Source organism: Buchananella sp. 14KM1171 (assembly GCF_041380365.1).
GTDB lineage: Bacteria > Actinomycetota > Actinomycetes > Actinomycetales > Actinomycetaceae > Buchananella > Buchananella felis.
In genome coordinates this window covers 57,672-115,342 of the sequence record NZ_CP159981.1, presented here as the reverse complement: position 1 = coordinate 115,342, position 57,671 = coordinate 57,672, and the positions used below count along the sequence as shown (strand labels likewise).

Here is a 57,671-nt window from a genome sequence, read left to right as displayed (position 1 = left end):
GCCAACACGAGCTGGCGAAATGCTTCGTCGTCCACCACCGAAAATCCCAGGCGGTACCACGCCTGTTCCAACACACCCCACAACAAACGTGAGGCCTGGCCTTTAACTACTGGCGCTGCCAGCCAGGTGCCCTGACGCTCAGGGGTACAAACACCATCCAGATCGAGTTCTGCTTGGCCGGCGTGCATGCGTTCGTGTGCCAGGCGGACCAGCACGGCCAGTTCAGCCTCGTTGTGAGCCGAGCCCAGGTGCGCCAAGACGACCTGACGGCCATGCTCCTTGGTCATGATCTGCACGGCCACAGCCCCCGAGGACGTCCTCACCTTTCGAACATACGGGCTCACCACAGCAACTCTACCCAGCCGCTAGTAACCCGCACTCCCACCAAGAAGCCCGGAAACACAACAAAAACACCCCACCCACACCCCAAAAACACCACCAGAGGTCCAAGTCAGGTCAACCTCCGGAGAGGTGCCCTAGCAGCGCAGCGATAACGGTATCGCCGATGGTGGAGGCAGCGAAAGCGGCGCCAGGTGGTTCCGGTGGGCCCCTAAGGCGCGGGGTCATCGTCCCACCGGGCGCCGAGCGGTAGCTCAGCGCCTGCCGGAAGAAGTGGACCAAACGGGGAGTGCCCGTGAGTGTTAATGTACGCGTCTTGTGCCCTCCGGTTGAAGGCGCTGTCGTCGAATCTGGCCCTGCCGGTTAAGGTGCTGCCGTCGAAGCTGGCCTCGTCGTTGAAGGTGCTGGCGTAGAAGCTGGCCCCGCCCTTGAAGGTGCTGCCGTCGAAGGTTACCTCGCCCTTGAAGGTGCTGCGGTTGAAGCTGGCCTGCCTGCGGAAGGTGCTGCCGTCGAAGCTGGCCTCGTCGTTGAAGGTGCTGTCGTAGAAGATGGCCCAGTCGTTGAAGGTGCTGCCGTGGAATCTGGCCCTGCCGGTGAAGGTGCTGCCGTCGAATCTGGCCCAGCCGGTGAAGATGCTGCCGCTGAAACTTACTTCACGCGCAAAATGGCATTCTTTGAATGTGATGTCACCGATGAAGATTCTGGATTTGAAGTTTAGTGGTTCGATGAAGCATGCGCCGTGTAGATCAAACTGGCACTCGCTCCATGAAGGCGTGGCCTCTGCTGTGGCGGCCTGAGTGTCGGCAGCGTCCTGTTTGTGTAAGTGAGACGCGAGAACCTCGAGGATAGTTGACTCAACTGGCCCGTCGTCGGATTCGTAGAATCTTTGTGCTTTTGAACCTCCGGTCTTTACATCGGCATTCTCAACCATATCCTTTTCTGCCTTGCGCTCAACAAACTTGCCCCGCGTGGTGCGCAGATAGCCGCAGAGTATGTTCACTACGCGCTGCTTGTAGTCGCCCAGGTAAGCGTCTGCAACGTCGGCCAGTGCATAAACGCCCGCGATTCGAACTTGGGGAAACTCCGAGCCGAGTTGCTCTACAGCTGCTACGAGCTGCGCTTCGGCCTCCCGTCTATCTGCCCGAGCCTCTTCGCGTTCCTGCGATGCACGCGTGCGGTACTTGATTACGAGGAATGCGACTCCACCTATTCCACCGATGACGGCGAGCGCAAGCTTCATTGCTTCGTAGGTGTCTGGACCCGCTCCTGCTGTCTTCCACACGCACTGGAGGTTTGCAACGAATCCGTTTGCAGCGTCGAAACACGCTTTCTTGATGGCCTGTGGACTGCCTGTAGGAGAGTTTGCCGTCGCGGAGTTGTATGCCCAAAGGCCAAACAATCCCGTGAGAGCGCTAAGGCCAACTGTTACCCAGAAGGCTATGACGAGAAACAGCGGCCATCTGTGAAACCAGGCTTTCAGATGCCTCAGCGTTGCCCGGAAGAGATACATGTAGAGCCGCACTAGGAAGTCGAGGGGAGCAAGGAGCGAAGCTACACGGCGCCTCGCTGGCTCAGTTTGCGCTTTGAGGGCAGCCAACTTTGCCCTGAAGATGCGTTCCTTTTCTTCACTGGTTTTGTCGGCCCACTCAGAACCGGAACCAGCGTGGTACCCGTCCCTAGTCATGAGACGGTTATACCAACGAAAGCGAGAAGACTCGAGAAACCATCAGGTGACGTTGCCTTTCTCCCCGAACGCCCGCTACTCGCGCCCTTCACGGCAGCACGTGGCCTGCTGCGCGGTAGAGCTCGTAGAAGTGCTCCCGGCTCAGCTCCAAATCGCTGGCCGCCGCGATTCGCGCCAGCCGCTCACCCTTGGTGGTGCCGGTGACCACCTGGGTGCCGCCGACCCGCAGGATCCACGCCGCCGGGATAGCCTCCGGCGCCACGCCGTACTCGCCAGCCAGGCGCTCGATGACCTCGTTGAGCTTGCCCCAGTTTTCCCGATCCCCCATGAAGGTGCGCCACCGCTTGGTGTCCATGTACGGCGAGTACGCCTGGAGCACCACGCCGTCCTCCCGCGCCGCCTCCAGCAGCCCCGCGTCCCGCGACGGCGACAACTCCGTGGACAGCATGTTCACCGTCAGGTGCGCCGCCACCAGCGCCGGGTGCGCCAGCGAGAACTGCACCTGGTTGGCCGCCACCCACTTAGACTCCAGCGACCTCATCTGCCGCGCATTGTGGTTAGACACACCAAAGGCCCGCACCTTCCCGGCCGCGTACAGGTCCTCAAACGCCCGCTCGATCTCATCGGCGTCCGCCAACACGTCGGGCCGGTGAATCAACAGCACATCCACGTAATCGGTGCGCAGCGCCACCAGGGATTCCTCCACGCTGCGCACAATGTGCTCGTACGACGAGTCGTAAAATCCCGGCCTAATCCCCGTCTTGGTCTGCAACTGCACGGCCTCGCGCTCCACACCCACGGCCCCAAACAGCTCCTCGCAAACGTGCCGTGCCCCGCCGTAAATATCCGCGTGGTCAAAGAACGTCAGCCCGCTCTCCAGCGCGCTATCCACAAACGCCCGGCGCCCGGCGTCGTCCAACTCGTTAATCCGCATGCAACCGACCGCGATGTTCGGTACCTCGATTGCTTCGCCCGGCCCATGCAGCACGACGTTGCGCATCTCTTCCTCCTCATCGCGCCGCCCCGTTGCTTAGCCACCGGGCAATATGGTCGCCGGCGGCTCGCGCTCCCCCAAGCCTATTTCCACCGGCGTTCTGATAAGCGCGCAACGCGCGCGATTTCCTACTCAGGCCGATTGGCGGGATTGGAAAAGACCGCGCCCGCAAACCAGTTCTGGCGGGCGTGCTTGGTGCGGTCGGCGTAGACGGGTCCCTCAAAGAGCGCGCCGTCAAACCGAGGCGGGCGGCGGAAACTCGCCCCCGCGTAGACCGCCTCGCCGGTGAAGCGGGCGCCCTGGAAGGTAGCCCCGGGCCCAAAGGTAGCCGTGGAAAAGCGCACACCGGTGTGGAAGGCATCATCCATGTAGCGGGGAACCGTCGCGTTCGGGTCCGCCCCGAACATCACGCCCGCAAAGCTCGCGTTCTCACCAAAGCTAGCGGAGAAGAAGTCCACCCCGCGCGCAAACTCCGCGCCGTCAAAGTCGGCCCCGGCCCCGAAGCGGCTGCCGTCAAAGGAAGTGAAGGAGGCAAACGCACAGCCCCGGAAGTTGGCCCGCGCCCCGAAACCGGCCCCGGAGCACTCCGCCGTGTCCGCAAAGCGCGCCCCGGCAAAGCTCGCGCCGCGGCCCAGCAAGGCGTTCGTGCAGGAAAACCCACCCTGTACGGTGAGCCCGGCGAAGTCAGCCCCCTCCGCCAGCATCGCGGCGGTGAAGTCGCAGCTGGCGCGGAAGGCCGCCCCGGCAAAACCGGTCCTGGCCGGGAACCGCGCCAGCACGAACTTGGTGTGACCGCCAAACTCCGCGCTGGTGAAGTCCGCGCCCCGCCAGAACCTTGCACGGGAGAAGTTCGCGTTCCCCTGCAACTCCGCGCCTGCAAAGGAAACGGGGGCAAAGAACTCGCAGCGCTCGAACTCCACGGGGGCGGTGAGCACTGCGCCGGTGAGATCGAAGCAGCATGCGCTCCAGGACGTCTTGGCAGGTGCGCGCAGGTGGGTGGAGATGAGCTCCAGGACCGCCCGCTGGGTCTCAGCAGCCGCCTCGTCGTGCGCCGCCGTGGCGGGTGCCCCTTCGCGGGCAGCCCCGGCCGCCACCTCCGACGCTCCCGACGCCTCGTCCGACCGCCTCGCCACCTCCGACGCCTTTACCCCGCTCCCCCGCAGGTAGCCGCACAGCGCGTCCACGACGCGCTGCTTGTAGACGCCCCGGTGTAAGTCGGCCAACTCCCCCAGCGCGCGCACCGCTTCGAGCCGCGCATCCTCCTCGGGCGCGCCCAAACCAAGCGCGGCCCGCTCGATCCGGGCCAGCACCTCGCGGTGGCGTGCGCGCCGCAGCACCGGCCCACCAAATGCACGTGCAACTGGCCCGCCGTGCAGCCACAGTCCCAGGCGCCGCCAGAGCCCGGCCTGCCCAAGCCACCACAGCGCGCCGACCACCAGCACCAGGCAAACCAGCGTCTGTAGCAGGAGCGGCCAGGCGGCAACGTCGTCCCACCAAGGCCAGCTCGCCGCCCGCCAGCCTCGCCAGGCCGGTCCCGGCGCCCACAACAAGGCGGCTGCAGCCAGGTGCGCGCCACCGATCCGGGTGGCGGCCTGCTGGCTGCGCGTGAGCACGGCGCGGCGCAGGCGCGGCATCCCGTATTGCAGGAACTGAAAGAACAGCAGCACCAGTGCCACCAGGGGCGTTACCACCACCCCCAACAGCACTTTCGCTACCTTGCGCACACGCGAATTCTAGGCCTGCCTTATTCCCGCCCGGCCACTCGCACCCTGCCGCAGGCCCGCCCCGCCTGCCCGCCCGGCCACCCCGCTCACGCGACGCGGCCCGCGCCCCAGCAAGAAGGGACGCGGGCCTCGCGGTTGCGGGCGGTCAGTGACTGGCCTCGTGCAGCAGCTCCAAGAAGGTGCGCTGCGAAACGGAGCCAGGACCACCCACCACGTAGATCTCCTCGTACTCCGAGGGGTTGATGTAACCGCGCAGCGGCTGCGGCACGCTGGTGGGATGGGTCAGCACCAGTGGGCCGTTCTTGTTCGCGGCGAATGCGCCACCGCTGAGCGCGTCGGGGAACACCAGCCCGCTAGCGATCACCACCGTGCGCGGCCGGTAGAAGTACTTGCTTGCCACCTCAACGGCCGTGTCGTAGCGGTCGGTGCCCACCACGCGCTCGGTGTGGATGCCCTGCGTGGCAGCCACGGCCGCCCCACCGATCGCATGCTTGGGCGCGTGCAGCGAGTTAAGGTACGCCCGCTCCTGGGCGGTGAGTGGCGTCCTGCCGCGCGTCAACATGATCGCGCCGTCCTTGGTGGCCGCCGCCGGTCCTGCGGCCAGCGCGTCGGCGAAGTTGGTGCCGTCCACGAACAGGATCGGCCCCATGCTCTGGTGCTGGTTGATGTGCGCGTCGTAGAGGAGGCCGGTGATCATCTTCGCGGTCTGGTACCGGTCGATGCCCTCGTGGCGAACCACGACGGAGAAACCCAACGCCTTGACCTGATTCTCCACGGCCTCGCTGATGGACGACGTTCCACCGACCACCTGAACTACGTCCGCGCCGTTCGCCTTCGCCTTGAGGAGGGCCTGGCGGCTCTCGGGACTGAGCGAGGCCCTGGGGGTCAGGATGAGCGGTGCCGACCCGTAGGCGGCCAAGGGGGTCGCTGACAGCGCGTCGTAGGGGTTCTCCCCGCTCACCAGCACCACACCGGGGCCCCAATCCCCCTTCTCGAACACCTTCGCTGCGGTGGCGTAGCGGTTCGGGCCCGCCAGACGTTCGAAGACGCTGGGCGGGATGGGCGGGGGCCCGTCCAGTGGGAGGGGAGTCACCTCGGCCGCCACGGCGGTCACGGGCACGGCACCGCCAGTGGGCCCACCCGTCTGGTCGGCCGGCCCGGCGAGCGCCGGGGAGGCAGCCACGGCGCCGGCCAGCACAGCAGCCGTGGCCAGTGCGATGCCGGCTCGTTTCATTCTGAGCTTCACGATCTTAAATCCCTTTCTGCGCCGGTTTGCACGGTGCGCGTCAGTTGGCGCCAATCTCGGCGCGGATGCGGTTGAAGGTGGGGCCGGAGACAGACTTGGGACCGCCGGTCACCAGCGCGAAATGAAAACGGCCCGGTTCCAGGTAGTCCAGCACGGGCGGCGGCACCTGGTTGGGCCTGGTCAACACCAGGGCGCCGTTTATGTAGGCCGCCATCGCGCCGCCGGAGAGGGCGTCGGGGAAGTCCTCGCCGCTGGCGATCACCAACTGGCGGGTGGTGGTGACATAGGCGCGTGCCACCTGAACGGCGGTGTCGTAGCGATCCGCGCCCACCAGGGTGCCCACGTGTACCCCGCGCAGCGCCGCCACGGCCGCGCCTCCCACCGCGTACATGGGCACGCCGTAGTTCTGCGCGTTGCCCAGGATGTCGGGGCGCACCCGCCTTCCGTCGGTCAGGAGGATCGCGCCGTTCTCTTGGGCGGCAGCCGGGCCGGTGGCCAGGGCGTCGGGGACGGAGGTGCCGTCCACAAAGAAGACCGCGTTGAATTGCTTGCCCTGGGACAGGTACTCCGCGCGCGTCTGGTGGGCCAGGACTGAGGCGGTCTCGTAGCGGTCACTGCCGTAGTGGCGGCTCACCTGCTGGAATCCGAGCGCCCGGACCTCCGCCTCCACGCGAGGGCTGAGAGAACCAGTTCCCCCGGCCAGTCGCACGTCCGTCACTCCGACGGTGCGAGCGTTGAGCAGCACCTCACGCGCGGCCGGGTGCAGGGAGCCGGGGGTCGTCAGCACCACGGGCGCCCCCAGTGCGGCCGCGAGCGGGGTGGCGGCCAGGGCGTCCCACGGGATCTCCCCGGAGGCCAGGACGATCGACTTGTAGTCCCAGGCACGGGAGAAGTAGATCGCCTTGGAGGTGGTGTAGCGCGAATTGCCGGCGATGCGCTCGATCCACGGGCTGGCGGCCGGCATCACCTCGCCCTTACCGTCTGGCGAAGCGTGGCCGGCGTCAACCGCCGGTGCGGCCCCGGCGGCGCTGGCCGGCGCCGGGGCGAGGAGCGCGAATGAGGTGGCGGCCAGCAGGCCGCACGCGGCCGCCAACGCAGCCCGGGCCCTGCCTCGTATTGTCTTCATGTCACTACCTTTCAACTGGACCATCGCTCCGGTCGAAGCAGCGGCAAAAGCGGTCGCACCGGGGCCGGCGACCGCGCTGCACTAACGCACGCGCGCGAACTCACGCAGGCTCTCCGCACTCTGGTGAGAAATGGAGTGGTAACCACCCACGACGATCAGGCCGTCGGCGTCCTCGACGGTCTGGAGGTAGCGGTCCTCCGCCTCCGGCGGGGAGTCGACGCCCAGCGCCACCACCGGCACGGATAGGCAGATCGTCAGCGCCCCTACGAGGGCGCCGAGCAGCGCTTTTCGGCTACTGCGTAAAGCGTTCCTCTTCACGATGTTTTCCTTTTCGGGAAAGTGCGGGGCAGGAAATGCGTTCTGCTGGCACCGGGCGCGCCCTGGTCGTCTGTTAGACACATTACAGGCGGCCAGGGCGAAAATGGGCTGGAAGCCGATTGAGCACCTCAATCGGTGCGCGCAATAGCGGACGGCGGTAAACGGCGGGCCGAAATCGCGTGAGCTAGGGCAGCAGCAGGGCCTCGCACAGCCGCCTTTCGGTGAAGCTGCTTACCGAGCCGGGGCCGCCCAGCACAAACAGGTCGGTAGCCCGCCCAGTGGAGCGCAGGTAGTTAAGCAGCGGCGCCGGTACGCCGTTGTGCTTCGTCAGGAGCATGGGGCTGCGCAGATTGGCGGCCAGCGCTCCCCCGGACAGGGCGTCCGGGTAGGTGTAGCCGTTGGCCACCAGCCACTTGGTGGTGGACGGGAAGAAGGTCCGGGCCACCTGGGCGGCGGTGTCGAACCGGTCGGCGCCCACTACCGGCCGGGCTCCCATGGATGTGGACGCCTTGGCCGCGTTCCCGCCGATGGCCCACATGGGTCGATCGTAGGAGGCTGCCTCCTCGGCCACGTACCAGACCATCGCCGGGCCGTTGGTGAGGAACAGCAGGCCGTTGCGCGTGGCTGCGGCCGGACCTGCCGCCAGCGAATCGGCGAAGCTGGTGCCGTCGGCGAAGAAGACGGCCTTCACCTCCTGGCCGTTCTCCTGGTATATCTGCGCGGTCTTGATCGCCACGGTGACGGAGGTATCGAAGCGGTCATCGCCGAAATAGCGCACCAGAGAGGGGTACCCCATTTCCTGGATCTGGTTGAACACCCTGGGGCTGAGCGCGTTCAGCCCGCCCACCAGGACGGCGTAGTTGGCGCCGTGCTCCTTGGCGGTCTGCAGGGCGGCGCGGGTTTCTGCGGAGAGCCCGGCGGCGGGTGAGAGCAGTAGCGGGGCTTTGAGCGCGTTCGCCAGCGGGGTGGCCGTCAGGGCGTCGAAGGGATTCTCTCCGCTCGCCACCACCACGAACCTGCCCCAAGCGCCGGCCCCCTCCTCCATCACCGCCTGGGAAGTGGCGTAGCGGTTGGGCCCCGCCAGGCGCTTGTAGGTGAACCCGGGCGCCTCACAGGCAGAGGGGAGGTGCGGTCCGCGCGGGTCAGGCTGGTCGGCACGCGAGCCCGCGAAGGCAGCCGGGGACGCGCTCAAGGAAATAACCAGTGCGCTGGTAACTGCGGACATAACCGCACCAAGGGCGCACGTGCGTCGCGTCGATGTGAACCGAGATTTCATTGCCATTTCCCTTCTTTCTACCGGCTTGTCCAGGATTTATCTGGCGGCCTCGCAAAGCTGGCGACGGGTTGGTTCGGAAATCGAGCTCAGGCCGCCAAGGAGATAGATGCCCTCTGCGTCTGTCGATTCATTCAGGTAGGTGCGCACGACGCCCGGAACGGTCTTGGCCTTGGTCAACAGGAGGGGAGAGTTCAGTCGTGCTGCCAGGGCGCCACCGGAGAGCGCGTCGGGGTAGGAATCGCCATTCGCGGCAACCCAACGGGTCCTGGAAGGGAAGAACGTGCGCGCCACCTTCACGGCGGTGTCGAAGCGGTCGGTTCCCACCACCGGTGTCGCGTTGAGGTGAGCCGCCGCCTTGGCCGCGTTGCCGCCAATGGCCCACATGGGAACGTCGAGGTCTAAGACGGAGTCGTTGATGTGGTAGACCATCGATGAGCCGTTCGTCAGCAGCAAGATGCCGTTGCGCGCGGCTGCAGCGGGCCCGGCAGCCAGGGAATCGGCGAAGTTCCTGCCGTCTGCGAAGAACACGCCCTTCAATAGTTGGCCAGCTTCTTCGTAGTACTGCCTGGTTTTGAACGCTACCATCGCGGAGGTGTCGAAGCGGTCCACGCCGTAGTAGCGCTCCAACAAGAGTCCCATGTCGGAGATTTGGTCAGAAACCCTGGCTGACAGTGAACTGAAACCACCAACGACGACCACGTCTGTGACCCCACGGGCCTTGGCGGCTTGCAGCGCGGCGCGGGTTTCTGGAGACAAGCCCTGGGAAGGCGATAGCAGGATCGGTGCCTTCAGCACATTAGCAAACGTGGTGGCAGAAAGGGCGTCGTACGGGTTGTCTCCGCTGACTACCACCACCGTGGTGGTTCCCCACGGGATCCCGGGGTGTTCCATCACGGCCTTCGATGTGGCATACCGGTTGGGGCCAGCCATGCGGTCACATACGAACGCGTTGGCATCGGTGTGCCCGGCCGCTGCCGGCAGGCATGCCTGTTGATCAACTACGGGCGAGCTGTGTGCGCTCACAGCGGTTGCCGGCGTGGAAACAGCCAGCGCCAGCGCGCCAACAAGGACGCTCAACGCGAGTCGCCTTTTGCTTCGGGGCGAACGAATCTTCATGGCAGCTCTCCTTCTCTCTAGCTCGAAACACTGAATTAGTTCCGGCACCTTCGCGCGGTTACCTGCGCAACCGGTCAACTCGGTGCCAAACCCTGTTCAACCTGCTCCACGCAGGACTCGAAAGCGGAAGTAGACAACCGTGGTAGTCGGGGAGACTTAAGCCGGCGTGCCCGCTTGGGCGACCGGTGGTGCGGGGCTTGCAGCGCGCAGTGACCTGCTACTTCCCCACCGTGTTGACCAGGAAGTCGATGACGTCCTGGGAGATGGAACCGTAGCCGCCGAGCACCGAGAGGTGTGCGAACTTTCGGGGCGGCAGGTACTGCTGCACGGTTAACGGCACGTCATCGCGGCGGCAAAGCACCAGGGAGGCGGACTTGTTGGCCGCCAGGGCCCCGCCGGCCAGGGCGTCGGGGAAGGTCTGCCCGCTGGCCACGTAAACCTCAGGCACATTCGGCAGGTATGTGCGGGCCACCTGCACGGCGGTCTCGTATCGGTCGGTGCCGGCAACCAGCCCGTCGGCGTTGTACTTGAAAGCGGCCACGGGGCCGCCACCGATGGCGTGGCGCTCACCGTGCAGCTTGCTGAGCGCGTACCAGGTGGACTGAGGCACCCTAGAACCGGCGGTGAGCAGGATGACACCACGGTTTGCGGCCGCAGCAGGGCCAACGGCCAGGGCGTCGGCGAAGTTGGTGCCGTCCACCAGGAAGACCTTCTGCAGGGGCGCTCCCGAGTTTCGGTAGACCTCTGCGGTGGCAAAGGCCAAGCCCTGCGCGGTGACGTAGCGGTCTGCGCCCCCAAAGTGCTGGGCGATGTCGAAACCGTAGGACCTGATCTGTGCACGCAGCTGGGCGGTCATCACGTTCGTGCCACCCACCAGGTAGACGCGGTTTGCGCCCTTCTCGCGGGCGGTACGGAAAACCTCGGCAGTGGGGGCGGGGATGTGCCCGTTGCCGACCAGCACGATCGGGATGTTGTGGGCGGCCGCGAAGGGCGTGGCCGCCAGGGCGTCGGCGTAGTTCTCTCCGCTGGCCACGACCAGGGCTTCCCGGTTCCACCAGCCCCCAAGGTAGAGATTGCGCGCGGTGTCGTAGCGGTCAACGCCGGCGAAGCGGGAAAAGCGGGTGGCCTCCGCCTGGGCTACGGCATGCCCGGTGAGGGCGGGAACCTCGGTGGGCTCCAGCTCGGTTGCGGCCGGCTCAACATCCTCGCCATCCAAGGCCGCCTGCTCGCCGCCCACAGGGGAGCCGGTCGCTTCGGGCGTGGGCGCGGCAGCGGCGGCAGAAGCCCACGGGGCGAGGCCCGCGAACGCCGCCACAGCCAGAACTGACAGTGCTGCTCTCCAGACGCGGCTCTTGCTTACAGTGAGGGTCATTGCGGTGTCCTTCCCGTCAAATGCTCGAGTAATGGCGATAGCTTGCAGCGAACGAGGGTGATCCAGCCTACAGACACGCGGGGCGTTTTCGCAGGGAATTAGGCGTGCGAAACAACGGTCGGGGGGTGTGGGGTGGCAGTGCCACCCCACACCCCCCGAGCCGAACTTGGGTTACTTGCGCTTGCGCTTCTCCCTGACCCGCACGGAGATCGTGATGGGCGTGCCCACAAACCCGAAGGTCTCGCGCAGGCGACGCTCGATGAAGCGCCGGTAGGACGGGTCAAGGAACCCGGTGGTGAACAGCGCGAAGCGCGGCGGAGCCACGTGAGCCTGCGTGCCGAACAGGATGCGAGGCTGCTTACCACCACGCACCGGGTGGGGGTGGGCGGCGGTGAGCTCACCCAGGAACGAGTTCAGGCGGCCAGTGGGCACGCGAGTACCCCAGCCTTCCAACGCGGCGTCCAGGGCGCGCACGATGCGGTTAGTGTGCCAACCGGTCTTGGCGGACAGGTTGATGCGCGGCGCCCACTCCAGCTGCACCAGGTCTCGCTCCTGCTCGCGCTTGAGCAGCGCCTGGCGCTCCTCGTCCACCAGGTCCCACTTGTTGTTGACCACCACGATGGCGCGCCCGGCGTCCACGGCCTGCTGGATTACTCGCACGTCCTGCTCGGTCATCGGCTCAGAGGCGTCGATGAGGACTAGGGCGGCCTCGGCGTTCTCCAGCGCGGTCTGGGTGCGCAGGGAGGCGTAGAAGTCCGCCCCGTAGGTCTGGTGGACGCGCCGACGGATGCCTGCGGTGTCCACGAACAGCCACTGCCGGCCATCCAGTTCGATGATCTCGTCAACCGGGTCGCGTGTGGTGCCGGCGGTGGGGTCCACGACCACGCGGTTCTCCCCCGCCAGGGAGTTAAGCAGCGAGGACTTGCCCACGTTGGGGCGTCCCACCAGCGCGATCCGGCGCGGTCCCCCCTTGGGGCGCGGCTTGGCCACGCCACTGACTTCTGGCAACGCCGCCACCACAGCGTCCAGCACGTCACCGGCACCCCGTCCATGCAGCGCGGACACCGGGAAGGGCTCGCCCAGACCCAGGTTCCACAGGGCGTAAGCGTCGGCCTCCTGGGCCGCAGAGTCAACCTTGTTTGCGGCCAGAACCACGGGCTTGCCGGCCTTGCGCAGCAGCTTAACCACGCGCTCGTCGGTGTCGGTGATGCCCACCGTGGCGTCCACGACGAACAGCACGGCGTCGGCCATCTCAATGGCGATCTCGGACTGGTCGGCCACCGCCTTATCCAGGCCGGCTACGTCCATCTCCCAGCCGCCGGTGTCCACCAGGGTGAAGCGGCGTCCCGCCCACTCGGCCGGGTAGGAGACGCGGTCGCGCGTCACGCCGGGCGTGTCCTGCACCACGGCCTCGCGGCGGCCCAGCACGCGGTTGACGAAGGTGGACTTGCCGACGTTCGGGCGCCCGACCACCGCCAGCACAGGCGGGGCGGCCTCCTCCTCGGCCTCCTCGTCCCAGCTCTCCTCGCCGGCCAGCAGGGCCAGGTCCTCGTCGTCCAGGTCGAACTCCTGCAGGCCGGCCAGCAGGGCCTGCGCGCGCTGGGCGTCGTCGGCGTCGTCGTCCAGCGCAGGCAGCGCCGCGTCCGCGCCAAGCACATCGAGGTCCAGCGCGGACAGCTCGATGGCGGAGGCGTCCAGCTCGTCGGCTGCAAAGTTCTCAGTCATGTTCCCAATTCTTCCAAAGTGATTGCTTAGCGGCCACCGCACCGGCGCCCCTTGGTGTACGACGTCCCGCCCGCCGCCCGGATCAGTGCGCGCTACTGAGTGCGGGCGAAGCGCGGGTAGACGGCCGCGGTGATGTCGATGACGGCCGCCAAGGTCTGGGCCGGGGTGAAGGTGGAGTTGTCCAGGGTGACCACGCCGTCGGCGGCCGTGGAGAAGTTGGAGACGGTGGAGTCGTCTGCGTCGCGGCGGACCACGGCGTCGCGCACCGCCTCTCGTTCGCTCTCCCCCGCCGCGCCCAGCACCTCCATGGCGCGCCGCTCCAGGCGGGCCTCCGGGGCGGCCACCAGCAAGATGCGTACGGGCGCGTCCGGGGCGATCTTCGTGGTGATGTCCCGGCCCTCGGCCACAATCCCCTCCCCGCTGGCCACGGCGGCGTCGATCAACTCACGCTGCAAGGTGGCCAGGTGGGCGCGCACGTCCAGGTTCGTGGCCACCTTGGACACGACGGTCGAGATCTGCTGGTCGCGGATCGCCTCCGTGATGTCCTGCCCGTCCACGCGAACGAAAGGCGCGTCGGGGTCCTGGCCCATCTCCAAGGGCGTGGCGCGCGCGGTGGCGGTCACGGCTGCAGCGTCGTCCAAGTCGACGCCGCACTGCTGGCACCACCAGGCAACGGTGCGGAACATCGCGCCCGTGTCCAGGTAGCGCGCCTTCAGGTGGCGGGCCAGGCCCTTGGCGGCGGTGGACTTGCCCACCCCGCTCGGGCCGTCGATCGCCACCAGCGGCGCATCGGTGCGCCCAATCCCGGCGCCTGCATCCTGCGTGCTCATCAGCGCGCCTCCTTAAACCTCGGTCTCCACGATCCGCCAACCGCGCCTGGTCAGCTCGGCGGCCAGATCGCTCAGGTGCGCCGGCAGCACGGAGAGCTCCACCATGCCCATCTTCTTGCCGCGCGCGTGCTCGATCGTCACGTCCTCGATAGAGATGCCGGCCTCGCCGGCGTCGGTGAAGAGTTGGCCCAGCTGGCCCGGCTCGTCGCTGATCAGCACCGTCAGGCGGCCAAAGCGCGTGCCCGCCCCGCCGTGCTTGCCCGGGATGCGGGCCACGCCCTCGTTGCCACCCCGCAGCAGCGCCCCCAGGGTGCCGTGCACGCCCGGCGCCTCCGGGCCCGCCTGCTCGGCCGCCGCCAGCGCCTCAATCACACCGGAAAGCTCCACCTGCAGCTGCGCCAGTACCGCGCGCACGGGAGCCGAGTTCTGCGTCAGGATCGCCGTCCACATGCGCTCGGAGGACGCCGCGATGCGCGTGACGTCCCGCAAACCCTGGCCCGCCAGGTCCAGCGCGCCGGCCGGGGCCTCCACCAGGCGGCCCGCCAGCAGCGAGGAGACCACCTGCGGCACGTGACTCACCAACGCCACTGCGGCGTCGTGCTCGCGCGCCGAGAGCTGGTGCAGCACTCCCCCGGCGTCCACCGCCAGCGAGCGCACCGCGTTAATCGCCTCATCGCTGGAACCGGCGTGCGGCACCACCACCCACGGGCGGCCCAGGAACAACGAGCCGTCCGCAGCCAGCGCCCCCGTGCGCTCCCGGCCGGCCATCGGGTGCGAACCAACGTAGCGGCGCGCCGCCTCCGGGCCCGCCAGCAGCAACACGTCAGTCTCCACGTCGGCCTTAATAGAGGCCACGTCCGTGACCACGGCGCGCGGGAACTCCGCCAGCGCCCCGGCCACCACCTCGGCAACCACGTCCGGGGGCGTGGCCACCACCACCAGGCTCGGCTCCGGGCGGCCGGCCCAATCGGTGCGGCCGGCGCCAACGTCGCGCGCCAACGCCGCCCCGGCGGGCGACGAATCGCGCAAATAGACCTCCACCTCCGGGCGCAGCGCCAAACCCAGCGAGGCGCCCAGCAGCCCCGTGCCGATGATCAGCACGGGGCCGGCGGTCAGCTTCGCGCTCACAGGTCCACGGCCTGCATCAGGGAAGACAACTCCGGGCCGGAGATCACGCGGTGGCGCCCCGGCTTCAGGTCACCCAGCAGGATCGGGCCCACGCGGGTGCGCACCAGGCGCGTGACCGGGTGGCCCACCTCCTCCATCAGGCGGCGCACGATCCGGTTGCGGCCCTCGTGCAGCACGATCTCCACGATCGAACCCCACGGGGTGGCGGCCTTGATGGTGACCTTGTCGCACACCACCGGGCCGTCCTCCAGCTCCACGCCGCTCTCCAGGCGCTTGACCAGGCCCGGCTTGCAGGTGCCCTCCACCGTGGCCAGGTAGGTCTTGCGGATCTCGTACGACGGGTGGGACAGCCGATGGGCCAGCTCGCCGTCGTTCGTCAGCAGGATCAGCCCCTCGGTGTCCGTGTCCAGGCGACCCACGTGGAACAGGCGCTCCTTGCGGTCCTGAAACCACTCGCCGATGTGGAAGCGGCCCTGGTCGTCGCTCATCGTGGAGACCACGCCCGTGGGCTTGTTGAAGGCGATGGTGATCTTGCCCATGTCAGTCTGCACCGGCGTGCCGTCCACGTGAATCTTCACGCCCGGGCCCACGCGCACGCCCAGCTCGGTGACAACCTGGCCGTTGACCTGCACACGCCCGGCGGCGATCAGGGACTCGCACTGCCGACGCGAACCCACCCCGGCGGCGGCCAGCACCTTCTGCAGGCGCTCACCGGAGGGGTCATGCACGTTGGCCACCGGCTCGGTGGCCTTACCGCGCACCGGTCCGCGCCTCTTGACTCCGCCGTGCCCGGTGCGGGCGGCGCGCGCGTGGAACTCGCTCATTTCCCTTAAGCCTTCCAGATCGATGCCGTGTGTGCCCGCGCGGGGCCGGAAACACGTTATCGAGCGGTTCCAGCACGGACAGGCTCGCCCCCATCTTCTCAGGAAAAGGCGGTGGAGTGCAGCAGCGCGCGCCGGACGAGCCCCCTGCGGGTGGCTCAGGCGCTTGCAGGCGGGTGGGTCAGGCGCTCGCGCCGCGGGCGATGAGCTCGCGGGCAAGCTGGCGGTAGGCGTGCGCGCCGGCGTGGTTCGGGGCGTAGGAGAGGATCGGCTCGGTGGCCACCGTGGCGTCGGGGAACTTGATGGTCCGTCCGATCTGGGTCTTGAACACGGTGTCCCCGAAGGCCTGCTCCAGGCGCTCCAGCACCTCGCGGGTGTGCAGCGTGCGCTTGTCCACCATAGTGGCCAGGATGCCGTCGATGGTCAGGCGCGGGTTGAGGCGATCGCGCACCTTCTCGATGTTCTCCACCAGCAGGGCCACGCCGCGCAGCGCAAAGAACTCCGCCTCCAGCGGGATCAGCACGCCGTGGGCGGCGGTGAGCGCGTTGACCGTGAGCAGGCCCAGGGAGGGCTGGCAGTCGATGATGATCACGTCGTACTCGTCCAGCACCGGGCGCAGCGCGCGCGCCAGGATGGACTCGCGGGCCACCTCGTTGACCAGCTGCATCTCTGCGGCGGACAGGTCGATGTTGGCCGGCACCAGGTCCAGGTTGCGCGTGGCGGTGGGAACGATGACGTCGTGGATGTCCATCTTCGGCTGGGTCATCAGCGTGTAGATGGTGTTGTCCAGGTCGTGCGCGGCCACGCCCAGGCCTGCGGAGGCGGCGCCCTGCGGGTCGAAGTCGATGATGAGAACCCGGCGGCCGTACTCAGCCAGTGCGGCGCCCAGGTTGATGGTGGTGGTGGTCTTACCGACCCCGCCCTTCTGGTTGCACATGGCGATGATGCGGGCCGGGCCGTGCCCCTCCAGCGCGGGCGGCTCCGGGAACCCAGGGCTCAGATCTGCTAGCTCGGGAAAGCTCAGGTTCTCACTCACGCGGCCACCTTAACGCGCCGGGCGCTCCTTGCCGTGCAGACCGCGCCGGGCGCCAACGTATTTGCCGCGATTCTTCGGGGCTGGCGCACTGCGGGCGCCACGCCCGTTCATGGACCGGCGCGGCGCTAGCCGAATGCCCGCCCAAACTGGGAAACGTAGTAGTCGCCGTCCAGGGGCGACTGGACGATGAACCACTGGAGGTAGGACAGGCTGCCGTCCGGGTTCAAATCCTGCGCCGGGCGCCTGATGCCGCAGAAGAAGTCCCCGGCCTCGCCAGTGACTTCCATGCCGAGCCGGCGCCCCTGCCCGTCGACGTCGCTGATGGGGACGCCGAACGGGCCGATCAGCACGCACTGCTCCACCACTCCCCCGGGCGGGAAGATCGAGGCACGGTAGTTGCTCACCCCGTCCGGGCAGACCCCCACGCAGCCGGTCTGCACGGCTGTCATGTTCTCCGCGCTGGTGTGGGGCGCGGCCGCTGAGTCGTTGCCGTCAGCCAGGGCGTTGTAGAACAGCTGCAGGTCCCAAAGCTTGGGTTGCTCCCACTCGCCGAAGTCACTGTAGAAACGCGTGGTGGCGTACTTATAGCCGTCCGGCACCCAGTGCAGCACGATCACCGCCTGGGCGTCGGTGCCCGATTCAGCTCCGACGTCTGGGGCGGCCAACACTTCCCAGAGGGTGAGCGCCAGTTCGGTGCCGCTGGCCTCCACGACCGTGAACTCGACCTGCAGCACGTGCGCCTGGAGCATGGAACGGTCCTCGCCCGCCCACGGTTCGACGTCGAAGATGAGTTCGCCGCGCGTGTTGTAGATGCCTGCGGACTGCTGGATCTTTCCGCGTGGGCCCTCACACCCGAACACGATGACGGTGGAGGCGCCCTGCAGGGGGCCGGCCTTGTCGATGCGCATTATGCGCACCTCCCTGGCGCCGGGAACCGGTTGCGCCTTGCTGTCCGTGAACTGCACCGGCCCGCTCTCCGGCCCCGGCATGAGGGCCCATTGCGCGCACTGCGGTGGGATTACCACGCTGAGATTGGGGGCGTCGGGGTCGAATTCGCCGCCCGACGTTCCTCCCGGCTCTTGCGTCGGCGCGGCCTGCGTAGTGGTGGGCGCCATCGGGGGCGTGGAGACCGGGGAGCTTGGGGCGGGCGCGCCGGTGGAGGCGGGTCCGCTCGGGGAGGCCGAGGGACCGGCCCCGATCGGGCCGGAGGGGGTGGGCCACAGCCCTAGCAACAGGGCCACCAGGGCCGCGACGAGCAGCGCCACGCCCGCCACGAAGGCGGCTACCGCGTAGGCGGTGTGAACACGTCTGCGTTCCGTCTGCGCAGACTCAGGAGGGTTCGAGGAGCGCATGGCTCAATTGTGCCCCACGTCACGTAATGGTGGGGCGACTTGGGTTCTGCCACCACGCCGGCGGGAAGGATGCCGGCAACCCCGGCGTCACAGGGCACGCTCCGCTAACTGAACGCCCGCCCGAACTGGGTGACGTAGTAGCCCTCCCCCTGCGCAGAGCGCACGATCAGCCACTGGGCGTAGGTCATGGCCCCGTCGGGCTCCAGTTCCTGACCGGGCCGCCGAATCCCGCAGAAGAAGTCTCCCGCCTCCCCGCTCACCTCCAGTGGCAGTTTGCGCGCCGCGCCGTCCACCTCCGGCAGGGGTACGCCCAGCTCTCCGATGAGCACGCACTCCTCCACCACCCCGCCGGGCGGGAAGATCGAGGCGCGGTAGTTGCTCACGCCGTTCGAGCAGGCGCCCAGGCAGCCGGTCTGGACCGCCTTCATGTTCTCGGGGCTGGTGTGCGCGGCGGCCGCCGCGTCGTTGCCAGCGGCCAGGGCGTCGTAGAACTCCTGCAGCTGCCAGGCCTGCGGGTGCTCCCACATGCCCGCCGTGCTCTGGTAGCGCGTGGTCTGGTACTCGTATCGCTCCCCGCCCCACCACAGCACGATCGTCGCCTCCACGGGCGTGCCAGCCAGCGCGCCCGGCAGGGGTGCGGCGCGCACGTCCTGCACGGTCAAGTGCAGTTCGTTGCCGATGGTTTCCACTTTGGAGAAGCGAACCACCGGCACTTCCGCCTGCAACATGGTGCGGCCCCAGCCGGCCCACAGCTCGATCCCCGTGGCCAGCTCGCCGGCGCCGTTGTAGATCGCCACCGACTGCTGGGTCTCGCCCGTCTCCGCGACGCAGCTAAGCACGACGGCCGTAGCCGCGGACTGCGTCGGAGAAACGTCGTGCACCGTCTCGATCCTCACCCGCCCTGCCCCAGTAGGGGAGGCCGCCGCGCCGTCGACGAAGTGCAGCGCGCCACTCTCCGGGCCAGGCAGCAGCGCCAGCTGGGCGCACTCCGGCGGGACCACCGCCCACGCGTCGGCCGGATCCGGCCAGAAGCGGTTGGACGACGTTCCACCCGGCCGCAGCGAGCCGGCCCCCGCCTGTTCGCCGGGCGTGGAGGTGCCCGGGCTGGCCGCCTCCGTCCCCGCAGCGGCGGGCGAGGCGGTGGAAGGGCTAGGCGCGGGCGCCGCCGGGTGCGGCCCGGGCTGGTCCGCGTCGCTGCCGGCACCGGTGGCGATGAGCACTACCGAGGCGGTCACCAGCGCGGCCCCCGCGATCAGCGAGGTCACGGCGTAGACCGGGTGGATGGGCCTCCTGCGGCGCGGCGGGCGGGACTGGTTTGCGGTCATGCACACATTGTGCCCCCGGCCACTAACAAGAGAAGGAGAACGACGGGCAACAGACCGAAATCAGCGCGCGCGGGGATGACTGGTGGCGTAGACCTCCCGCAGCGCCTGGGCCGTGACGCGCGTATAGATCTGCGTGGTGGTCACCGAGGCGTGCCCCAGCAGCTCCTGCACCACGCGCACGTCCGCCCCGGCATTCAGGATGTGGGTGGCAAACGAGTGACGCAGCACGTGCGGGGAGATGTGCTCCTGCACGTCCGCCGCAGCGGCGGCCTCCTGCAGCACCGCCCAGGCCGACTGGCGCGAGAGCCGCTGCCCGCGCGCGTTGACGAACAGCGCGGGCGTGCCCTCGCCGCGCGCCACCAACTCCGGGCGGGCCGCCGCGATGTAGCCGCGCAGCGCCGCCACCGCGTGACTACCCACCGGCACCACACGCTCCTTCCTGCCCTTTCCGCGCAGCAGCGCCGAGGCGGGTTCGCTCAGGCAGACGTCGTCCACGTCCATCCCCACCGCCTCGCTGATCCGCGCGCCGGTGGCGTAGAGGAACTCCAGCAGCGCCGCGTTGCGCGCACCGGCCGGGCCCGGCTTGCGGGCGGCCGCCGCCAGAATCGCCTCCACCGTGGGCAGGTCCAGCGCCTTGGGCAGCGCCTTGGGCACCGCCGGCCGGGCCACGTCCGCGCTCACGTCGCGGGCCACCACCCCCTCCTCCAACAGGAAGCGGTGCAGTCCACGCACAGAGGCCACCAGCCGGGCCGCAGAGGAAGCCGCCAGCGGCGTGCCACCGTCCTGCCCCAGCCGGCAGGCCTGCACGCAGGCCTCGATGTCCTGCTCGGTAAGGGCGGCAGCGTCGGCCACCTCCCTGCCAGCCAGAAAGGCGTTGTAACGCTGCAGGTCGCGGCGGTAGGAAGCAAGCGTGTTCTCAGCCAGGCCGCGCTCCACCCGCAGGTGGGCCAGGTAGAGCGGAATCTGGGCAGAAAGCGGGCCGGGCAACGCCTGACCGTGCGGCGGCGCCTGCGTCGTTGCGGCCACGCCCTGCCTCCCCTCGCCCATCATGCGGACATAACGCCGTAAGGTTAGCGCCGTTTTCGTTTACAGGGAGCCAATCGGTACCCGGCAAGGCGCGCAACACCCGCCGCGCCAACTAGGCTTGGACCTGCGAGTTGGAGTCAAACAAGGAGAGAACGTGCCCGCGCCCCTAAACCTGACCGAACTGGACCTCCGCGCAATTGACACCGCCAAGGTGCTGGCGGCCGACGCGGTAGAGAACGCAGGCCACGGCCACCCCGGCGCGGCGATCTCACTCGCCCCCATCGCCTACACGCTCTTTCAGCGCTTCTTGCGGTACGACGTTGCCGACGACCGGTGGGAGGGCCGCGACCGGTTCGTGCTGTCGGCGGGGCACTCCGCCCTCACCCAGTACGTCCAGCTCTACCTGGCCGGCCTGGGCCTGGAACTGGACGACCTGAAGGCGTTGCGCACCTGGGGCTCCCTCACCCCCGGCCACCCCGAGCTGGGGCACACCAAGTTCGTCGAGACCACCACCGGTCCGCTCGGTGCGGGCCTGGCCACTGCCGTCGGTATGTCCTTCTCCCAGCGCCGCGTGCGCGGCCTGCTGGACCCGCACACCGAGGCCGGCAAGTCCCCGTTCGACCACCGCGTCTACGTGATCGCCTCCGACGGCGACCTGCAAGAGGGCGTGACCGCGGAGGCATGCTCCCTGGCCGGCACCCAGGAGCTGGGCAACCTCATCGTGCTGTGGGACGACAACCGCATCTCGATCGAGGACAACACGGACATCGCCTTCACCGAGGACGTGCTGGGCCGCTACGACGCCTACGGCTGGCACACCCAGCGCGTGGACTTCACCGCCACCGGGCAGTACGTGGAGGACCTGGACGCCCTGGCCGCCGCCATCGAGACCGCCAAGGCAGACGCCCGCCCCTCCCTCATCGCGGTGCGCACCATCATCGGCTGGCCCTCCCCCACCAAGCAGAACACCGGTGGCATCCACGGCTCCAAGCTGGGCGGCGAGGAGCTGGCCGGGCTGAAGGAGGCCCTGGGCTTCGACCCGGCGCAGATGTTCGCCGTGGAAGAAGCAGTGGTGGAGCACACCCGCGCCGGCGCGGCCGCGCTCTCCGCCGCCGCCCGTAAGGAGTGGGACGAGCTCTACGCCGCCTGGGCGCAGGCCAACCCCGCCGGCGTCGAGCTCCTGGAGCGGCTGCAGGCCCGCCGCCTGCCCGAGGGCTGGCAGGAGTCCATCCCCGCCTTCGGCACCGGCAAGCCGATGGCCACGCGCGCCGCCTCCGGCGCCGTCCTCAGCGCCCTGGCCGGCGTGCTACCCGAGCTGTGGGGCGGCTCCGCCGACCTGGCCGGCTCCAACAACACCACCATGAAGGGTGAGCCCTCCTTCCTGCCCGCCCACCGCTCCACCGGCGAGTTCTCCGGCCACGAGTACGGGCGCACCCTGCACTTCGGCATCCGCGAGCACGCCATGGGCTCCATCCTCAACGGCATCGCCACCCAGGGACTCACCCGTCCCTACGGCGGCACCTTCCTGCAGTTCGCCGACTACATGCGCCCCGCCGTGCGCCTGGCCTGCCTCATGGACGTGCCCTCCATCTTCGTGTGGACCCACGACTCCATCGGCCTGGGCGAGGACGGCCCCACCCACCAGCCCGTGGAGCACCTGGCCGCGCTGCGCGCCATCCCAGGCCTGAGCGTCGTGCGTCCCGCCGACGCTGCCGAGACGGCCGTGGCCTGGCGCGAGGTGCTGGTGCGAGACAAGGCCGCCGGCCTGATCCTCTCCCGCCAGAACCTCGCCGACCCGGTACGCGACGAAGCCAGCGGCCTGGCCAGCGCCGAGGGCGTGGCCCGCGGCGGCTACGTGCTGCGCGAGGCCGGGGCCGTCGGCGGCGCAGGCCAGAGCACGGCCGGCGAGCAGGGGGCGGCCGGCAAGGTCGACGTCGTCCTCATCGCCACCGGCTCCGAGGTCGCGGTCGCGCTGGAGGCGCAGGAACTGCTGGCCGCCGAGGGCGTGGCCGCGCGCGTCGTGTCCATGCCGTGCGTGGAGTGGTTCGACGCGCAGGACGCCGACTACCGCGAGCAGGTCCTGCCCGCATCCGTACGTGCGCGGGTTACCGTGGAGGCCGGTATCGCCCAGAGCTGGTACCGCTTCCTCGGCGACGCCGGCGTGCCCGTCAGCCTGGAGCACTTCGGTGCCTCCGCCTCCGCCGAGCGCCTCTTCGAGGAGTACGGCTTCACCGCCCAGAACGTGGCCGCCGCCGCCCGCCAGTCCATCGCGCGCGCCGGCAGCGCCGCCTGAGCAACGCATCTACCCAAATCCCGCCCACCCAACACCGACAAACCGCGGCAAATAGGCAGCCGCTAGACGGAGGAATCATGAGCAACGAAGAGATGATCGAAGAGACGCAGTGCTGCGAGGGTTGCGGCTGCGGCGAGCCGGAGACCACCGAGGAGTTCCTGGAGGACGACGACCTGATCGTGGCGCTGGCCGGCCTGCCCTTCGAAGAGGACCAGGAGGAGGCCTGCGAGGGGGGCTGCGGCGGCGGGGACGAGGGCCCCACCCCGGCCCTCGAGGTCATGACCACCGGCGTCGCCTCCGACGCCGCCTACGCGCACGTCGAGCGCCTGGTGGAGGACAAGATCGCCTCCCGCATCGCCGCGAAGGACTCCACCATCTGGGGAGAGGCCGCGCAGCCGGAGGCCTCCATCCGCCTGGGCTGGACCCACCTGCACACCACCTCCCGCGACCTGGTGGAGCCCATCCGCGCCCTGCGCGAGGAGCTGCTGGCCGACGGCATCGACCGCGTGGTACTGGCCGGCATGGGCGGCTCCTCCCTGGCCCCCGAGGTGATCGCCGGTACCTACGGCGTTGACCTGGTGGTGCTGGACTCCACCGACCCCGACCAGGTGGCGCGCGGCCTGTCCGGCGACCTGGCCCGCACCGTCCTGGTGGTCTCCTCCAAGTCCGGTGGCACCGTGGAGACCGACTCCCAGCGCCGCGTCTTCGAGGCCGCCTTCACCGAGGCCGGCCTGGACGCCGCCAAGCACATCGTGGTGGTCACCGACCCGGGCTCGCCGCTGTTCCACGCCGCCACCGAGGCCGGCTACCGCAAGATCTTCGAGGCCGACCCGACCGTGGGTGGCCGCTTCTCCGCCCTGACCGCCTTCGGTCTGGTGCCGACCGGTCTGGCCGGCGTGGACGTGGAGCAGCTGCTGAACGACGCTGCCGCAGTGGCCGACGAGCTGGCCGAGGACTCCCCCGCCAACCCGGCCCTGATCCTGGGCGCCGCCATCGCGGGCACCGACCCGCTGCGCGACAAGCTGGTGCTGGCCGACGACGGCTCCGGCCTGTTCCACTTCGGCGACTGGGCCGAGCAGCTGGTGGCCGAGTCCACCGGTAAGGACGGCGTTGGCCTGCTGCCCGTGGTGGCCTCCCTGGAGGCCCCCGAGCTGGCCGAGGAGGCCGGCGACGTGCTGCCGGTGTTCCTCTTCAACCTGGACGCCGACGAGGTGCTGCTGCGCTCCGACGCCGTGCACGTGGCCGGCCGCCTGGGCGCCGCCATGCTGCTTTGGGAGTACGCCACCGCCATCGCGGGCGTGCTGCTGGGCATCAACCCGTTCGACCAGCCCAACGTGGAGTCCGCCAAGGCCGCCGCGCGCGAGCTGCTGGAGAACACCCCGGAGCCGGAGGCCGCCGCGTTCGTGGAGGACGGCATCGAGGTGCGCGCCTCCGCCGGTCTGCTGGACGGCGTGACCACAGTCGAGGGCGCCCTCGAGGCCCTGTACGCCACCCTGGACGCGGACAAGGGCTACCTGGCCGTCATGGCCTACCTGGACCGCGAGGGCGCGCCGGCCGGCGTGCTGGAGCCGGTGCGTGACGCCCTGGCCCGCCGCGTGGCCCGCCCCGTCACCTTCGGGTGGGGCCCGCGCTTCCTGCACTCCACCGGCCAGCTCCACAAGGGCGGCTTCCCGATCGGTGCGTTCCTGCAGATCACCGGCACCGCCACCGCCCAGCTGGACATCCCGGGCCGCGAGTTCGACCTGGCCACGCTGATCGGCGCGCAGGCCGCCGGTGACGCCGCTGTCCTGGCCGAGCACGACCGCCCGGTGGTGCGCTTCCACGTGCAGAACGCGGCCGCCCTGGAGCGCCTGGCCGCGCTCCTGCAGGCATGAGGGGTGCCGAAGAGGTAGCCCTGGAGCAGCTGGCCACCCTGCGGGATCCGCTCGATCGGCGGCTCCCGCGGGTGGCCGGCCCCAGTGCCCTGGTGATCTTTGGTGTCACCGGCGACCTCGCCAAGAAGAAGCTGCTGCCCGCCGTCTACGACCTGGCGGCGCGCGGACTGCTGCACCCGGCCTTCACGCTGATCGGCTACGGCCGGCGCGACTGGAGCGACGAGTTCTTTGCCTCCACCGTGCGCGAGGCCGTGGTGGCGCACGCCCGCACTCGTTTCGACGAGCGCATCTGGGCGCAGCTGGCCGCCGGCATCCGCTTCGTGCAGGGCAACTTTGACGACGACGCCGGTTTTGACCGCCTGGCGGAGACGCTGGCGGACGTGGACGCCACCCGTGGGACGGGCGGCAACACCGCCTTCTACCTGTCGGTGCCGCCGGACGCGTTCGCTAAGGTGTGTGGCCAGCTGGCCCGCGTGGGCCTGGATGACACCTCGCGCGGCTGGTCCCGCGTGGTCATCGAGAAGCCCTTTGGGCACGACCTGGTTAGCGCACGTGAGCTGGACGCCGCGGTTTCCCGGGTGTTCCCGGAGACCAGCGTGTTCCGCATCGACCACTACCTGGGCAAGGAGACGGTGCAGAACCTGCTGGCGATGCGCTTCGCCAACCGCATGTTCGAGCCGCTGTGGAACGCCAGCCACGTGGACCACGTGCAGATCACGATGGCCGAGGACATCGGCATCGGTTCGCGCGCCGGCTACTACGACGGCATTGGCGCGGCCCGCGACATCCTGCAAAACCACCTGCTCCAGCTGCTGGCGTTGACGGCGATGGAGGAGCCGGCCTCCCTGGACCCGGACAACCTGCGCCAGGAGAAGATCAAGGTGCTGGAGGCCGTGCGGGTGCCGGAGGACCTGGCCCAGGCCGGGGCGCGCGGGCGCTACGGGGCCGGCTGGCAGGGCGGGCAGAAGGTGCGCGCCTACGTGGAGGAGGACGGCATCGCGCCCGATTCCACCACGGAGACGTACGCGGCCCTGCGCCTGTTCATCCACAATCGCCGCTGGGCCGGGGTGCCGTTCTACCTGCGGGCTGGCAAGCGCCTGGGCCGCCGCGTCACCGAGATCGCGGTGGTGTTCAAGAAGTCGCTGCACTCCCCCTTCCACGACACGGAGATCGACGGCCTGGGCCACAACGCCCTGGTGGTGCGCGTGCAGCCCGACGAGGGTGTGACGCTGCGCTTTGGCGCCAAGGTGCCGGGCACCATGACGCACGTGCGCGACGTGTCGATGGACTTCGGCTACGGGCACGCCTTCACCGAGAACTCCCCGGAGGCATACGAGCGCCTGATCTTGGACGTGCTGCTCGGCGAACCGCCGCTGTTCCCGCGCCAGGCCGAGGTGGAGTTGTCTTGGCGCATCCTGGACCCGGTGTTGGAGTACTGGGCAGCCAACGGCGCGCCGGACACCTACGAGCCGGGCTCGTGGGGGCCGGCCAGTTCCGACAAGCTGCTGGCGGCCGACGGGCGCGCCTGGCGCCTGCCATAGGAGTAGATGTGCGAATCAAACTTGCTTACACCTCCTCCGCGAAGGTGGCCGCCCGGCTGCTGGAGCTGCGCGAATCGGGCGGCTCCTCTGCGCTCGGGCGCGTGCTGACGCTCGTGGTGGTGGTCCCCTCGCCCGCCGACGTGGAGGACGCCCTGGCGGCCACCACTGCGGCTTCCTTGGAGCACCCGTGCCGCGTGATCGTGGTGACCGGTTCGTGCGCCACGTGTAGCGAAGCGGGCGCCGCGGAAGTCGGGATGGACGACGCTGCCGCCCCGGCCAACGGCGCGGTGACGCCGTGCGAGGAACCGCGCCTGGACGCGGAGATCCGCGTGGGCCGTGGGGCCGGTGCCAGCGACATCGTGGTGCTGAACGGGCGCGGCGAGGTGGGTGGTCCGGAGACCCTGATCGCCCCGCTGCTGCTGCCCGACTCCCCGATCGTGGTGTGGTGGCCCACCGACCCGCCCAAGGCGCCCAGCCAGGACCCGTTGGGCAAGCTGGCCCACCGGCGCATCACGGACTCGCGCGGCACGCAAAACCCGATCGAGCGACTGAAGGAGCTGGCCCAGCAGCACGTGCCGGGCGACTCGGACCTCTCCTGGTCCGGCGTGACCATCTGGCGCTCGCTGATCGTGCTGGCCGCCGGTGAGCCGCCGCTGGCGCCGATCACGTCCGTCGACGTCTGGGGCAGCGCTACCCACCCGGCCGGGCGGCTCATCGGCGCCTGGCTGCGCGTCCAGTTGGGCGTGCCCGTGCGCATGCACATCAACCCGGAGGCGGCCACCGTCAACCGGGTGGTGCTGCACCGCGAGACTGGCGATGTGGAAATCGACCGTCCCGTGGGAAGTGCGGTGGCGGTGCTGCGTCGTCCAGGCGTCCCCGACGTCTCTCTGGCGCTGCCGCGGCGCACCACTGCGGACTGCCTGATGGAGGAACTGCGCCGCCTCGACGTGGACGCGATCTACGCGAAGGTGATCTCGCAGGGACTGGAGCTGGTCGAGGAGGTCCAGTGAGCAAGCAGGTTGCAAGCCGAGTCGTCGTGCTGCCGGACCTGGAGGCAGCGGCCGAGCTGGCAGGTGCCCGCCTGCTGGACGGCATCATCGCCGACCTGTCCACGCAGGACGTGACGCACGTGGTCCTCACCGGCGGCACCGCCGGCATCAGGATGCTGGTGCGCGCGGCGGCCAACCCGCTCGCGGCGGCCGTGGACTGGCGCCGGGTGCACATCTGGTGGGGCGACGAGCGCTATCTGGCTGAGAACCACCCGGAGCGCAACTCCTTCCAGGCGCACACGGCGCTGCTGGACCACCTGCCCGCGCCGGCCCACCTGCACCCCATCCCGGGGCCGCCGATGGCGCTGGAGCAGGCGGGCGTGGAGTTCGCGCGGGCGCTGGTGGCGCACGCCCGCGTGGGCGACGACCTGCCCCGCTTCGACCAGGTTTTCCTGGGCGTGGGGCCAGACGGGCACGTGGCCTCGATCTTCCCGGGGCACGCCACGCTGCAAGCCGGCGGGACCGTGGTGGTGGAGGCCAACTCCCCCAAGCCCCCGGCCGAGCGGGTCTCCCTGACCCTCGGGGCGCTTGCCACCGCGAAGCGGCTGACGTTCCTGATCGCCGGGGCGGACAAGGGCCCGGTCCTGGGCGAGATCGCCACCGACACGGACTGTGCCCTGCCTGCGGCGGTGCTGGACCGGCTCTCCGGGCACCACGGTGCCTGGTTGACCGACCAGCCCGCGATGCAGGCCTCGGGGCTGCCCGGGGCGCTGGAGCGGTAGCGGTCGCTAGCGGCGGGCCGAGACTCGCTCAAACTTGTCAAACCGCGTCGAGACTCGTCCTTAGCGGCCCCGCCATTGACAAGTTTCGGCGGGCTTGGACAAGTTCCTGCGCGCTTGGACAAGTTTCGGCGGGCACTTTCCGTGTGGCCGGGGCGCGCGGAGCTGCTGGGCCGGCTTCCAACTAGACGTTTGGCGCTTCGACTCGACGTTTGACGCTTCGACTCGACGTTAACCAGGGCCGGAACGTCTAGTTGAGTGCCCCAACGTCGAGTTGAAGATCGAAACGTCTAGTTCAGACAACGCGAGCGCCAGTCCACGGGCACCTTTAGAGCGCAACCCCGTCCCAGTGCCGGCCCCTCCCCGTGTAAGCCCGGAGCATGGACGACGTTCCACCCGCCCCGTCGCTGGGGATAGTCCCTCCGCGTGGAGGCCCAGAGCATGGACGACGTTCCGCCCGCACCTTCTCTAAACCGGCCCTCGGCGTGTTGGCCTGGGTGGGGCGCTCGTCCCTTGCTCTCTACAGGGTCTTTCTGCTGGCCGGCCGGGGAGATCGCGAGGGCGGCGGTTGTTTTCCACAAGTGGTAGATACGGCAACGAGCCCTGGTCTAGGTTCGATTCATGGAGATCAACCCGACCCAGCAACCGGCAGTGGCCGCCACGCGCCCGGCCCGGCGGGCGGCACCACGGCTTCTCCTTGCCACCCTGGTGGCCCTTCCCCTGACCCTGGCCGCCTGCTCGACCCAAACCGAGGCGCCCCCGGCCCCGCTGCCCATGCCCAGCGTGAACACCACGGCGCCGGCGAGCAGCCAGCCCTCCGACCAATCCACCCAGGCAACACCGGTCCCCAGTGGCCCTAGCCAGACACCGCTCTTGCCGGAACAGATACAGGCGCCCGTGCCCTCGGACGTAGCGCTAGAGAACAGCGCCGACGGTGCCGAGGCCTACGCCTACTTCCTCTTCCAAGCCTGGTGGTACCTCATCAACACCCACGACCTGGACTGGTGGGACACCAACATCCCCGACTGCGACTGGAAGCACCAGATTTACTCGATCGCTGCGGAAAAGGAGCGCAGAGGGCTGCGTAACGAAACAGCAGAGATCACCCCTTACACCACAAGCAGGAAGGTGAATCCTGAAAACTCCAGCGAGTTTGCCATTACACTGCGCGCAAACGTCGGGGACATATACGAAATATCCAAGGGTGGCACCAGGGAAATTAGCACAAAAGCAACCACCTTCGAGCTCACCGCCAGATTGGAGTACCGGGACAGCGGCTGGAAGATCGTAGGCGCAGTAAACAGCACGGTCGGAGATGAGCAGTGATCTCCCCACTATTCGTTTCCTGCCTGGTCGCGTTAACTTCCCTAACCGCCAACAACTCCGAGGACTGGACAAGCTCGATAAACAACGATTCTGGAACTGTCACCGTCACAGGTGTCTGGAATGACACGCCTTCTGACAGCGAAATTGTAGAAACCCCGATCGCGGCGTTGCCTGTGCCGTCTGTGGTTCCTACTAGGCCGCATTACTTGTGTGAGTTTGAGGACCCGACCGAGTGCATGTGGGACTACGGGGAAAAACGCCGCCTGCCCCGCCCGTCCCCCAGCCAGGCACCCGAGGTGGACTGGACCAGAGCGGTGACCATCCGGGAGGTCGAGTCCATCAACTTCGCCCCACCCGCAGTGATCATGTGGCCCAACACCGGCGACGTACTCATCAACCTACCCACCCCCGTGATGACCGACGCGGGTGAGCGGATCTACACCCTGCAGTTCACCACCGCCACCGTCCAGGTACGCGCCACCCCGTTCGAGTACACCTGGGACTTTGGCGACGGCACGGTAGAGACCGTGGACCACCCAGGCCTGCCCGACCCGCAGGCCACCTACAAACACCAATACCTCACCCGGGCAGCCAAGAACCGCATCACCCTGACCACTTCCTGGCGCGCCGAGTTCCTCCACCCCCGCACCGGGGCCTGGATCCCCATCGAAGGCAGCGTGCAAACCGTCAGCTACTCGCGCTGGTTCACCCAGAAAATGGCCGTGCCCTTCCTGACCGACGAAGCCGAAAAACTAGACGGCCACTAACCCACCCCCACCCCCTTGTTGCACACGCCCCCTGCGGCCGGGCGGTGGTGCCGGCAGACACGTCGGTGGGGGCGATTCGCAAAGAATCGCCCCCACCGACATCACCTCCGGACCGCGCCTATGCGGCCCGGGCTCAGAAGAGTTCGAGCACTCCAATGAGGATGATGGAGGTTACCCACACCACTGCGGTGACAACGGTGATGCGGTTGAGGTTCCGCTCGGCAACGCCGGAGGACGACATCGAGGAGGAGATGCCACCACCGAACATGTCAGAGACGCCGCCGCCCTTGCCCTTGTGCAGCAGGATGGACAGGATCAGGAAGAGGCTGGAAATGACCAGCAGCACCTTCAGCAGGATAGAAACGAAAAACACGAGCAGACCGTTCGTACTAGCGAGCAGGGATGCCCGCGGGCCTAAGCCGCGCAGACGTACCCCCCAATGATACTGGAAAGAAAGAGTGGGGTGGCGCACCGCTCCGGGCGCGCCACCCCACCACCTGAGAGGGAGCTAGATCAGGCGTTGAAGCGCGCGATCTTGGCGAACTCCTCGGCCTGCAGGGAGGCGCCGCCCACCAGGGCACCGTCCACGGCCTCCTTGGCCATGATGTCGGCAACGTTGGAGGACTTCACGGAGCCACCGTAGAGCACGCGCACCTTGGCGGCGGTCTCGGCGTCGAACAGCTCAGCCAGGCGAACACGGATGGCGGCGCAGACCTCCTGCGCGTCCTCCGGGGTCGCCACCTCGCCGGTGCCGATCGCCCAGACGGGCTCGTAGGCAACGACGGTCTGGGCGGCCTCCTCGGCGGAGAAGTCCGCGTACATGCCGTCGATCTGAGCCAGGACGTAGGAGACCTGCTCGCCGGCCTTGCGGACGTCCAGGCCCTCGCCGCAGCACAGGATCGGGGTCATGCCGGCGGCGAGCGCCACCTTGGCCTTGGTGCCGATCAGGGCGTCGGTCTCGCCGTGGTACTCGCGGCGCTCGGAGTGACCCACCACCACGTAGGAGACACCCAGGCGGGTGAGCATGGCGGCGGAGATCTCACCGGTGTACGCGCCGGAGGCGTGCACGGAGACGTCCTGGGCGCCGTAGCGGATGGAGAGCTTGTCGGCCTCCACCAGGGTCTGCACGGAGCGGATGTCCGTGAACGGCGGAACCACCACGACCTCGACGGCGTCGTAGTCGTGGCCGGCGTCACCCAGCGCCACGGCCAGGCCCTGCACCAGCTGGACGGCCTCGAGGTGGTCCAGGTTCATCTTCCAGTTGCCCGCCATCAGCGGCTTGCGGTTGGTCATCTCAGTCCTCCAGAACAGCGATACCGGGGAGGGTCTTGCCCTCCAGCATTTCGAGGGAAGCTCCACCACCGGTGGAGATGTGGGAGAAGGTGGCCTCGTCGAAGCCCAGGCGGCGCACGGCGGCGGCGGAGTCGCCGCCACCGATGACGGTGAAGGCGTCGCCCTCGCTCATCGCCTTGGCGACGGCGCGGGTGCCGCCGGCGAAGGCCTCGAACTCGAACACGCCCATGGGGCCGTTCCACACGATCGTCTTGGCGTCGGCCAGCTTGGAGGCGTACAGCTCCTGGGAGGCCGGGCCGATGTCCAGGCCCATGTCCTCGGCCGGGATGGCGTCAGCGGCGACCACCTGGAACGGGGCGTCGGCGGCGAAGTGGGTGGCGGCCAGCACGTCAACCGGCAGCACGATCTCCACGCCGTTGGCCTCGGCGGTGGCCAGGTAGCCCTTGACGGTCTCGAGCTGGTCCTCCTCCAGCAGGGACTTGCCGACCTCGTAGCCCTTGGCCTTGAGGAAGGTGTAGGCCATGCCGCCACCGATGAACAGGCGGTCGGCCTTGTCCAGCAGGTTGGCGATCACGCCCAGCTTGTCGGAGACCTTGGAGCCACCGAGAACAACGGCGTAGGGGCGCTCCGGGTCCTTGATGGCCTTGCCCAGGGACTCGATCTCCTTGAGCACCAGCAGACCGGTCGCGGAGGGCAGCAGCTTGGCCACGTCGTAGACGGAGGCCTGCTTGCGGTGCACCACGCCGAAACCGTCGGAGACGAAGGCGTCGGCCAGCTTGGCCAGCTCGCCAGCCAGCTCCTCGCGCTCGGCGTCGACCTTGGAGGTCTCGCGGGCGTCGAAGCGGATGTTCTCCAGCAGCAGGATCTCGCCCGGGGCGAGCTCGGCGGCCAGCTTCTGAGCGGACTCGCCGACCACGTCGTCGGCCAGGGTGACCTTGGCGTCAACGAGCTCGCCGAGGCGCTTGGCCACGGGGGCCAGGGAGTAGGCGGGGTTGACCTCGCCCTTGGGGCGGCCCAGGTGCGCGGTGACGATCACGGCGGCACCGGCCTTGAGCAGGTAGTTCAGGGTGGGCAGGGCGGCGAGGATGCGGCCGTCGTCGGTGATGCGCTCGCCGTCCAGCGGGACGTTGAAGTCGGAGCGGACCAGCACGCGCTTGCCGGTGAGGTCGCCCAGGGTCTCGAGGGTCTTCATTGTGCTCCTCAGCTTTGAGTGGGACTGTCGATAAGGAAGCGGCGCCCGCGCATGGAACGTGGGCGCCGCTTCAAATGCTCAGAAACCGGTCAGAATCAGAGCTTGCCGCCGATGAAGACGGTCAGGTCAACGAGACGGTTGGAGTAACCCCACTCGTTGTCGTACCAGGACACGACCTTGACCTGGTCGCCGATGACCTTGGTGAGGCCAGCGTCGAAGATGGAGGAGTGCGGGTCGGTGACGATGTCGGTGGAGACCAGCGGCTCCTCGGAGTAGGCCAGGATGCCCTTCAGCGCACCCTCGGCGGCCTCCTTGATGGCGGCGTTGACGGCCTCGACGGTGACCTCCTCACGGGCGGTGAAGGTCAGGTCGGTGGCGGAGCCGGTGGGGACCGGAACGCGCAGGGCGTAGCCGTCCAGCTTGCCCTTCAGCTGGGGCAGAACCAGGGAGACGGCCTTGGCCGCACCGGTGGAGGTGGGGGTGATGTTCAGGGCGGCGGCGCGGGCGCGACGCAGGTCCTTGTGGGGGGCGTCCAGCAGACGCTGGTCACCGGTGTAGGCGTGAACGGTGGTCATGAGGCCACGCTCGATGCCGAACTTCTCGTCCAGAACCTTGGCCATGGGGGCCAGGCAGTTGGTGGTGCAAGAAGCGTTGGAGACGATGTTGTGCTTGGCCGGGTCGTACTCCTCGTGGTTCACACCGACGACGAAGGTGGCGTCCTCGTTCTTCGCCGGGGCGGAGATGATGACCTTCTTGGCGCCGCCCTCGAGGTGGGCCTTGGCCACCTCGGCGTCGGTGAAGAAACCGGTGGACTCGACCACGATGTCAACGTTGTGCTCGCCCCACGGGATGTTCTTGGGGTCGCGCTCGGCGAAAGCGGCGATGCGCTTGCCGTTGACGGAGATGGACTCGTCGTCGTAGGAAACCTCGGCGTCCAGGCGACCCAGGATGGAGTCGAACTTGAGCAGGTGAGCCAGGGTCTTGTTGTCCGTCAGGTCGTTGACGGCGACGACCTCGACGTCCGCACCCTGCTCGAGAGCGGCGCGGAAGAAGTTACGGCCGATGCGGCCGAAGCCGTTGATACCAACGCGGATGGTCACGATTGTCCTCCTGAAGTGCGCCAGATGGCGCGGAAGTCGTCTTTTTGGCTTGGCCCGGGTGGGGCCACCGTCCCTCTAGCCGGACGGCCAGCGTGGAACATGCCCTACGTTACACGGATGTGGCGTGGTCGATTCGGTGCAAACGTCCCAATGTGCCGCGCAATTGCTTGCGGCGAACAGAGTTGACGCACGGTTGCGTGATGGGTTGCACGATTTCGCAAGGCGCGTGTGCCCTATCGGTGTACGACGTTGCCGCCCGGCCTTTTCGCGGCGGGCGGTGGGTGAAATTGGCGGCCGTTAGTGGTCCTGGCCCTCGGGTGGGATCGCTGCGGTGGTGCCGGGAATGCCCAGTTCGTCGGCGCGCTTGTCGGCCATCGCCAGTAGGCGGCGGATGCGTCCGGCCACTGCGTCCTTGGTCAGCGGCGGCACGGTCAGGCGGCCCAGTTCCTCCAGGGAGGCCTCGGGGTGCTCCATCCGCAGGCGTCCGGCCTCTACCAGGTGGGCGGGCACGTCGCCCCCCAGGATTTCGAAGGCGCGGCCCACGCGGGCGCCGGCGGTGACGGCGGCCTGGGTGGAGCGGCGCAGGTTGGCGTCGTCGAAGTTCTGCAGCCGGTTGGCGTGGCCGCGCGCCTCGCGGGTGGAGCGGCGCTCCTCCCAGCGGTGCACGGCGTCCTTGGCGCCCATCAGGGTGAGCAGGGTGGCGATGTGGTCGCCGTCGCGGATCACCACGCGGTCCCCTCCCCTGGCCTCGCGCGCCTTGGCGGACACGCCCACGCGCCGAGCCAGGCCCACGATTGCCAGTGCGGACTCGCCGCCGGGGCAGGTGATCTCCAGCGCGCCGGAGCGCCCGGGTTCGGTCAGGGAGCCGCGGGCCAGGAACGCGCCGCGCAGCGCAGCGATGGCCTCGGTGGTGGTGCCCGCCACCACGCGGGGCGGCAGGCCGCGCACCGGGCGGCCGTGGCGGTCGATGAGCCCGGTGGTGCGGGCCAGGTCCGCCCCCTTGGTGACGACCCGCACCACGTACCGGTTGCCCTTGCGCAGGCCGCCGTTAATCACGATCATCTCTGAGTCGACGTCGTACAGCTCGCGCAGGGCCTGGCGCAGCCGCCGGGCGGCGACGCCGGAGTCAAGCTCGGGGGCGAGCACCACGGTGCCGCCGGAGATCTGCAGTCCACCGGAGAATCGCACCAGCGCGGCCACCTCTGCCCGCATCTCGCCGGGGCGTTCCACCTGCACGCGCGCAAGCTCGTCCTTGACTTCGACCGTCATAGACATAGAGCTGTTCCCTTCGAGCGATGAGGTACGGGACGCGACTCCAGCTAACTTACTACGCCGGCAAAGGCCTCGCGGAACGCAGTGGCGAGACGTAACTCATCATGCACGGCCTGCCCGGCGGTGCCCCGCACGGGCCTGTAGATGGCGCGCGCGCCCATCTGTTCCACGCGCGCGTCGAGCGCGGCAGAACGCACCGATGGGTCGCAGATGACCACGTCGATGCGCAGGTCCGGGCTGTGTTCCTCCAGCACCGCCAGGTGATCGGCCTGGCTGAGCCCGGCCGCCTCGCCGCTGCCCGCGGACAGGTTCATCACTACGGCGCGGCGGGCTGGGGTGGTCACCAGGGCGTCGTGCAGGTCGCTGACCATCAGGTGCGGCAGCACGGAGGTGAACCAGGAGCCGGGCCCCAGCACCACCCAGTCCGCCTCCCGGACGGCGCTCAGCACGCGCTCGTCCACGGGCGGGTCGGAGGGCTCCAGCCACACCTCCTCCACGTTCTGCGTCACCGCCACGCGGGCCTGCCCGCGCACCGCGCCCACGTCGCGCACCCGCGCCGCGATCTCCAGGGGCACGTTTGCCATCGGCATGACCCGGCCACGCGCGCCCACCAGGGCCCCGATCTGGTCGAGCGCGTCGATGGAGTCGGTGTGCAACTGCCACAGGCCGGTGATGATGAGGTTGCCGAGGGCGTGCCCGTTGAGCGGGCCGGCGGAGGCGAAGCGGTGCTGGAGCACGTTGGCCCACTCCCGTTCCCTGGGGGCCTGCGAGCAGAGCGCGGTGAGCGCCATCCGCAGGTCACCGGGCGGCAGGCAGCCGAACTCGCCGCGCAGCCGCCCGGAGGAGCCGCCGTCGTCAGCGACCGTGACGATAGCGGTGAGCTGGTCGCTGACGTGCGTCAGCGCGCGCAGGCTCGCCGCCAGGCCGTGGCCGCCCCCAAGGGCCACCACGCTGGGGCGAGCCGTCTCCGCGCCGGTCACTACTCGCGCCCGAGGTCGCGGTGCAGCACGGTGGTGGTGAAGCCCGCCTCGCGCAGCTTCTCCCCCAGGTACTCGGTCATCGCCACGGAGCGGTGCTTTCCTCCCGTGCAGCCCACCGCGATCGTCACGTAGGGCTTGAGCTCGCTCAGGTAGCCGGCCAGAACAGGCTCCAGCGCGGACAGGTAGCGGTCGGCGAACTTGGTGGCGCCCTCCAGCCCGAGCACGTAGTCGCGCACGGGCTGGTCCTTGCCGGTGAGGTGGCGCAGCTCCGTCACCCAGTACGGGTTGGCCAGGAAACGCATGTCTACCACGTGGTCGGCGTCCAGGGGCAGCCCGTACTTGAAGCCGAAGGAGACCACTGCGACCCGCAGCGGGGAGTCCTCTCCACCCACCACCTCGCGGATGCGGCGCGCTAGGTCGTGCACCGTGAGCGAGGTGGTGTTGATGACCACGTCCGCGCGGCGGCGCAGCGGTGCCAGCAGCTCGCGCTCGGCCTTGATCGCGTCGAGCATGCGGCCGTTGCCCTGCAAGGGGTGCGGGCGGCGGTTGTACTCGTAGCGCTTGACCAGTTCCTGGTCGTCGGCGTCCAGGAAGATGATGCGGTAGTGCGTCTCCTGCTGGCGCAGCTCGTCCAGCACCGCGACGAACTCGCTGAAGAACTCCCGGCTGCGCACGTCCACCACCACGGCCAGGCGGTGCACGCCGCCGGCGGCGGCGGTCATCATGCCGGCCATGGCGGTGATCATCCGCGGCGGCAGGTTGTCCACCACGTACCAGTCCAGGTCCTGCAGCGCCATGGAGGTGCGGGTGCGCCCGGCACCGGACATGCCGGTGATGATCAGCAGCTCGGGGCGCGGCGAGGTGGAGTGAGCCGCAATGCCTTCTGCGATCGCGATTCCCTCCGGGAGGGTCTGGGGGTCGGTGTCTTCCAGCTCGTTCTCACTCATGACACCAGTTTGCCATGCCGTGGGCTGGATCACTGCACGCGGTCGCCCTGTGGGCGCCCCGGGGTCGGTGCGCCGGCCCCGGCGTCAGCTCAGCTCGATGCCGATCCCGGCGGCGGTGCGGGCGACCAGCTCGCGGGCCTCCGCCACGCTGCCGGCGCGGGCCGCCACCACGCCGAGCCGGCGACCCGGGGTGGCAGTGGGCTTGCCGAACAGGCGCAGCTCCACGCGCGGATCGGCCACGGCGGCCTCGACGCCGGTGAAGGACGCCACGCCCTCCCCCGGAGACTTCAACACGGCCGAGGCCCCGGGGCTGACCAGAGAGGTGTCCACCGGCAGGCCAAGGATGGCGCGCGCGTGCAGCTCGAACTCGCTGAATCGCTGCGTGGCCAGGGTGACCAGGCCCGTGTCGTGCGGGCGCGGGGAGACCTCAGAGAAGATCACCTGCTCCCCCTTGACGAACAGTTCCACCCCGAACACGCCCCAGCCGCCCAGGGCGCCGGTGATCGCGGTGGCCACCTCCTTTGCCCGTTCCAGGGCAGCGTCGTTCATCGGGTGCGGCTGCCAGGACTCCACGTAGTCGCCGTCCACCTGCCGGTGGCCGATAGGCACGCACACGCTGGTGACCGTGCCACCGTCGGCGGCGCGGGAGCGGACCGTCAGGAGCGTGATCTCGTAGTCGAAGTCCACGAAGCCCTCCACGATGACGCGGCTGACCTCGCCGCGCCCGCCGGTGCGCGCCCCGCTCTGGGCGTACTCCCACGCCCCGGCCACATCCTGGGCCGTGCGGACCACGGACTGGCCCTTGCCGGAGGACGACATGACCGGCTTGATGACGGCGGGCAGCCCAACGGCCTCAACCGCCGCCTGCACCTCCTCCAGGCAGGAGGCAAAGCGATAGGCGGAGGTGGGCAGTCCCAGCTCCTCGGCCGCCAGGCGCCGGATGCCCTCGCGGTCCATGGTCAGCTGGGTGGTGCGGGCCGTGGGCACCACCCGCACCTCGCCAGCCGCCTCCAGCTCCGCCAGCGCTCCGGTGGCGATCGCCTCGATCTCGGGGACCACCACCTGCGCGCGCGAGGCCCGGATGGCCTCCTTCACCGCCACCGGGTCCAGCATGTCGATCACCATGGCGTTGTGGGCCACCTGCTGGGCCGGGGCGCCCTCGTAGCGGTCCACTGCCGTGACCTCCACGCCCAGGCGCGTCAACGCGATCGCCACCTCCTTGCCCAGCTCCCCGGAGCCCAACAGCAGGACTCGCGTGGCGGACTCAGACCAGGGGGTGCCAAGGGTGATGCTCATGGGCCCAAGCGTAGCGGCTCGCGATCAGGCCGAGTCGGCGTGCAGGGTGGCGAAGATGGCCTCCGCCAGGCGCGGCCCGACCCCCGGGGCCTCCTGCAGTTGCTCCACCGCCTGCTGCCGGATCGCGGCCACCGAACCGAAGTGGCGCAGCAGCGCGGCCTGCTTGGTCGGCCCCAGCCCGGGCACGGCGTCTAGGGCGGAGCGGGTCATGGACTTGGAGCGCTTCTTGCGGTGGGCGGTGATGGCGAAGCGGTGGGATTCGTCGCGCAACGCCTGCAGCAGGTGCAGCGCCGGGGCGGTGCGCGGGAAGACCACCGGGAAGTCCTCCCCGGGCACCCACACCTCCTCCAGACGCTTGGCCAGGCCCACCACGGCCACGTCCACCACGCCGAGTTCCTCCAGCACCGCAGCGGCGGCGTTCACCTGGGGCAGGCCGCCGTCGACCACCAGGAGGTCGGGGCGGTAGGCGAAGCGCCGCGGGCGCCCGGTGGCCGGGTCGATGGGCCCGGAGGCGAGCTGCTCGCCGTCCTCGTCCTCGCCGTCCTGCCCGTTGTCCTGCGCCAGCAGGCGCTTGAGGCGGCGGCGCAGCACCTCCGCCATCGCGGCCGTGTCGTCCCTGGCGCCCTGGCCGTCCTCTCCCCTGATGACGAACGAGCGGTAGTCGCTCTTGCGCGGCACGCCGTCCTCGAAGACCACCATCGAGGCCACCTGGTGGGTGCCCTGCGTGTGGGAGACGTCGAAGCACTCGATGCGCAGCGGGGCCTGGTCCAGGCCCAGGTATTCGCCCAGTTGGGAGAGGGCCTGCGCCCGTTGCGTCAGGTCGCCGGCCCGCTTGGCCCGGTGCAGCGCCAGGGACTGCACCGCGTTGGTGTGCACCCGCTGCGCCAGCTCCTTCTTCTCGCCCCGCTGCGGCACCCGCAGGCGCACCGCCGCACCGCGCAGCGCCCCCAGCCAGGACTTCAGCTCGGCGGCGTCCTCCGGCAGCACCGGTACTAGGATTTCGGCCGGAATCGCGGAGGCGGCATGGTGGGCGACGTCGTCCACCGACGTGCCTGCCCGCGTGGCGCCCCCCTTCTTTGCCTGTTCGCCGCGCGAGCGGCCCGAGGCGCTCATCTCCTTGGCGGCGGACTCCAGGGCGCTGGCCGCAGCGATCGCCAGCGCCGCCTCCTGCTCCTGGCCGTAGACCTGCTCCAGCAGCTTGGCGATCAGCTGGCCGTCGGTCAGCTCCTCCGCCAGCTCCACCACCCAGCCGCGCTGGCCCCGGATGCGCCCGCCGCGCACGTGGAACACCTGCACGGCGGCCTCCAGCTCGTCGCGGGCCAGGGCAAAGATGTCCGCGTCCGTGTCGTCGCTCAGCACCACCGCGTTTGCCTCCAGCACCCGCTCGATGGCCTTGAGCTGGTCGCGCAGGCGCGCGGCGGACTCGTAGTCCAGGCGGGCGGCGGCCTGGCGCATCTGCTCCTTCAGCTCCCGCACCACGCCACCGGTGCGCCCGGCCATGAAGGAACAGAACTCCTGCGCCAGCTGCCGGTGTTCGGCCACGCTCACCTTGCCGACGCAAGGGGCGGAGCACTTGTCGATGTAGCCCAGCAGGCACGGCTTGCCGGTGCGCTTGGCGCGGTCGAATACGCCCTTGGAGCACGAGCGCACCGGGAAGACCCGCAGCAGCGCGTCCATGGTTTCGCGGATGGCCCAGGCGTGCGCGTAGGGGCCAAAGTAGCGGGTGCCCTTGGAGCGCGCGCCGCGCGTGACCAGCACGCGCGGGTAGGTCTCCCCCATCGTCACCGCCAGGTAGGGGTAGGACTTGTCGTCCTTGAACATGACGTTGAAGCGCGGATCGAACTCCTTGATCCACGAGTACTCCAGCGCCAGCGCCTCCACCTCGGTGGCCACCACGGTCCACTCCACCGCGCACGCGGTGGTGACCATCTGCTGGGTGCGCTCGTGCAGCGCGGCGATGTCCTGGAAGTAGTTGGACAACCGCTGGCGCAGGTTCTTCGCCTTGCCGACGTAGATGACGCGCCGCTGCTCGTCCAGGAAGCGGTAGACGCCCGGGTCCGTGGGAATGGACCCGGGCGCGGGCCGGTACGTGGACGGGTCAGCCAACGCTGCGCCCGCGTGCCTCGAGCAGCTCGCGCAGGTAGCGGCCCGTGTGGGACTCCTCCACCGTGGCCACCTGCTCCGGCGTGCCCGTGCAAAGCACGCGCCCACCGCCGCTGCCGCCTTCCGGCCCCATGTCCACGATCCAGTCCGCGTTGGCGATCACGTCCAGGTTGTGCTCGATCACCAGCACCGTGTTGCCCTTGTCCACCAGGCCCTGCAGCACCCGCAGCAGCTTGGAGATGTCTTCCAGGTGCAGGCCCGTGGTGGGCTCGTCGAGCACGTAGATGGTGCGTCCGGTGGACCGCTTTTGCAGCTCGCTGGCCAGCTTGACGCGCTGCGCCTCGCCGCCGCTGAGCGTGGTGGCGCTCTGCCCCAGGCGCACGTAGCCCAGGCCCACGTCCACCAGGGTGTCTAGGTGACGGGCGATGGCGGGAACGGCGCGGAAGAACTCGGCCGCCTCCTCGATGGGCATGTTCAGAACGTCGGCCACCGTCTTGCCCTTGAAGTGCACCTCCAGGGTCTCGCGGTTGTAGCGCGAACCTTCGCACACCTCGCAGGGCACGTACACGTCCGGCAGGAAGTTCATCTCGATCTTCAGCGTGCCGTCGCCCTTGCAGGACTCGCAGCGCCCGCCCTTGACGTTGAAGCTGAACCGGCCGGGCTGGTAGCCGCGCACCTTGGCCTCCGGCGCGGAGGCGAAGAGCTTGCGGATGTGGTCCCACACGCCCGTGTAGGTGGCGGGGTTGGAGCGCGGGGTGCGGCCGATGGGCGACTGGTCCACGTGCACCACCTTGTCCAGGTGCTCCAGGCCCTCGACGCTCTTGTGCTTGCCGGCCACGATGCGCGCCCCGTTCAGCTTGGCGGCCAGCACCTGGTAGAGCACCCCGTTGACCAGGGAGGACTTGCCGGAGCCGGACACGCCCGTGACGGCCACGAGGTTGCCCAGCGGGAAGGAGACGGTGACGTTTTGCAGGTTGTTCTCCCGCGCCCCGACCACGGTGAGCTGGCGCGCCTTGTCCTGCTTGCGGCGCTCGGTGGGCACCACGATCTCCTTGCGGCCGGACAGGTAGGCGCCGGTGAGCGAGCGCTCGTTTGCCAGCAGGCCCTCCAGGGTGCCGGAGTGCACCACCTCGCCGCCGTGCTCGCCGGCGCCGGGGCCGATGTCCACCAGCCAGTCGGCGGTGCGGATGGTGTCCTCGTCGTGCTCCACCACGATCAGCGTGTTGCCGAGGTCGCGCAGGCGGGTCAGGGTGTCGATCAGGCGGCGGTTGTCGCGCTGGTGCAGGCCGATGGAGGGCTCGTCGAGCACGTAGAGCACGCCCACCAGGCCCGCGCCGATCTGGGTGGCCAGGCGGATGCGCTGCGCCTCGCCGCCAGAGAGCGTCCCGGCGGCCCGCGAGAGGGTGAGGTAGGTCAGGCCCACGTCCACCAGGAAGCCCAGGCGCGCGTCAATCTCGATGAGCACCTGCGCGGCGATCGCCCGCTCGCGCTGCCCCAGCTCGACGTTTTGCAGGTAGGCGCGGGCGTCGGCGATCGACAGCTCGGAGATCTCGGCGATGTTCAGCTCACCGATCCGCACGGCCAGTACCTCCGGGCGCAGCCGCGCCCCGTTGCAGGCCCCGCAGGGGATCTCCCGCATGAAGGACTCGTAGCGCTCGCGCTGCGAATCGGACTCCGTCTCCTGGTGCTTGCGCTCCACGAACGTGACGGCGCCCTCGAAGCCGCTGGTGATGGTGCGCTCGCGCCCCCACCGGTTGCGATACGTTTGGCGCACCGTGTAGTCGCGCCCGTAGAGCAGCATCTGCTTGGCGCTCTTGGAGAGCTTCTTCCAGGGCGTGTTGAGGTCGAATCCCTCCTGGCTGGCCACCACCTGCGCTTGGCGCAGGAAGTACTCCGGGTAGCCCACCCAGACGGCGATGGCGCCCTCGTTGACGGACAGGTCCGGGTTAGGCACCACCAGTTCCGGGTCCACCTCGAGGCGCGAACCGATGCCGCTGCACTCCGGGCAGGCGCCGTAGGGGGCGTTGAATGAGAAGGTGCGCGGCTCGATCTCGTCGAGGGCGAGCGGGTGGTCGTTGGGGCAGGCGCGCTTCTCGCTGAAACGGCGCCGCCGCTCGGGGTCGTCGTCCTCGCGGTCCACGTAGTCCACCACTACCAGGCCGTCGGCCAGGCGCAGGGCGGCCTCCACGGAGTCGGTGAGGCGTTGGCGCAGCCCGTCGCGAATCTTGAGGCGGTCTATCACCACGTCGATGTCGTGCTTGAGCTTCTTCTCCAGCGTGGGCGGCTCCTCCAGGCGCACCGCAGCGCCGTCCACGATTGCGCGCGAGTATCCCTGGGCCCGCAGGTCGGCAAAGAGCTCGCCGTACTCTCCCTTGCGGCCGCGCACCACGGGCGCGAGCAGCTGCAGGCGGGTGCCCTCCGGTTGCTCAAGCACGCGGTCGACGATCTGCTGCGCGCTCTGCGCGGTGATCTTCTCGCCGCACTCGGGGCAGTGGGCGGTGCCGGCGCGGGCGAACAGGAGGCGCAGGTAGTCGTGCACCTCGGTGATCGTGCCGACGGTGGAGCGCGGGTTGCGGGAGGTGGACTTCTGGTCGATCGAGACGGCCGGGGACAGGCCCTCGATGAAGTCCACGTCAGGCTTGTCCATGCGGCCCAGGAACTGGCGGGCGTAGGAGGAGAGCGATTCGACGTAGCGCCGCTGCCCCTCCGCGAAGATCGTGTCGAATGCGAGGGATGACTTGCCCGAGCCCGACAGCCCCGAGAACACGATCATCGCGTTGCGGGGCAGCTCGAGGTCAACGCCCTTGAGGTTGTGTTCGCGCGCGCCGCGCACCACCAGTTTGTCTTGCACCTTGCCAGTCTACGTTCGCCCTGTTACTCGCACAAACGTTCGAATGGGTGAGGTGGTGGCGGCTGGGGTTCGGTTGGGCGACGCCCCGCCTGCCGCAGCGATGCACCGCCCGCCCGGAGTCGAGCCGCACTAAGCTAGACGCGTCCGCGCAAGAGCGAGAGGAACGACGATGGCGTTTGTGGCAGTTGAGTACGTGTACGACCCGGCCCTGGCCGAGGAGATGGCGCAGGTGCGCCCGGCGCACCGCGAGTTCCTGGCCTCGCTGTTCGAGCAGGGCAAGCTGGTGGCCTCCGGCCCGTTCACCGAGGCAGACGCGCCCGGTGCGTTGATTCTGCTCGCGGTGGAGGACGTCGCGGCGGGGCTGGAGCTCCTGGAGGCTGACCCGTTCTTCCAGGCGAACCTGATCGCGGGTCGCAGCGCGCGGGCCTGGAACCCGGTGATCGGCGAGTTCGCCGGCCGCTAGATTGGCTTCGCTCCGGCGCCGGCGGTTCTGGCCCGATCCTTTCGTGGTCGGGATAGTCGGTGCACTGTTTGCCGGCCTGTTCCTGCCGGCGCCGCCGGGCGCCCAGGCCCCCCTGGGGGTGGTGCGCACCGGGGCGGTGGTGGTGCTTTTCTTCCTCTACGGTGCCCGCCTGCGCGGCCGCGAGGTGTGGTCAGGGGTGCGGAACTGGCGCCTGCAGCTGCTCACCCCGGTGGTGACCTTCGTGATCTACCCGCTGGTGGGCCTGGCGGTTTCCGCCGCGCTGGAGCCATGGCTGGGCGTCTTCTCCTTCGGGGTGCTCTTTACCGCGCTGCTGCCCTCCACGGTGCAGACCTCGATCACGCTGACCTCCATCGCGCGCGGCAACGTGGCTGGCGCGGTGGTGGCGGCCACCGTCTCCAACCTGGCGGGGGTGTTCCTCACCCCGGTGCTGGTGATGATCTACCTGGGCGGTGAGGTGGGCATAGGTTTTGCCCAGTTCGGCAAGGTGGCAGCCCAGATCCTGCTGCCCTTCGTGGTGGGCCAGGTGGTCGGGCGCTGGATCGGGAACTGGTTGCGGGCCAGGCCGCGCCTGACGCGCGCTTGGGACCAATCCACGCTGGTGCTGATCGTCTACATTTCGGTGGGCCAGGCCACCACGGCCGGCGCGTGGGAGTCGGTGAGCGCCCCGATGCTCGCCGCCCTGCTGGTCTCCTGCCTCCTGCTGCTGGCGCCGGTGCTGGCGCTGACGTGGTGGGGCGGAGCGGCTTTGCGGCTGGATCGCCCAGACCGGATCGCCTTCCTCATGTGCGGCTCGGTGAAGGCACTGACCTCGGGGCTGCCCATGGCGGCGGTGTTGTTCCCGCCCGAGCTGTTGGCGGCTGCGACGATCCCGGTGGTGCTGTTCCACCAGGTGCAGCTCGTCGTGAAGTCCGTGCTGGCCCAGCGCCTGGCTGCCCGCAGCGGCTAGCGGCCTGTCCAGCGCAATCGGGTGGGGTGGCAGCGTTTTCTTCGCTGCCACCCCACCCGATGTGGACCGCCTAAAGCTACTTCGAGGCGAGCTGCTTTCGCTTGTCCATCCCGGACTTCACCATCGAGGCGATCACGGTGACGGTCAGGATGCAGACGATGACCCCCAGGGAGAACATCGTGGAGGGCTCCGGCAGCAGGTGGACGGGCTGGCCGCCGTTGATGAACGGGACCTCGTTCTCGTGCAGCGCGTGCAGCAGCAGCTTGGCGCCGATGAAGCCCAGGATGGCGGCCAGGCCGTAGTGCAGGTAGACCAGGCGGTCCAGCAGGCCGTCGATGAGGAAGTAGAGCTGGCGCAGGCCGAGCAGGGAGAAGGCGTTGGCGGCGAACACCAGGAAGGGCTCGCGCGTCACGGAGAAGATGGCCGGGATAGAGTCCACGGCGAACATGACGTCCGCGGTGCCCACGGCGATGATGCACAGCAGCAGCGGGGTGATCGCGGTCTTGCCGGCGTGGCGGTGAATCAGCTTGCCGCCCACGAAACCGTCCGTCATCGGCACCACGCGCGCCACGAGCTTCACGAAGCCGGTGGGCTTGTACTCCTCGTCCTCGACCGCGTGTTCCTTGTCCCCGGTGGCTCCCTCCAGGGCCTGCTGCACAGCCACCCACAGGAGCCAGGCACCGAACAGGTAGAACACCCACGCCCAGTGCTCGATCATCGCGGTACCGGCCAGGATGAAGATCAGGCGCAGCACCAGGGCGAAGACGATGCCCACCAGCAGCACCTCCTGCTGGTAGGCGCGGGGCACTCTGAAGGCACTGAGGATGATGACGAACACGAAGAGGTTGTCGATGCTCAACGCCTTCTCGGTGACGTAACCGGCGAAGTACTGCCCGGTGTACTCACCACCCCAGAAGTACCAGACGATCGCACCGAACACGATGGCCATCGCCACGTAGGCGGCCGACCAGATCGCCGCCTCCTTCAAGGTGGGCTCGTGCGGGGTGCGCACGTGGCCCACGATGTCCACCACGATCATGGCGAGGATGATGCCGGTCAGGCCAAGCCAACCAAGCAGATGTACGTCCATATGTATGACTCTCCAATGTCTCATTGGAGGTCTCTTCCCGCCTTGGAGGCCTGGGACGCCGAGCGCGCTTCGCCGTGATGACGACGCCCCTGTTGATGGGAGTACTCCCCTCCGCAGCCTCCAAAAATACCGGCCCGGGCCCCCACCGCGCTAACCGGCCGCTCAGGACAATGCTCACAGGGGCGCCGGTCAGCGCCTGCGGGCGGTGGGAGGCCAACGTCGGCCCACTAGACCGACCAGTAATCGCCTCCGGGCGGTGGGAGGCCAACGTCGGCCCCCTAAACCGGCCGGCTCGCGGCCCGCCTGCGGCTAGCCCACCGCCTTGAGGGTGCGCAGCTCCTTCTTCAGGTCGGCCACCTCGTCGCGCAGCCTGGCCGCCACCTCGAACTGCAGGTCCTCCGCGGCGGCGTGCATCTGCGCGGTCAGCTCCTCGATCAGCCCGGCCAGGTCGTCCACCGCCACGCCGGCAAGCCGCTCCCGCACCGTGACCGTGGCGTCCTTGCGCTCGCGCTTGGAGGGTCCCTGCCCCGCGCCCCGGTAGCCGCCGGCCAGCAGCTCGGCGGTGTCCACGTCCTCGCGGGCCAGCATGTCGGTGACGTCGGCGATCTTCTTGCGCAGCGGCTGCGGGTCGATCCCGTGCGCCTTGTTGTAGGCGATCTGCTTCTCCCGCCTGCGCTCGGTCTCGTCGATCGCGGCCGCCATCGCCGGGGACACGCTGTCCGCGTACATGATGACCTCACCGCTGACGTTGCGGGCGGCGCGGCCGATGGTCTGGATCAGCGACTTGGCCGAGCGCAGGAAGCCCTGCTTGTCCGCGTCCAGGATCGCCACCAGGGAGACCTCGGGCAGGTCCAGGCCCTCGCGCAGCAGGTTGATGCCCACCAGCACGTCGAAGGTGCCCAGCCGCAGCTCGCGCAGCAGCTCCACGCGCCGCAGCGTGTCCACGTCCGAGTGCAGGTACTCCACGCGCACGCCGCGCTCGGCGAAGTACGTGGTGAGGTCCTCCGCCATCTTCTTCGTCAGGGTGGTGACCAGGACGCGCTCGCCACGCTCGGTGCGGGCGCGGATCTCCCCCAACAGGTCGTCGATCTGCCCCTGGGTGGGCTTGACCACCACCTTCGGGTCCAGCAGGCCAGTGGGGCGGATGATCTGCTCCACCACCCCGTCGCTGCGCTCCAGCTCGTACTCGCCCGGCGTGGCGGAGAGGTAGACGGTCTGGCCTATCCGCTCCAGGAACTCCCCCCATTTCAGCGGCCGGTTGTCGAGCGCGGAGGGCAGGCGGAAGCCGTGCTCCACCAGGGTGCGCTTGCGGGAGGCGTCGCCCTCGTACATCGCGCCAATCTGCGGCACCGTCACGTGGGACTCGTCGATGACCAGCAGGAAGTCCTCCGGGAAGTAGTCCAGCAGCGTGTTCGGGGCGCTGCCGCGCTCGCGCCCGTCGATGTGGAGCGAGTAGTTCTCGATGCCGGAGCAGGTGCCCACCTGCCGCATCATTTCGAGGTCGAAGGTGGTGCGCATGCGCAGACGCTGGGCCTCCAGCAGCTTGCCCGCCTTCTCGAACTCCGCCACCCGCGCCTCCATCTCCGCCTCGATGGAGGAAATCGCGCGGGCCATGCGCTCCGGGCCGGCCACGTAGTGGGAGGCGGGAAACAGGAAGACCTGCTCTTCTTGCCGAATCACGTCCCCGGTGAGCGGGTGCAAGGTGGCCAGCGCCTCGATCTCGTCACCGAACATCTCGATGCGCACCGCGTTTTCCTCATACACGGGAATGACGTCGATGGTGTCTCCCCGCACCCGGAAGGTGCCGCGCTGGAAGTCCATGTCGTTGCGGTTGTACTGGATGTCCACCAGGCGCCGCAGCAACTCCTCGCGCGTGAGCTCCATGCCCACCTCGAGCGGGATCATGCGGTCCACGTACTCCTGGGGGGTGCCCAGGCCGTAGATGCAGGAGACAGAGGCGACCACCACCACGTCTCGGCGCGTCAGGAGCGAGTTGGTGGCCGAGTGGCGCAGCCGCTCGACCTCGTCGTTGATGGACGAGTCCTTCTCGATGAAGGTGTCCGTCTGGGGCACGTAGGCCTCGGGCTGGTAGTAGTCGTAGTAGCTGACGAAGTATTCCACCGCGTTGTTCGGCAGCAGTTCGCGCAGTTCGGCAGCCAGCTGGGCGGCCAGCGTCTTGTTGGGTGCCAGCACCAGGGCGGGACGGCCCAGTTTCTCGATCAGCCAGGCGGTGGTGGCGCTCTTGCCGGTACCGGTGGCGCCCAGGAGCACGACGTCGCTCTCCCCCGCGTTGATTCGCTCGGCCAGTTCCTTGATTGCCTGGGGCTGGTCACCGGCCGGCTGGAACTCTGAGATGACCTGGAATGGGGCGACGGAGCGAACGAGGTCGGTTACGGGGCGCATGGCGACAAGACTACGTGGGTGGCCGACGTCCCGCCCGCCGCGCCTTTGCCGAGACGCGTTTGGGGGTGGGAAGCCTGTTGGCTTCCCACCCCCAAACTCACGCCTTGGAAGCGAGCTTTCCGCTTATCAGCGCTCGTTGCGGCGGCGAGAAATCGCCATCGTGGCGCCGGCACCAAGAAGCACGGCGAGGGTCAGGACGATCATGCCCTGGTCGAAACCGGTCTTGGCGAGCGTCTTGCCCTTGCCCTTGGCCGGGGTGCTGGGCTGGGCGCTGGCCTGCTGGGTGGCGGCGACGGTGGGCTTGACGGTGGGCTGGTCCGTGGCGGCCTGGCTCGGGCCCTGCGCACCGGCCGAGGAGTTGTCGCCCGGGGCCTCGGTGCCATTTCCGCCCGGCTGGCCGGAGACGGACGGGTTCGGGGTGGCGGACTCAGAGGGAGCCGCAGTCGCGGACTCGGAGGGAGCCGCGGTGGCGGACTCGGAGGGCGCCGGGGTGGCGGACTCGGAGGGCGCCGGGGTGGCGGACTCAGAAGGCGCCGGGGTGGCGGACTCAGAGGGCGCCGGGGTGGGGGTGCAGTTCAGCGTGGCCGGGTCCACCAGGGTCAGCTCCTTGGCGTCGCCCAGCTTGATGAAGCGGTCGGACTGACCGGCGGTCAGGGCCAGGGCGGTGTCGTACAGCGAGGGCTGGTAGGCCTGCTCGGCGTCGAACCAGTAGGCCTGCACGCTGATCGGCTTGGTGTAGTCGAACACGAAGGAGGGGTAGGCAGCCTTAATGTCAGCGGCGCTGAGCTTGCCCTCGGTCCACAGCTTCTGACGCAGCTCCTGCTTCAGGGAGATGGACTTGCCGTCGTGAGTGGCAACGAAACGGTAGTTGGCGTGCTTCTGGGCCACGTCAACGGTCATCACGTTGTCAATGACCTGACCGGCCTCACACTTCGCGGCAGCCAGCTCGAAAGTCGGCGCGGCCGGAGCCGTAGCAATCAACGGCGTGCAGTTCAGCGTGGCCGGGTCCACCAGGGTCAGCTCCTTGGCGTCGCCCAGCTTGATGAAGCGGTCGGACTGACCGGCGGTCAGGGCCAGGGCGGTGTCGTACAGCGAGGGCTGGTAGGCCTGCTCGGCGTCGAACCAGTAGGCCTGCACGCTGATCGGCTTGGTGTAGTCGAACACGAAGGAGGGGTAGGCAGCCTTAATGTCAGCGGCGCTGAGCTTGCCCTCGGTCCACAGCTTCTGACGCAGCTCCTGCTTCAGGGAGATGGACTTGCCGTCGTGAGTGGCAACGAAACGGTAGTTGGCGTGCTTCTGGGCCACGTCAACGGTCATCACGTTGTCAATGACCTGACCGGCCTCACACTTCGCGGCAGCCAGCTCGAAAGTCGGCGCGGCCGGAGCCGTAGCAATCAACGGCGTGCAGTTCAGCTTGGCCGGGTTTACTAGGGTAAAGGGGTTCGACGCCCCCAGAAGCGTAGCGTTGGTTAGATCGGGGCCGTACTCGAGGTCTACGGTGGTCCTGCGAGACTGCGGGTACTTGTACGGAGCTGCCTTGTTGTTGAACCAGTAGGCCTTCACCGTCACCTCCTTCCCGTAACCCAGCGAGGCGTTGCCTCCAAGCAAGGTGGCTATGTCCACCTCGTTACCAGCCAGCACAACGGCACGTTCAGGGCCACTCAGTTGCTTGACCGGGAGGTTGCGGCCCTTTACTTCGATCACGAAGCGGTACTGCTTCTTGTAGGCCTCGTCGGTGTTAAACCCGTCCACGCGCACCCTATTCGTCTTGTTCTCGCACGTTGCGGGGGTCAGCGTCACCACGGGGGTCTTCGGCTCCACCGGACCGCTGTCCGCAGATGCGGTGGCGTGAACGGTGATCGCGAGAGCACAGGCGGCAAGCGCCGCCCCGAGCTTCCTCAGCATGAAGGCATTCCTTTCGTAGCCCGGCATTTCTGCCACTTCTCGCCACCGTCAACGCGAATCAACCGCATTTCCGGAGGCTGCCTGGCGCAATCTTGGCACGTAATGGTGAACAAGTGTGAAACGTGTAGTGACGAAGTACGCCACATTTCGGGCTGTGGATACCGCCTGCACAGCCCGATCGTTGTGATAATGCCGATCCGGGCGCGCAAGCCAGCGCTTGGTGACTGCTCGGGGCCTAGTTTGCGCCCCTACTCGTGTCCCGACGCAAGCGGGCCGCATCCGCCCACTGTTCAAAATGTGGACGCAGATTGGTGGCAAGCTGCTCCACGCTGGCGTCGTTGACCAGAACCACGTCGGCGATCGCCCGGCGCTCCTCGTCGCTCGCCTGCGCTTCGATCCGCGCCAGGGCGTCTTGGGCGCTCATTCCCCGCCCCGCCAGGCGTCGCAGCCGCAGCGGCAGCGGCGTCTCCACCACCAAGACCACGTCGTAGTCCTTCTCCGCGCGCAACTCGGTTAACAGCGGGATGTCGTAGACCACCACGGAGCCGGGCGGCGCGGCCGCGAAGGCACGCCCGGCGGCGGCCTGAATCGCGGGGTGCATGACGTCTTCAAGGGCCGCGCGGGCAACGTCGTCCGAGAAAACTATCCGGGCCAGGGCGGCGCGGTCTAACTCGCCGGTCGTGCTGAGGACCTCCGGGCCAAACAACGAAACGATCGCCTCCAGGGCGTCGCTGCCCGGGGCGACCACCTGCCGGGCCAGTTCGTCTGCGGAGACCACGACGGCGCCAGCGTCGGCGCAAATCGCTGCGACGGTGGACTTGCCCGCGCCTATTCCGCCGGTTAGTCCCACTAGGAAGATCCTGCTGCGGTGCTCAGGGGTGAGACCGCCGGTATCTCCTGCGCTCCCGGCCACGTCAACCCCACCATTCCTCGTGCTGGCAAAGGGCCGCAACTACGCTGATCACAGTTGGCGCATCCACCTTGTCCAGCGGCGGTATGTGCACGAACAGCGTGGCGCCCTCCCCGCGCTCAATGGCCTCCTGCGTGATCACGGCGAGCGCGGCGTTGCACAGGTAGCGGCCCGCGTCGTCGGACCGGCGCACCGGCAGCGGGCCGCCCTCCCGGTCCTCTCCGCTCAAGGCCGTCACCGCCGCATCCACGTCGAAACGCGATGACCATTCGGCTTGTGCGCCAGGGATCACCTCCGCGGTCTGCGGGAGCTGCCCGTCCACGTCCACGCTGTCCGCCGCCAGCTCGTTAAAGGCGCGCGCCTCCAGCGTCATCTGGCTCTCCGAGCTGTCGACGCCCAGGCAGACCGTGAGTGCGGGCCGTTGCTGGGCCAGCAGCTCGCGCAGCAACGGCAGCGTGCGACGGTAGGAGACGGGCAGCTGGGCGAACACCACCGGGCGCTGCACGCCCAGCAGATCGGGGTCCTCGGAGAGAAGCTGCACCACCTGGCCGGAGGGGTTTACCTCCACGCCGGGGAAAGGCCCGTAGCCCGTGATCAGGATCGGGGAAGAATCTTGCATGTCCCCAAGAGTAGTGCCCGGTGCTACGCCAGGCGCCCGCAACGGTACGGGGCGGCCCCACCCGCCGGCAGCGCGCCGCGATCGCGAGACGCAAAAGCAGGGAGGGCGCCCCGCAGGACGCCCTCCCCGTTGTTGAACCGGGATCAGTTACCGGTCAGCTTCTCGCGCAGAGCAGCCAGGGCCTCGTCGGAAGCCAGGGTGCCAGCGGACTCCTCGGTGGAGGAGGAGTAGGAAGCCGGAACCTCGGCCTCGGCGGCGGCAGCCGCACCGGCCTCCTCGGCAGCGGCCTGAGCGGCCTCAACCTGAGCCTTGTGGGCCTCCCAGCGGGCGTGGGCCTCAGCGTACTGCTGCTCCCAGGCCTCACGCTGCTTCTCGAAGCCGGGCAGCCACTCGTTGGACTCCGGGTCGAAGCCCTCCGGGTACTTGTAGTTGCCCTGCTCGTCGTACTCGGCGGCCATGCCGTAGAGGGACGGGTCGAACTCCTCGGAGGCGACGTCCAGGCCCTCGTTGGCCTGCTTCAGGGACAGGGAGATGCGGCGACGCTCCAGGTCGATGTCGATGACCTTGACGAAGACCTCCTCGCCCACCTTGGCGACCTGCTCGGGCACCTCGACGTGGCGGATGGCCAGCTCGGAGATGTGCACCAGGCCCTCGATGCCGTCCTCGACGCGCACGAACGCACCGAACGGAACCAGCTTGGTGACCTTGCCGGGCACAACCTGGCCGATGGCGTGGGTGCGGGCGAAGGCCTGCCACGGGTCTTCCTGGGTGGCCTTGAGGGACAGGGAGACACGCTCGCGGTCCATGTCCACGTCCAGCACCTCGACGGTGACCTCCTGGCCGACCTCGACGATCTCGTTCGGGTGGTCGATGTGCTTCCAGGACAGCTCGGAGACGTGGACCAGGCCGTCTACGCCGCCCAGGTCCACGAACGCACCGAAGTTGACGATGGAGGAGACCACACCGGAGCGGACCTGGCCCTTCTTGAGGGTCTGCAGGAAGTGGGAGCGGACCTCGGACTGGGTCTGCTCCAGCCAGGCGCGGCGGGAGAGCACAACGTTGTTGCGGTTCTTGTCCAGCTCGATGATCTTGGCCTCGAGCTCCATGCCGACGTAGGGCTGCAGGTCGCGGACGCGACGCATCTCCACCAGGGAGGCGGGCAGGAAGCCGCGCAGACCGATGTCGATGATCAGACCGCCCTTGACGACCTCGATCACGGAACCGGTGACAACGCCGTCCTCTTCCTTGATCTTCTCGATGGTGCCCCAGGCGCGCTCGTACTGGGCGCGCTTCTTGGACAGGAGCAGACGACCTTCCTTGTCCTCCTTCTGGAGAACGAAGGCCTCAACCTCGTCGCCGACGGCGACCACGTCAGAGGGGTCAACGTCGTTCTTGATGGACAGCTCGCGAGAGAGGATTACGCCCTCAGTCTTGTAGCCGATGTCGAGGAGAACCTCGTCGCGGTCGACCTTGACGATCGTGCCGGTGACGATGTCGCCGTCGTTGAAGTACTTGATGGTGCCATCGATGGCAGCGAGGAGGTCCTCAGCCGAGCCGATGTCGTTAATAGCGACCTGCGGGGCCGACGAGGGGGTAGAGGTGGTCAAGAGAACTCCGATGGATTTGGATAGTGATTGCAAATGGATGTGCGGGCGCAAGTTGCGCCTACACGATCGGCAAGGCTAACAGAAAGCGCTTGTTTTCGCCAGATGCGATACTCGGGCCATGAATGGCGACTATGAATCCATCGTTGGCGGCTACCGCGAGCTCTCGGAGGCAGAGCAGTCCGCCTCCGTCGAGGCCACCGCGCGGTGGTGGGACGGCGAAGCGGAGGAATACTACCGCGATCACGGCGCGACCCTGGGGGACGCCGAGCTGCACTGGTGCCCGGAGGGGCTGCGCGAGTCCCAGGCGCGCCTACTCGGGGACGTGGCCGGGCGCGACGTGGTGGAGTTCGGTGCCGGGGCCGCGCAGGGCTCGCGCTACCTGCACGGACTGGGCGCGCGCGTGACTGCCACCGACATCTCCAGCGGGATGCTGGCCCAGGCCCGCGCTTTGAACCGGGCCGCCGGGATCGACTTCCCGCTGCTGGTGGCCGACGCCCGCTGCATTCCCCTGCCCGATGCGTGCGCGGACGTCTGCTTCACCGCCCACGGCGGGATCGCCTTCGTGCCGGACCCGGTGCGCATCCACGCAGAGGCCGCCCGCCTGCTGCGCCCGGGAGGCCTGTGGGTGTGCTCGCTGCCGCACCCGGTGCGCTGGATGTTCCCGGACGTGCCCACGCAGGCCGGCCTGACCGTGACCCGCTCCTACTTCTCTAACGCGCCCTACGTGGAGCGCACCGAGTCCGGCCGCATCGTCTACGCCGAGTACCACCGCACGCTCAGCCAGCACGTGGCCGACGTCCTGTCGGCCGGATTGGTCATCGAGGCCATCGACGAACCGACCTGGCAGGCAGGGGACCTGGAGTGGAACGGCTGGTCCCGCCTGCGCGGGGAGCTCATGCCGGGCACGCTCATCATTACCGCGCGCAAGCCGGCTTAGGCGGCACGCAAGCAGACGGGGCGGGGAGCTTGGAAAGCTCCCCGCCCCCGCCTTGCTCTGCTAGTGACCGGCCTCCAGCCAGTTGCGCCCCAGCCCCACTGAGACGTCCAGGGGCACCGACAGGCTGGCGGCCGCGGCCATCTCGTGGCGCACCAGCGCCTCGACCTCCTCGGCCTCGCCCGGCCCCACCTCCAGGACCAGTTCGTCGTGGACCTGCAGCAGCAGGCGCGACTTGAGCCCGCGCTCGTCCAGCGAGCGCTGCACGCCGAGCATGGCCACCTTGATCAGGTCTGCCGCGCTGCCCTGGATGGGGGCGTTCAGCGCCGCGCGCTCGGCCATCTCGCGCCGCTGCCGGTTGTCGCTGGCCAGGTCCGGCAGGTAGCGGCGCCGGCCCAGGATGGTCTGGGTGTAGCCGTCCAGGGTGGCCTGGCGCACCACAGCGGCCAGGTAGTCGCGCACCGCCCCGAAGCGGGAGAAGTAGTCGTCCATCAGCGCCTTGGCCTCCCCCACGTCGATACGCAGCTGCTTGGACAGCCCGTAGGGAGATAGCCCGTAGGCCAGGCCGTAGCTCATCGCCTTGATCTTGGAGCGCTGCTCCGGCGTCACCTGGGCCGGGTCCACGTGGTAGACCCGCCCGGCCACGAAGGAGTGCAGGTCCTCGCCGCTGTTGAAGGCCTCGATCAGCCCGGCGTCCCCGGACAGGTGGGCCATGATGCGCATCTCGATCTGGGAATAGTCGGCGGTGAGCAGGTAGTCGTAGCCCTCCCCCACCACGAACGCCTGGCGCACCCGGCGCCCCTCCTCGGTGCGCGCCGGGATGTTTTGCAGGTTCGGCTCCAGGGAGCTCAGGCGCCCGGTGGCCGCCGCAGTCTGCTGGAAGGTGGTGCGGATGCGCCCGTCGTCCTCCACCGCCTTGGCCAGGCCCTCCACGTTCTGGCGCAGCTTGATCCGGTCCCGGTGCAGCAGCAGCGCGGCCAGGAACGGGTGGGCCGTCTTCTCCGCCAGGTCCCGCAGCGCCTCCGCGTCCGTGGTGTAACCGGTCTTGGTACGCCGCGTCTTGGGCAGGCCCAGGTCGGTGAAGAGCACCTCCTGCAGCTGCTTCGGGCTGGAGAGGTTGACCTGCTTGCCGATCGCCTCGAAGGCGGCGTTCGCGGCGGCCTCCACCTCCGCGTCCAGCGTCAGGCGCCGCTCGGCCAGCAGGGCGGCGTCCGCCCCGATACCGGCCCGCTCCATCCGAGCCAGCACGGCGGCCACCGGCAGCTCCATGTCCGCCAGCAGCCCGGTCGCGCCGCGCTTGTCCACCTCGGAGCCCAGCACCCGGTGTAGCTCCACGCTCGCCGCGGCCTCCGCCAGCGCCGTCGTGCCGCCCTCGATGTCCAACAGGCCGTCGCCCACCTCCAGGGCCTGGTCAAGGTAGCGCTCGCTCAGCTCCGCCAGGTCAAAGCGCCGTCCGTCCGGGAAGCAGAGATAGGCCGCCAGGGCGACGTCGTCCACGATGTTGCCAAGGGCCATGCCGCGCGAGGAGAGGGCGTGGGTGGCGGCCTTCGCGTCGTGGGTGACCACCGGGGCGGTGCGCAGGAACTCGCGCAGCTGCGCGTCCTGCTCCGGGGTTATCACCACCAGGTCCCAGTAGATGGAGACCACCGCGTCGCTCAGCGCCAGCCCGGTGCAGTCGGCCTTGAAGGGACTGGGAGAGCCCACGCCCTCCACGCTCGCGCCCAGCACGGTGCCGGCCTCTCGCCACGCCTCCAGCTGCTCGGCCACCTCGCCGGCCGTCGCCGTGGCGGCGCGCAGTAGGCGCGGGGTGGAGCGTCCGTTCACGGCGGCGAGCCCCCCGTTTGGTCCCTCGCCGTTCGCGCCGGCCGCGCCACTGAGGCTGCTTTCGGCGCCCTGCCCGTCTGCGGCCTGGCCGCCACCCGCCTCACCTGCGGGTGGGCCGGCGGCAACGTCGGCCCCCTGCCCGCCTCGGTGCGGCAGCTGCCGCAAGGCGAGGTCGCGCAACTGGCGAAACTCCAGGGCGTCGCACACCGCGTGCACCCGGGCGGCCTCCGCCCCGATCGGCACCAGGTCAGCCACCGCCACCGGCAGCTCCACGTCCGTCAGCAGCCGGTTCAGGCGCCGGTTGCGCTGCACGTCCGGGATCGCCGCGCGCAGAGCCTCGCCGCGCTTGCCCTTGATCTCGTGGGCGTGGGCCAGGATCCCGTCCAGGCCGTCGTACTGCGCCACCCACTGGGCCGCCGTCTTCGGCCCCACCCCCGGCACGCCCGGCAGGTTGTCGCTCGCCTCGCCCACCAGCGCCGCCAGGTGCCGGTAGCGGTTGGGCGCCACCCCGTAGCGGGCCTCCACCTCCTGCGGGGTCATGCGGCGCAGCTCGGAGACGCCCTTGATCGGGTAGAGCACCGTCACCTCGTCGGTGACCAGCTGGAAGGTGTCGCGGTCCCCGGAGACCACGTACACCAGCGCGCCCGCCTCGCGGCCCTGGCGCGCCAGGGTGGCCAGGATGTCGTCTGCCTCCACCCCGTCCTTCTTCAGGTGCATGATCCCAAAGGCGTCCAGCACCTCCTCGATCAGCTCCACCTGGCCCTTGAACTCCTCCGGCGTCTTCTCCCGGGTGCCCTTGTACTCGGGGTATTCCTCGGTGCGGAAAGTCTTGGAACCGGCGTCGAACGCCACAGCCACGTGGGTGGGCTTCTCCTGCGCCAGCAGGGACAGCAGCATGCGGACAAAACCGTGCACCGCGTTGGTGGCCTGGCCGGTCGAGGTGGTGAAGTTTTCCACCGGCAGGCCAAAGAACGCGCGGAAGGCCATCGAGTGGCCGTCGATCAGGAGTAGTCGAGGAGTGCTCACACGTGTAACCCTAGGCCCCATGACCACTCCCGCGCTTCCCCTCCCCGATTCCTACAACACCGCCGCCGCCCAGGCCGCCACCCCGCAGGAGGCCGCCCAGCTGGTGGAGCTGGGTGAGCTGGCGGAGCGGATGGGCATAGAGCTGGAGCAGGTTTCGGCCGACTTCGCCGTGGCCACCATGCCGGTCGAGGGCAACCGGCAGCCCCTCGGCGTGCTCAACGGTGGGGCTTCTGCGGTGCTGGCTGAGACGGTCGCCTCCATCGCCGCCCGCCTGCACGCCTTCCACGTGGGCGGGCACGCGGCCGTGGGCGTGGACCTGTCCATCACCCACCACCGCCCCGTTAGGGAGGGGCGGGTGCGGGCGCAGGCCACCTCCCTGTACCGAGGCCGCACCACGGCCTGCTACGCGATCGTTCTGACCGATTCGGCCGGACGACGTTCCGCCACCGCCCGGCTCACCCTGGCCGTCCTGCGCGGAAGCTGATTACGTCGCTGCGCTAAAGGAGGAGACCGACCGTGTGCTTCTTTAACCTCTGGCTACTGCCTGAACGCTGTGCCACCGACGACTTCGCTCAAAGGGCCAAGGAATCGGCCGGTGTCGACCTAACCCTGCTTAACAACGACGTTGTCGCGCCGCAATCGGCTCAGTTGGCATCCACATTCCGCCTCGGCCCTGCTACCTGCGATTGCGCAAGCTTCATCGGGAACCGATCCGCCGGCCGGGACGACCTCGAGGTGGCTCGGGTGCGACGATGGATGGACCTGCTTGCCCAAGAGCTCGGGCCAAAAGCCAGGGTGGGACTGATCCAGACTTGGAGCCCCGCAAAATCAGTAGAGCCTGCAACGGTAACCAGACTGCCCCTGCACCAAGTCGACGAGGCT

General features: G+C 68.8%; 45 protein-coding genes and 1 pseudogene (1 of these 46 only partly in view). 11 read left to right on the top strand and 35 right to left on the bottom strand.

All coding sequences use genetic code 11. The features are described from left to right. The 18 genes and pseudogenes from ABYF38_RS00460 to ABYF38_RS00375 form a co-directional block, all read right to left on the bottom strand. A pseudogene (locus tag ABYF38_RS00460) lies at positions 1–287 on the bottom strand (IS1634 family transposase) (it extends 1,160 nt beyond the left edge of the window). A 263-nt stretch (positions 288–550) separates the two neighbouring features. Beyond that, positions 551–2,023: a pentapeptide repeat-containing protein gene (locus tag ABYF38_RS00455; protein WP_371152173.1), complete on the bottom strand. Its 1,473-nt coding sequence runs from the start codon at positions 2,021–2,023 to the stop codon at positions 551–553. Between the two features lie 88 nt (positions 2,024–2,111). Next, the gene (locus ABYF38_RS00450) at positions 2,112–3,023 is read right to left on the bottom strand and encodes an aldo/keto reductase (RefSeq protein WP_371152172.1); all 912 of its coding nucleotides are present in this window, start codon (positions 3,021–3,023) and stop codon (positions 2,112–2,114) included. Between the two features lie 122 nt (positions 3,024–3,145). Further along, positions 3,146–4,741 carry a pentapeptide repeat-containing protein gene (locus ABYF38_RS00445; protein WP_371152170.1) on the bottom strand — a complete coding sequence of 532 codons (1,596 nt, stop codon included), beginning with the start codon at positions 4,739–4,741 and terminating at the stop codon, positions 3,146–3,148. A gap of 145 nt (positions 4,742–4,886) precedes the next feature. Then, positions 4,887–5,987, bottom strand: a complete 1,101-nt coding sequence (locus ABYF38_RS00440; RefSeq protein ID WP_371152169.1) for a cell wall-binding repeat-containing protein — start codon at positions 5,985–5,987, stop codon at positions 4,887–4,889. Between the two features lie 40 nt (positions 5,988–6,027). After that, positions 6,028–7,113, bottom strand: coding sequence for a cell wall-binding repeat-containing protein (locus tag ABYF38_RS00435; RefSeq protein ID WP_371152168.1), 1,086 nt, complete (start codon positions 7,111–7,113; stop codon positions 6,028–6,030). 81 nt (positions 7,114–7,194) lie between these two features. Then, positions 7,195–7,431, bottom strand: a complete 237-nt coding sequence (locus ABYF38_RS00430; protein WP_371152167.1) for a hypothetical protein — start codon at positions 7,429–7,431, stop codon at positions 7,195–7,197. A gap of 184 nt (positions 7,432–7,615) precedes the next feature. Then, a complete protein-coding gene (locus ABYF38_RS00425) occupies positions 7,616–8,656 on the bottom strand; it encodes a cell wall-binding repeat-containing protein (protein WP_371152166.1) in 1,041 nt (346 codons plus the stop codon). An 87-nt stretch (positions 8,657–8,743) separates the two neighbouring features. Further along, positions 8,744–9,823 (bottom strand): cell wall-binding repeat-containing protein, encoded by a 1,080-nt coding sequence (locus ABYF38_RS00420; RefSeq protein ID WP_371152165.1) that lies wholly within the window; start codon positions 9,821–9,823, stop codon positions 8,744–8,746. A 217-nt stretch (positions 9,824–10,040) separates the two neighbouring features. Further along, positions 10,041–11,195 carry a cell wall-binding repeat-containing protein gene (locus ABYF38_RS00415; protein WP_371152164.1) on the bottom strand — a complete coding sequence of 385 codons (1,155 nt, stop codon included), beginning with the start codon at positions 11,193–11,195 and terminating at the stop codon, positions 10,041–10,043. 171 nt (positions 11,196–11,366) lie between these two features. After that, a complete protein-coding gene (gene der / locus ABYF38_RS00410) occupies positions 11,367–12,920 on the bottom strand; it encodes a ribosome biogenesis GTPase Der (RefSeq protein ID WP_371152163.1) in 1,554 nt (517 codons plus the stop codon). 92 nt (positions 12,921–13,012) lie between these two features. Beyond that, entirely contained in the window at positions 13,013–13,750 is a 738-nt protein-coding gene (gene cmk, locus ABYF38_RS00405) for a (d)CMP kinase (RefSeq protein ID WP_371152162.1), read from the bottom strand. Between the two features lie 12 nt (positions 13,751–13,762). Then, positions 13,763–14,878, bottom strand: a complete 1,116-nt coding sequence (locus ABYF38_RS00400) for a prephenate dehydrogenase (protein WP_371152161.1) — start codon at positions 14,876–14,878, stop codon at positions 13,763–13,765. Then, positions 14,875–15,702, bottom strand: coding sequence for a pseudouridine synthase (locus ABYF38_RS00395; RefSeq protein WP_371152160.1), 828 nt, complete (start codon positions 15,700–15,702; stop codon positions 14,875–14,877). The genes ABYF38_RS00400 and ABYF38_RS00395 overlap by 4 nt, the downstream gene beginning before the upstream one ends. Positions 15,703–15,880: 178 nt before the next feature. Then, positions 15,881–16,735, bottom strand: coding sequence for a ParA family protein (locus tag ABYF38_RS00390; RefSeq protein ID WP_371152159.1), 855 nt, complete (start codon positions 16,733–16,735; stop codon positions 15,881–15,883). Positions 16,736–16,860: 125 nt separating this feature from the next. Further along, positions 16,861–18,087 (bottom strand): hypothetical protein, encoded by a 1,227-nt coding sequence (locus ABYF38_RS00385; protein ID WP_371152158.1) that lies wholly within the window; start codon positions 18,085–18,087, stop codon positions 16,861–16,863. 104 nt (positions 18,088–18,191) lie between these two features. Further along, positions 18,192–19,412, bottom strand: a complete 1,221-nt coding sequence (locus tag ABYF38_RS00380; RefSeq protein WP_371152157.1) for a hypothetical protein — start codon at positions 19,410–19,412, stop codon at positions 18,192–18,194. Between the two features lie 60 nt (positions 19,413–19,472). Beyond that, complete coding sequence (locus tag ABYF38_RS00375; protein WP_371152156.1) at positions 19,473–20,438, bottom strand: site-specific tyrosine recombinase XerD; 966 nt, start codon at positions 20,436–20,438, stop codon at positions 19,473–19,475. 154 nt (positions 20,439–20,592) lie between these two features. Between ABYF38_RS00375 and tkt the strand changes: the two genes are divergently transcribed. From tkt to ABYF38_RS00340, 7 genes are all read left to right on the top strand, one after another. After that, positions 20,593–22,731: a transketolase gene (tkt, locus tag ABYF38_RS00370; protein WP_371152155.1), complete on the top strand. Its 2,139-nt coding sequence runs from the start codon at positions 20,593–20,595 to the stop codon at positions 22,729–22,731. A gap of 77 nt (positions 22,732–22,808) precedes the next feature. Continuing rightward, positions 22,809–24,605, top strand: a complete 1,797-nt coding sequence (locus ABYF38_RS00365; RefSeq protein ID WP_371152154.1) for a glucose-6-phosphate isomerase — start codon at positions 22,809–22,811, stop codon at positions 24,603–24,605. Then, on the top strand, positions 24,602–26,146 hold the full coding sequence (gene zwf / locus ABYF38_RS00360; RefSeq protein WP_371152153.1) for a glucose-6-phosphate dehydrogenase: 1,545 nt from the start codon (positions 24,602–24,604) through the stop codon (positions 26,144–26,146). The genes ABYF38_RS00365 and zwf overlap by 4 nt, the downstream gene beginning before the upstream one ends. A gap of 8 nt (positions 26,147–26,154) precedes the next feature. Further along, on the top strand, positions 26,155–27,156 hold the full coding sequence (locus ABYF38_RS00355; protein WP_371152152.1) for a glucose-6-phosphate dehydrogenase assembly protein OpcA: 1,002 nt from the start codon (positions 26,155–26,157) through the stop codon (positions 27,154–27,156). Continuing rightward, the gene (pgl, locus tag ABYF38_RS00350; RefSeq protein ID WP_371152151.1) at positions 27,153–27,917 is read left to right on the top strand and encodes a 6-phosphogluconolactonase; all 765 of its coding nucleotides are present in this window, start codon (positions 27,153–27,155) and stop codon (positions 27,915–27,917) included. The genes ABYF38_RS00355 and pgl overlap by 4 nt, the downstream gene beginning before the upstream one ends. Positions 27,918–28,535: 618 nt before the next feature. After that, on the top strand, positions 28,536–29,240 hold the full coding sequence (locus ABYF38_RS00345; protein WP_371152150.1) for a DUF6318 family protein: 705 nt from the start codon (positions 28,536–28,538) through the stop codon (positions 29,238–29,240). Between the two features lie 206 nt (positions 29,241–29,446). Then, on the top strand, positions 29,447–30,007 hold the full coding sequence (locus tag ABYF38_RS00340) for a hypothetical protein (protein ID WP_371152149.1): 561 nt from the start codon (positions 29,447–29,449) through the stop codon (positions 30,005–30,007). 133 nt (positions 30,008–30,140) lie between these two features. Here the strand turns inward: ABYF38_RS00340 and secG are convergent, their stop codons facing one another. The 10 genes from secG to uvrA form a co-directional block, all read right to left on the bottom strand. Continuing rightward, positions 30,141–30,380, bottom strand: coding sequence for a preprotein translocase subunit SecG (gene secG / locus ABYF38_RS00335; RefSeq protein ID WP_371152148.1), 240 nt, complete (start codon positions 30,378–30,380; stop codon positions 30,141–30,143). 140 nt (positions 30,381–30,520) lie between these two features. Continuing rightward, positions 30,521–31,300: a triose-phosphate isomerase gene (tpiA, locus tag ABYF38_RS00330; RefSeq protein ID WP_371152147.1), complete on the bottom strand. Its 780-nt coding sequence runs from the start codon at positions 31,298–31,300 to the stop codon at positions 30,521–30,523. Position 31,301: 1 nt separating this feature from the next. Further along, on the bottom strand, positions 31,302–32,492 hold the full coding sequence (locus tag ABYF38_RS00325) for a phosphoglycerate kinase (RefSeq protein WP_371152146.1): 1,191 nt from the start codon (positions 32,490–32,492) through the stop codon (positions 31,302–31,304). A 95-nt stretch (positions 32,493–32,587) separates the two neighbouring features. Next, on the bottom strand, positions 32,588–33,592 hold the full coding sequence (gene gap / locus ABYF38_RS00320; protein ID WP_371152145.1) for a type I glyceraldehyde-3-phosphate dehydrogenase: 1,005 nt from the start codon (positions 33,590–33,592) through the stop codon (positions 32,588–32,590). Positions 33,593–33,889: 297 nt separating this feature from the next. Beyond that, positions 33,890–34,867, bottom strand: coding sequence for a DNA-binding protein WhiA (whiA, locus tag ABYF38_RS00315; RefSeq protein WP_371152144.1), 978 nt, complete (start codon positions 34,865–34,867; stop codon positions 33,890–33,892). A gap of 44 nt (positions 34,868–34,911) precedes the next feature. Beyond that, positions 34,912–35,844 (bottom strand): gluconeogenesis factor YvcK family protein, encoded by a 933-nt coding sequence (locus ABYF38_RS00310; RefSeq protein WP_371152143.1) that lies wholly within the window; start codon positions 35,842–35,844, stop codon positions 34,912–34,914. Then, positions 35,844–36,791, bottom strand: coding sequence for an RNase adapter RapZ (gene rapZ, locus ABYF38_RS00305; RefSeq protein ID WP_371152142.1), 948 nt, complete (start codon positions 36,789–36,791; stop codon positions 35,844–35,846). Before rapZ ends, ABYF38_RS00310 begins: the two co-directional genes overlap by 1 nt. Before the next feature lie 84 nt (positions 36,792–36,875). Further along, a complete protein-coding gene (gene purT / locus ABYF38_RS00300) occupies positions 36,876–38,087 on the bottom strand; it encodes a formate-dependent phosphoribosylglycinamide formyltransferase (protein ID WP_371152141.1) in 1,212 nt (403 codons plus the stop codon). Positions 38,088–38,111: 24 nt separating this feature from the next. Beyond that, complete coding sequence (gene uvrC / locus ABYF38_RS00295; protein WP_371152140.1) at positions 38,112–40,193, bottom strand: excinuclease ABC subunit UvrC; 2,082 nt, start codon at positions 40,191–40,193, stop codon at positions 38,112–38,114. Further along, complete coding sequence (gene uvrA, locus ABYF38_RS00290) at positions 40,186–43,041, bottom strand: excinuclease ABC subunit UvrA (RefSeq protein WP_371152139.1); 2,856 nt, start codon at positions 43,039–43,041, stop codon at positions 40,186–40,188. The genes uvrC and uvrA overlap by 8 nt, the downstream gene beginning before the upstream one ends. Before the next feature lie 169 nt (positions 43,042–43,210). Between uvrA and ABYF38_RS00285 the strand changes: the two genes are divergently transcribed. Both ABYF38_RS00285 and ABYF38_RS00280 read left to right on the top strand, forming a co-directional pair. After that, positions 43,211–43,504, top strand: a complete 294-nt coding sequence (locus ABYF38_RS00285) for a YciI family protein (protein ID WP_371152138.1) — start codon at positions 43,211–43,213, stop codon at positions 43,502–43,504. A gap of 43 nt (positions 43,505–43,547) precedes the next feature. Beyond that, entirely contained in the window at positions 43,548–44,471 is a 924-nt protein-coding gene (locus tag ABYF38_RS00280; protein WP_371152137.1) for a bile acid:sodium symporter family protein, read from the top strand. Between the two features lie 76 nt (positions 44,472–44,547). Here the strand turns inward: ABYF38_RS00280 and ABYF38_RS00275 are convergent, their stop codons facing one another. From ABYF38_RS00275 to rpsA, 6 genes are all read right to left on the bottom strand, one after another. Then, entirely contained in the window at positions 44,548–45,561 is a 1,014-nt protein-coding gene (locus ABYF38_RS00275; protein WP_371152135.1) for a TerC family protein, read from the bottom strand. Between the two features lie 309 nt (positions 45,562–45,870). Next, a complete protein-coding gene (gene uvrB, locus ABYF38_RS00270) occupies positions 45,871–47,964 on the bottom strand; it encodes an excinuclease ABC subunit UvrB (RefSeq protein WP_371152134.1) in 2,094 nt (697 codons plus the stop codon). A 126-nt stretch (positions 47,965–48,090) separates the two neighbouring features. After that, positions 48,091–49,869, bottom strand: coding sequence for an LPXTG cell wall anchor domain-containing protein (locus ABYF38_RS00265; protein WP_371152133.1), 1,779 nt, complete (start codon positions 49,867–49,869; stop codon positions 48,091–48,093). Between the two features lie 235 nt (positions 49,870–50,104). Continuing rightward, positions 50,105–50,719: a dephospho-CoA kinase gene (coaE, locus tag ABYF38_RS00260; RefSeq protein WP_371152132.1), complete on the bottom strand. Its 615-nt coding sequence runs from the start codon at positions 50,717–50,719 to the stop codon at positions 50,105–50,107. Positions 50,720–50,783: 64 nt separating this feature from the next. Further along, a complete protein-coding gene (locus tag ABYF38_RS00255) occupies positions 50,784–51,398 on the bottom strand; it encodes a hypothetical protein (RefSeq protein ID WP_371152131.1) in 615 nt (204 codons plus the stop codon). Between the two features lie 143 nt (positions 51,399–51,541). Further along, positions 51,542–53,005, bottom strand: coding sequence for a 30S ribosomal protein S1 (gene rpsA / locus ABYF38_RS00250; protein WP_371152130.1), 1,464 nt, complete (start codon positions 53,003–53,005; stop codon positions 51,542–51,544). A gap of 118 nt (positions 53,006–53,123) precedes the next feature. Here rpsA and ABYF38_RS00245 point away from each other — a divergent pair, with 118 nt between their 5' ends. Beyond that, complete coding sequence (locus tag ABYF38_RS00245) at positions 53,124–53,942, top strand: class I SAM-dependent methyltransferase (protein WP_371152129.1); 819 nt, start codon at positions 53,124–53,126, stop codon at positions 53,940–53,942. 60 nt (positions 53,943–54,002) lie between these two features. On the opposite strand, the gene polA is transcribed toward ABYF38_RS00245, so the two are convergent. Further along, positions 54,003–56,810 carry a DNA polymerase I gene (gene polA, locus ABYF38_RS00240; protein WP_371152128.1) on the bottom strand — a complete coding sequence of 936 codons (2,808 nt, stop codon included), beginning with the start codon at positions 56,808–56,810 and terminating at the stop codon, positions 54,003–54,005. Between polA and ABYF38_RS00235 the strand changes: the two genes are divergently transcribed. Next, positions 56,809–57,273 carry a PaaI family thioesterase gene (locus ABYF38_RS00235; RefSeq protein ID WP_371152127.1) on the top strand — a complete coding sequence of 155 codons (465 nt, stop codon included), beginning with the start codon at positions 56,809–56,811 and terminating at the stop codon, positions 57,271–57,273. The two genes, polA and ABYF38_RS00235, sit on opposite strands and share 2 nt — an antisense overlap. Positions 57,274–57,671: the final 398 nt, after the last annotated feature.

Coding starts and splice junctions, on each gene's coding strand:
- ABYF38_RS00455 (WP_371152173.1), bottom strand. CDS start 2,023: ATGACTAGGGACGGGTACCACGCTGGTTCCGGTTCTGAGTGGGCCGAC.
- ABYF38_RS00450 (WP_371152172.1), bottom strand. CDS start 3,023: ATGCGCAACGTCGTGCTGCATGGGCCGGGCGAAGCAATCGAGGTACCG.
- ABYF38_RS00435 (WP_371152168.1), bottom strand. CDS start 7,113: ATGAAGACAATACGAGGCAGGGCCCGGGCTGCGTTGGCGGCCGCGTGC.
- ABYF38_RS00425 (WP_371152166.1), bottom strand. CDS start 8,656: ATGTCCGCAGTTACCAGCGCACTGGTTATTTCCTTGAGCGCGTCCCCG.
- ABYF38_RS00420 (WP_371152165.1), bottom strand. CDS start 9,823: ATGAAGATTCGTTCGCCCCGAAGCAAAAGGCGACTCGCGTTGAGCGTC.
- ABYF38_RS00415 (WP_371152164.1), bottom strand. CDS start 11,195: ATGACCCTCACTGTAAGCAAGAGCCGCGTCTGGAGAGCAGCACTGTCA.
- der (WP_371152163.1), bottom strand. CDS start 12,920: ATGACTGAGAACTTTGCAGCCGACGAGCTGGACGCCTCCGCCATCGAG.
- cmk (WP_371152162.1), bottom strand. CDS start 13,750: ATGAGCACGCAGGATGCAGGCGCCGGGATTGGGCGCACCGATGCGCCG.
- ABYF38_RS00395 (WP_371152160.1), bottom strand. CDS start 15,702: ATGAGCGAGTTCCACGCGCGCGCCGCCCGCACCGGGCACGGCGGAGTC.
- ABYF38_RS00385 (WP_371152158.1), bottom strand. CDS start 18,087: ATGCGCTCCTCGAACCCTCCTGAGTCTGCGCAGACGGAACGCAGACGT.
- ABYF38_RS00380 (WP_371152157.1), bottom strand. CDS start 19,412: ATGACCGCAAACCAGTCCCGCCCGCCGCGCCGCAGGAGGCCCATCCAC.
- ABYF38_RS00365 (WP_371152154.1), top strand. CDS start 22,809: ATGAGCAACGAAGAGATGATCGAAGAGACGCAGTGCTGCGAGGGTTGC.
- zwf (WP_371152153.1), top strand. CDS start 24,602: ATGAGGGGTGCCGAAGAGGTAGCCCTGGAGCAGCTGGCCACCCTGCGG.
- ABYF38_RS00345 (WP_371152150.1), top strand. CDS start 28,536: ATGGAGATCAACCCGACCCAGCAACCGGCAGTGGCCGCCACGCGCCCG.
- tpiA (WP_371152147.1), bottom strand. CDS start 31,300: ATGACCAACCGCAAGCCGCTGATGGCGGGCAACTGGAAGATGAACCTG.
- ABYF38_RS00325 (WP_371152146.1), bottom strand. CDS start 32,492: ATGAAGACCCTCGAGACCCTGGGCGACCTCACCGGCAAGCGCGTGCTG.
- whiA (WP_371152144.1), bottom strand. CDS start 34,867: ATGTCTATGACGGTCGAAGTCAAGGACGAGCTTGCGCGCGTGCAGGTG.
- rapZ (WP_371152142.1), bottom strand. CDS start 36,791: ATGAGTGAGAACGAGCTGGAAGACACCGACCCCCAGACCCTCCCGGAG.
- purT (WP_371152141.1), bottom strand. CDS start 38,087: ATGAGCATCACCCTTGGCACCCCCTGGTCTGAGTCCGCCACGCGAGTC.
- ABYF38_RS00285 (WP_371152138.1), top strand. CDS start 43,211: ATGGCGTTTGTGGCAGTTGAGTACGTGTACGACCCGGCCCTGGCCGAG.
- ABYF38_RS00275 (WP_371152135.1), bottom strand. CDS start 45,561: ATGGACGTACATCTGCTTGGTTGGCTTGGCCTGACCGGCATCATCCTC.
- uvrB (WP_371152134.1), bottom strand. CDS start 47,964: ATGCGCCCCGTAACCGACCTCGTTCGCTCCGTCGCCCCATTCCAGGTC.
- ABYF38_RS00265 (WP_371152133.1), bottom strand. CDS start 49,869: ATGCTGAGGAAGCTCGGGGCGGCGCTTGCCGCCTGTGCTCTCGCGATC.
- ABYF38_RS00255 (WP_371152131.1), bottom strand. CDS start 51,398: ATGCAAGATTCTTCCCCGATCCTGATCACGGGCTACGGGCCTTTCCCC.
- ABYF38_RS00245 (WP_371152129.1), top strand. CDS start 53,124: ATGAATGGCGACTATGAATCCATCGTTGGCGGCTACCGCGAGCTCTCG.
- ABYF38_RS00235 (WP_371152127.1), top strand. CDS start 56,809: ATGACCACTCCCGCGCTTCCCCTCCCCGATTCCTACAACACCGCCGCC.
- polA (WP_371152128.1), bottom strand. CDS start 56,810: ATGGGGCCTAGGGTTACACGTGTGAGCACTCCTCGACTACTCCTGATC.